This is a genomic window from Clostridium sp. BSD9I1 (assembly GCF_900185645.1).
GTDB lineage: Bacteria > Bacillota > Clostridia > Clostridiales > Clostridiaceae > Clostridium_AK.
Window position 1 is genome coordinate 576,714 of record NZ_FYAM01000023.1, and the last position, 57,671, is coordinate 634,384.

The 57,671-nt window shown below is 31.1% G+C and carries 59 protein-coding genes, 2 pseudogenes and 1 other annotated feature (2 of these 62 cut by a window edge); of the genes and pseudogenes, 6 read left to right on the forward strand and 55 right to left on the reverse strand.

Annotated elements, in window-relative coordinates:
- From BSD9I1_RS10270 to BSD9I1_RS10320, 11 genes are all read right to left on the reverse strand, one after another.
- Nucleotides 1–205, reverse strand: partial view of a phosphate ABC transporter substrate-binding protein gene (locus BSD9I1_RS10270; RefSeq protein ID WP_035307499.1) — the beginning only. The gene continues 683 nt to the left of window position 1, outside the view; 205 of the gene's 888 nt are visible here — the first part of the coding sequence; it begins with the start codon at nt 203–205; its stop codon lies beyond the left edge, outside the window.
- 271 nt (nt 206–476) lie between these two features.
- Nucleotides 477–2,195: a two-component system histidine kinase PnpS gene (pnpS, locus tag BSD9I1_RS10275; protein WP_186430231.1), complete on the reverse strand. Its 1,719-nt coding sequence runs from the start codon at nt 2,193–2,195 to the stop codon at nt 477–479.
- An 8-nt stretch (nt 2,196–2,203) separates the two neighbouring features.
- On the reverse strand, nt 2,204–2,899 hold the full coding sequence (locus BSD9I1_RS10280) for a response regulator transcription factor (RefSeq protein ID WP_035307495.1): 696 nt from the start codon (nt 2,897–2,899) through the stop codon (nt 2,204–2,206).
- A gap of 170 nt (nt 2,900–3,069) precedes the next feature.
- Complete coding sequence (gene nrdR, locus BSD9I1_RS10285) at nt 3,070–3,525, reverse strand: transcriptional regulator NrdR (protein WP_035307494.1); 456 nt, start codon at nt 3,523–3,525, stop codon at nt 3,070–3,072.
- Between the two features lie 79 nt (nt 3,526–3,604).
- Nucleotides 3,605–3,868, reverse strand: a complete 264-nt coding sequence (locus BSD9I1_RS10290; protein ID WP_035307492.1) for a YlmC/YmxH family sporulation protein — start codon at nt 3,866–3,868, stop codon at nt 3,605–3,607.
- A 99-nt stretch (nt 3,869–3,967) separates the two neighbouring features.
- Complete coding sequence (sigG, locus tag BSD9I1_RS10295; protein WP_035307489.1) at nt 3,968–4,741, reverse strand: RNA polymerase sporulation sigma factor SigG; 774 nt, start codon at nt 4,739–4,741, stop codon at nt 3,968–3,970.
- A gap of 73 nt (nt 4,742–4,814) precedes the next feature.
- Nucleotides 4,815–5,522, reverse strand: coding sequence for an RNA polymerase sporulation sigma factor SigE (gene sigE, locus BSD9I1_RS10300; protein WP_035307487.1), 708 nt, complete (start codon nt 5,520–5,522; stop codon nt 4,815–4,817).
- Between the two features lie 17 nt (nt 5,523–5,539).
- Entirely contained in the window at nt 5,540–6,340 is an 801-nt protein-coding gene (spoIIGA, locus tag BSD9I1_RS10305) for a sigma-E processing peptidase SpoIIGA (RefSeq protein WP_186430232.1), read from the reverse strand.
- 154 nt (nt 6,341–6,494) lie between these two features.
- The gene (gene ftsZ, locus BSD9I1_RS10310; RefSeq protein ID WP_186430233.1) at nt 6,495–7,622 is read right to left on the reverse strand and encodes a cell division protein FtsZ; all 1,128 of its coding nucleotides are present in this window, start codon (nt 7,620–7,622) and stop codon (nt 6,495–6,497) included.
- A 19-nt stretch (nt 7,623–7,641) separates the two neighbouring features.
- A complete protein-coding gene (gene ftsA, locus BSD9I1_RS10315; RefSeq protein ID WP_035307484.1) occupies nt 7,642–8,934 on the reverse strand; it encodes a cell division protein FtsA in 1,293 nt (430 codons plus the stop codon).
- 193 nt (nt 8,935–9,127) lie between these two features.
- A complete protein-coding gene (locus tag BSD9I1_RS10320; RefSeq protein ID WP_035307482.1) occupies nt 9,128–10,408 on the reverse strand; it encodes a glycosyltransferase family 2 protein in 1,281 nt (426 codons plus the stop codon).
- A 409-nt stretch (nt 10,409–10,817) separates the two neighbouring features.
- Here BSD9I1_RS10320 and BSD9I1_RS10325 point away from each other — a divergent pair, with 409 nt between their 5' ends.
- On the forward strand, nt 10,818–10,958 hold the full coding sequence (locus tag BSD9I1_RS10325; RefSeq protein WP_186430234.1) for a hypothetical protein: 141 nt from the start codon (nt 10,818–10,820) through the stop codon (nt 10,956–10,958).
- A 34-nt stretch (nt 10,959–10,992) separates the two neighbouring features.
- Here BSD9I1_RS10325 and BSD9I1_RS10330 read toward each other — a convergent pair whose 3' ends face one another.
- The 14 genes from BSD9I1_RS10330 to alaS all read right to left on the reverse strand — a co-directional run bounded on the left by BSD9I1_RS10330 (nt 10,993) and on the right by alaS (nt 26,743).
- The gene (locus BSD9I1_RS10330; protein WP_186430235.1) at nt 10,993–12,048 is read right to left on the reverse strand and encodes a type IV pilus twitching motility protein PilT; all 1,056 of its coding nucleotides are present in this window, start codon (nt 12,046–12,048) and stop codon (nt 10,993–10,995) included.
- A gap of 400 nt (nt 12,049–12,448) precedes the next feature.
- Nucleotides 12,449–13,147 carry an RNA polymerase sporulation sigma factor SigK gene (gene sigK, locus BSD9I1_RS10335; protein ID WP_186430236.1) on the reverse strand — a complete coding sequence of 233 codons (699 nt, stop codon included), beginning with the start codon at nt 13,145–13,147 and terminating at the stop codon, nt 12,449–12,451.
- Nucleotides 13,148–13,324: 177 nt separating this feature from the next.
- Nucleotides 13,325–14,971, reverse strand: coding sequence for a penicillin-binding transpeptidase domain-containing protein (locus BSD9I1_RS10340; protein ID WP_186430237.1), 1,647 nt, complete (start codon nt 14,969–14,971; stop codon nt 13,325–13,327).
- Nucleotides 14,972–15,116: 145 nt separating this feature from the next.
- Nucleotides 15,117–15,746: a uridine kinase gene (gene udk, locus BSD9I1_RS10345; RefSeq protein ID WP_186430238.1), complete on the reverse strand. Its 630-nt coding sequence runs from the start codon at nt 15,744–15,746 to the stop codon at nt 15,117–15,119.
- Between the two features lie 37 nt (nt 15,747–15,783).
- Nucleotides 15,784–17,001: a U32 family peptidase gene (locus tag BSD9I1_RS10350; RefSeq protein WP_186430239.1), complete on the reverse strand. Its 1,218-nt coding sequence runs from the start codon at nt 16,999–17,001 to the stop codon at nt 15,784–15,786.
- A complete protein-coding gene (locus BSD9I1_RS10355; protein ID WP_035307470.1) occupies nt 16,994–17,647 on the reverse strand; it encodes an O-methyltransferase in 654 nt (217 codons plus the stop codon). Before BSD9I1_RS10355 ends, BSD9I1_RS10350 begins: the two co-directional genes overlap by 8 nt.
- 13 nt (nt 17,648–17,660) lie before the next feature.
- Nucleotides 17,661–18,671, reverse strand: coding sequence for an endolytic transglycosylase MltG (mltG, locus tag BSD9I1_RS10360; protein ID WP_186430240.1), 1,011 nt, complete (start codon nt 18,669–18,671; stop codon nt 17,661–17,663).
- Nucleotides 18,672–18,688: 17 nt separating this feature from the next.
- Nucleotides 18,689–20,512: a translational GTPase TypA gene (typA, locus tag BSD9I1_RS10365; RefSeq protein WP_186430241.1), complete on the reverse strand. Its 1,824-nt coding sequence runs from the start codon at nt 20,510–20,512 to the stop codon at nt 18,689–18,691.
- Nucleotides 20,513–20,695: 183 nt separating this feature from the next.
- A complete protein-coding gene (locus tag BSD9I1_RS10370; protein ID WP_186430242.1) occupies nt 20,696–22,363 on the reverse strand; it encodes a ribonuclease J in 1,668 nt (555 codons plus the stop codon).
- Nucleotides 22,364–22,421: 58 nt separating this feature from the next.
- Complete coding sequence (locus BSD9I1_RS10375; RefSeq protein ID WP_035307464.1) at nt 22,422–22,874, reverse strand: Fur family transcriptional regulator; 453 nt, start codon at nt 22,872–22,874, stop codon at nt 22,422–22,424.
- Nucleotides 22,875–23,005: 131 nt separating this feature from the next.
- Nucleotides 23,006–23,269: a DUF1292 domain-containing protein gene (locus BSD9I1_RS10380; protein WP_035307462.1), complete on the reverse strand. Its 264-nt coding sequence runs from the start codon at nt 23,267–23,269 to the stop codon at nt 23,006–23,008.
- 30 nt (nt 23,270–23,299) lie between these two features.
- On the reverse strand, nt 23,300–23,713 hold the full coding sequence (gene ruvX / locus BSD9I1_RS10385; protein ID WP_035307460.1) for a Holliday junction resolvase RuvX: 414 nt from the start codon (nt 23,711–23,713) through the stop codon (nt 23,300–23,302).
- Between the two features lie 56 nt (nt 23,714–23,769).
- Entirely contained in the window at nt 23,770–24,021 is a 252-nt protein-coding gene (locus tag BSD9I1_RS10390; protein ID WP_035307458.1) for an IreB family regulatory phosphoprotein, read from the reverse strand.
- Between the two features lie 82 nt (nt 24,022–24,103).
- On the reverse strand, nt 24,104–26,743 hold the full coding sequence (gene alaS, locus BSD9I1_RS10395) for an alanine--tRNA ligase (RefSeq protein WP_186430243.1): 2,640 nt from the start codon (nt 26,741–26,743) through the stop codon (nt 24,104–24,106).
- 76 nt (nt 26,744–26,819) lie between these two features.
- Nucleotides 26,820–26,994: a binding site (T-box leader), on the reverse strand.
- Nucleotides 26,995–27,198: 204 nt separating this feature from the next.
- Between alaS and BSD9I1_RS10400 the strand changes: the two genes are divergently transcribed.
- Nucleotides 27,199–28,572 (forward strand): YjiH family protein, encoded by a 1,374-nt coding sequence (locus BSD9I1_RS10400; RefSeq protein WP_186430244.1) that lies wholly within the window; start codon nt 27,199–27,201, stop codon nt 28,570–28,572.
- Nucleotides 28,573–28,668: 96 nt separating this feature from the next.
- Here the strand turns inward: BSD9I1_RS10400 and BSD9I1_RS10405 are convergent, their stop codons facing one another.
- From BSD9I1_RS10405 to BSD9I1_RS10465, 13 genes are all read right to left on the reverse strand, one after another.
- Complete coding sequence (locus BSD9I1_RS10405) at nt 28,669–29,457, reverse strand: ABC transporter substrate-binding protein (protein WP_035307452.1); 789 nt, start codon at nt 29,455–29,457, stop codon at nt 28,669–28,671.
- A 197-nt stretch (nt 29,458–29,654) separates the two neighbouring features.
- Nucleotides 29,655–30,674 (reverse strand): AI-2E family transporter, encoded by a 1,020-nt coding sequence (locus BSD9I1_RS10410; protein ID WP_052085669.1) that lies wholly within the window; start codon nt 30,672–30,674, stop codon nt 29,655–29,657.
- A complete protein-coding gene (locus BSD9I1_RS10415) occupies nt 30,649–31,167 on the reverse strand; it encodes a PRC-barrel domain-containing protein (RefSeq protein WP_186430245.1) in 519 nt (172 codons plus the stop codon). The genes BSD9I1_RS10410 and BSD9I1_RS10415 overlap by 26 nt, the downstream gene beginning before the upstream one ends.
- A 138-nt stretch (nt 31,168–31,305) precedes the next feature.
- Nucleotides 31,306–31,734 carry a Fe-S cluster assembly scaffold protein NifU gene (gene nifU, locus BSD9I1_RS10420; RefSeq protein WP_035305588.1) on the reverse strand — a complete coding sequence of 143 codons (429 nt, stop codon included), beginning with the start codon at nt 31,732–31,734 and terminating at the stop codon, nt 31,306–31,308.
- 1 nt (nt 31,735) lies between these two features.
- Entirely contained in the window at nt 31,736–32,938 is a 1,203-nt protein-coding gene (nifS, locus tag BSD9I1_RS10425) for a cysteine desulfurase NifS (protein ID WP_186430246.1), read from the reverse strand.
- Nucleotides 32,931–33,374 (reverse strand): Rrf2 family transcriptional regulator, encoded by a 444-nt coding sequence (locus BSD9I1_RS10430; protein WP_035305582.1) that lies wholly within the window; start codon nt 33,372–33,374, stop codon nt 32,931–32,933. Before BSD9I1_RS10430 ends, nifS begins: the two co-directional genes overlap by 8 nt.
- Before the next feature lie 139 nt (nt 33,375–33,513).
- Entirely contained in the window at nt 33,514–33,984 is a 471-nt protein-coding gene (locus BSD9I1_RS10435) for a metal-dependent transcriptional regulator (RefSeq protein WP_186430247.1), read from the reverse strand.
- Nucleotides 33,985–34,266: 282 nt separating this feature from the next.
- Nucleotides 34,267–35,220: a 2-hydroxyacid dehydrogenase gene (locus BSD9I1_RS10440; protein WP_186430248.1), complete on the reverse strand. Its 954-nt coding sequence runs from the start codon at nt 35,218–35,220 to the stop codon at nt 34,267–34,269.
- 2 nt (nt 35,221–35,222) lie between these two features.
- A complete protein-coding gene (locus BSD9I1_RS10445; RefSeq protein WP_186430249.1) occupies nt 35,223–36,494 on the reverse strand; it encodes a replication-associated recombination protein A in 1,272 nt (423 codons plus the stop codon).
- A 45-nt stretch (nt 36,495–36,539) separates the two neighbouring features.
- Entirely contained in the window at nt 36,540–37,511 is a 972-nt protein-coding gene (locus BSD9I1_RS10450) for a hypothetical protein (protein ID WP_186430250.1), read from the reverse strand.
- Between the two features lie 56 nt (nt 37,512–37,567).
- The gene (locus BSD9I1_RS10455) at nt 37,568–38,062 is read right to left on the reverse strand and encodes a flavin reductase family protein (RefSeq protein ID WP_186430251.1); all 495 of its coding nucleotides are present in this window, start codon (nt 38,060–38,062) and stop codon (nt 37,568–37,570) included.
- A gap of 16 nt (nt 38,063–38,078) precedes the next feature.
- Complete coding sequence (locus BSD9I1_RS10460; RefSeq protein WP_186430252.1) at nt 38,079–38,855, reverse strand: histidinol phosphate phosphatase; 777 nt, start codon at nt 38,853–38,855, stop codon at nt 38,079–38,081.
- A 98-nt stretch (nt 38,856–38,953) separates the two neighbouring features.
- The gene (locus tag BSD9I1_RS10465) at nt 38,954–39,865 is read right to left on the reverse strand and encodes an AEC family transporter (RefSeq protein WP_186430253.1); all 912 of its coding nucleotides are present in this window, start codon (nt 39,863–39,865) and stop codon (nt 38,954–38,956) included.
- Between the two features lie 268 nt (nt 39,866–40,133).
- On the opposite strand from BSD9I1_RS10465, the gene proB reads away from it, so the two are divergent.
- Both proB and BSD9I1_RS10475 read left to right on the forward strand, forming a co-directional pair.
- Nucleotides 40,134–40,940 (forward strand): glutamate 5-kinase, encoded by an 807-nt coding sequence (gene proB / locus BSD9I1_RS10470; RefSeq protein WP_186430254.1) that lies wholly within the window; start codon nt 40,134–40,136, stop codon nt 40,938–40,940.
- Between the two features lie 12 nt (nt 40,941–40,952).
- Nucleotides 40,953–42,227 (forward strand): glutamate-5-semialdehyde dehydrogenase, encoded by a 1,275-nt coding sequence (locus tag BSD9I1_RS10475; protein WP_186430255.1) that lies wholly within the window; start codon nt 40,953–40,955, stop codon nt 42,225–42,227.
- 88 nt (nt 42,228–42,315) lie between these two features.
- Here the strand turns inward: BSD9I1_RS10475 and BSD9I1_RS10480 are convergent, their stop codons facing one another.
- Complete coding sequence (locus BSD9I1_RS10480) at nt 42,316–43,983, reverse strand: cell wall-binding repeat-containing protein (RefSeq protein WP_186430256.1); 1,668 nt, start codon at nt 43,981–43,983, stop codon at nt 42,316–42,318.
- Nucleotides 43,984–44,194: 211 nt separating this feature from the next.
- Between BSD9I1_RS10480 and BSD9I1_RS10485 the strand changes: the two genes are divergently transcribed.
- On the forward strand, nt 44,195–44,428 hold the full coding sequence (locus tag BSD9I1_RS10485) for a (2Fe-2S)-binding protein (protein ID WP_186430257.1): 234 nt from the start codon (nt 44,195–44,197) through the stop codon (nt 44,426–44,428).
- Between the two features lie 97 nt (nt 44,429–44,525).
- Here BSD9I1_RS10485 and BSD9I1_RS10490 read toward each other — a convergent pair.
- Nucleotides 44,526–44,747: pseudogene (locus BSD9I1_RS10490) on the reverse strand (SAM-dependent methyltransferase); the annotation flags it as partial.
- 44 nt (nt 44,748–44,791) lie between these two features.
- Entirely contained in the window at nt 44,792–45,361 is a 570-nt protein-coding gene (locus BSD9I1_RS10495; protein ID WP_186430258.1) for a helix-turn-helix domain-containing protein, read from the reverse strand.
- Nucleotides 45,362–45,449: 88 nt separating this feature from the next.
- On the opposite strand from BSD9I1_RS10495, the gene BSD9I1_RS10500 reads away from it, so the two are divergent.
- On the forward strand, nt 45,450–46,034 hold the full coding sequence (locus BSD9I1_RS10500; protein ID WP_035305559.1) for a LysE family transporter: 585 nt from the start codon (nt 45,450–45,452) through the stop codon (nt 46,032–46,034).
- A gap of 460 nt (nt 46,035–46,494) precedes the next feature.
- Here the strand turns inward: BSD9I1_RS10500 and BSD9I1_RS10505 are convergent, their stop codons facing one another.
- From BSD9I1_RS10505 to BSD9I1_RS10575, 14 genes and pseudogenes are all read right to left on the reverse strand, one after another.
- Nucleotides 46,495–47,421, reverse strand: a complete 927-nt coding sequence (locus BSD9I1_RS10505; RefSeq protein WP_035305557.1) for a DUF2935 domain-containing protein — start codon at nt 47,419–47,421, stop codon at nt 46,495–46,497.
- A gap of 132 nt (nt 47,422–47,553) precedes the next feature.
- Complete coding sequence (locus BSD9I1_RS10510) at nt 47,554–47,967, reverse strand: CGGC domain-containing protein (RefSeq protein WP_035305554.1); 414 nt, start codon at nt 47,965–47,967, stop codon at nt 47,554–47,556.
- Nucleotides 47,968–48,002: 35 nt separating this feature from the next.
- Nucleotides 48,003–48,407, reverse strand: a complete 405-nt coding sequence (locus tag BSD9I1_RS10515) for a GNAT family N-acetyltransferase (protein WP_186430259.1) — start codon at nt 48,405–48,407, stop codon at nt 48,003–48,005.
- A gap of 72 nt (nt 48,408–48,479) precedes the next feature.
- Complete coding sequence (locus BSD9I1_RS10520; RefSeq protein ID WP_035305546.1) at nt 48,480–48,950, reverse strand: YbaK/EbsC family protein; 471 nt, start codon at nt 48,948–48,950, stop codon at nt 48,480–48,482.
- 198 nt (nt 48,951–49,148) lie between these two features.
- Nucleotides 49,149–50,525: an APC family permease gene (locus tag BSD9I1_RS10525; protein ID WP_035305543.1), complete on the reverse strand. Its 1,377-nt coding sequence runs from the start codon at nt 50,523–50,525 to the stop codon at nt 49,149–49,151.
- A gap of 253 nt (nt 50,526–50,778) precedes the next feature.
- Nucleotides 50,779–51,270: pseudogene (locus BSD9I1_RS10530) on the reverse strand (GNAT family N-acetyltransferase); the annotation flags it as partial.
- 219 nt (nt 51,271–51,489) lie between these two features.
- Entirely contained in the window at nt 51,490–52,551 is a 1,062-nt protein-coding gene (locus BSD9I1_RS18915; RefSeq protein WP_242966456.1) for a response regulator, read from the reverse strand.
- A gap of 20 nt (nt 52,552–52,571) precedes the next feature.
- A complete protein-coding gene (locus BSD9I1_RS10545; RefSeq protein ID WP_186430261.1) occupies nt 52,572–53,795 on the reverse strand; it encodes a PocR ligand-binding domain-containing protein in 1,224 nt (407 codons plus the stop codon).
- Nucleotides 53,796–53,908: 113 nt separating this feature from the next.
- The gene (locus BSD9I1_RS10550; protein ID WP_186430262.1) at nt 53,909–54,613 is read right to left on the reverse strand and encodes an MIP/aquaporin family protein; all 705 of its coding nucleotides are present in this window, start codon (nt 54,611–54,613) and stop codon (nt 53,909–53,911) included.
- Between the two features lie 111 nt (nt 54,614–54,724).
- Nucleotides 54,725–55,882, reverse strand: a complete 1,158-nt coding sequence (gene dhaT / locus BSD9I1_RS10555) for a 1,3-propanediol dehydrogenase (protein WP_035305526.1) — start codon at nt 55,880–55,882, stop codon at nt 54,725–54,727.
- 44 nt (nt 55,883–55,926) lie between these two features.
- Nucleotides 55,927–56,352 carry a heme-binding protein gene (locus tag BSD9I1_RS10560; protein ID WP_035305523.1) on the reverse strand — a complete coding sequence of 142 codons (426 nt, stop codon included), beginning with the start codon at nt 56,350–56,352 and terminating at the stop codon, nt 55,927–55,929.
- Between the two features lie 30 nt (nt 56,353–56,382).
- A complete protein-coding gene (locus BSD9I1_RS10565; RefSeq protein ID WP_186430263.1) occupies nt 56,383–56,898 on the reverse strand; it encodes a cob(I)yrinic acid a,c-diamide adenosyltransferase in 516 nt (171 codons plus the stop codon).
- 18 nt (nt 56,899–56,916) lie between these two features.
- Nucleotides 56,917–57,267 (reverse strand): glycerol dehydratase reactivase beta/small subunit family protein, encoded by a 351-nt coding sequence (locus BSD9I1_RS10570; protein ID WP_186430264.1) that lies wholly within the window; start codon nt 57,265–57,267, stop codon nt 56,917–56,919.
- Nucleotides 57,267–57,671, reverse strand: partial view of a diol dehydratase reactivase subunit alpha gene (locus BSD9I1_RS10575; protein WP_186430265.1) — the end only. Its footprint extends 1,437 nt past the window's final position; 405 of the gene's 1,842 nt are visible here — the last part of the coding sequence; its start codon lies off the right edge, out of view; its stop codon occupies nt 57,267–57,269. The genes BSD9I1_RS10570 and BSD9I1_RS10575 overlap by 1 nt, the downstream gene beginning before the upstream one ends.

Genomic DNA, 57,671 nt, shown 5'->3' on the forward strand with positions numbered 1-57,671 from the left:
GATTTTTAGCTTTAAAGTTTTTAGCCGCCTGTTCTACTAATGGTTGTAATGCTGTAGAACCTACTGCAGTTATTGTTCCTGAAATTTTATCACCATTTTTTGTATCTCCAGCTTCTTTATTGTCTCCACCACATCCTACAAATGCTCCTGCAACCATAGTAATAGCTAAAGCCGCTATGATTGTTTTTAAACTTTTTCTTTTCATTTAAGAAAAACCTCCATTCAGTTTAAAATTATTTTAAATGATTGCTACAAGAATAATATTAATCTATTAAGGTTAAGTGACTATTATCGGAATGTTAAGGACAAGTTAAACTAATAGTTCTTGTTTTATACAAGAACTTTGCCCTAGTTTGAGTTTAAGCCTTAATTCTTTTACTATATTAGTATCTTCATTCATTAAACTTTCTATGTGCTATAGCTGGTATTTACTCTAGGTATGTTATGAAAAAGTTATAAAGGGACATCCTATATAATTAGGACTGTCCCTTTATAATTGGTATGCTAACTGTAAACTTACTTCCTTTTCCTACTTCACTTTCTACTTTTATCTCGCCTTTAAAATTTAATACTATGTGCTTTACTATAGCAAGACCTAATCCAGTTCCGCCTTGTGCCCTGCTTCTAGCTTTATCTACTCTATAAAACCTTTCAAAAAGCCTTGGAATATACTCCTGATCTATTCCTACACCTGTATCCTGTACCCATATGCTACATTTATTATGTATAGCTTCAGTGCCTATAGTTATACTTCCACCTTTTTCAGTATATTTAATTGCATTATCTATTAGGTTTATAAGCATTTGCTTAAACTGATCCTTACTTCCAAAGATATTAGGAATCTTTTCTCCTACTATTTTTAAAGATATGTTTTTATTATCTGCTGAATTTTTAACTAAATAACATATATCTTCTATATTTTTATTTATATCTATACTTTCTTCATTTATTTCTGCTGGGTTAGCATTTTCTATATGAGATAAAGTTAAAATATCATTAATAAGCCTTGTGAGTCTTTCAGCTTCTTCATTTATTATATCTAAAAATCTTTCCTTTGTTTCTTTATTTTCTACATATTTTAATGTTTCTGCAAATCCTTTTATAGACGTAAGTGGTGTTTTTAACTCATGAGATACATTAGTTACAAACTGCGATCTCATACTCTCAAGTCTTTTTATGTCTGTTACATCCTGTACTACCGCCACTGTACCTATAAGATTTTTACCACTATTTATATCTGCGGTTTTTATTCTTAAATCTCTTTCCTTTGGCCACAATATTTTTATTTCTTTATATTCATCGGTCTTACTTTTAAAGATATTTTCTAATTCAAAATCCCTTATATTATCTAAAAGATTTTGACCTATTATATCCTTACTTATACCAAATATATTTTTAGCGTACGGATTAATCATTATAACTCTAAAGTTCTTATCTACTGCTATTACTCCGCTATCCATACTCTTCAGTATTGCCTCGAGCTTATTTTGCTTATCCATTGAATCATTTAAGGTAACTTGTAGCTGCCTTGCCATATTATTAAAGGTTTTCCCAAGCTCTCCTATTTCATCAGAAGAATATATGTTTACCCTTCTATCTAATTCTCCTGCAGCTATTCTTGAAGTCATAAACTCTAGGTCTTTAATAGGGCTTACAAGCCCCTGTGAAAGTCTCGAAGCAAATAGAAAGCAAATAACTATAGAAAATAGTGCTATACCCATATAGTAATGCACATACTTCCACTTGAAACCTATAACACTAGTCATTTCAGCTGCACTTCTTATAACATATCCATCTCCAAAATAAGTTGCAAAGTACATAGTGTCCTTATTTGTAGATTCACTATGCCGTACCCTATACCCCATGCCATACTTTCTGGCTTCTTTCACTTCATCACGTGTATTATGATTATCCATATTTCTTGGATTAGCTTGAGAGTCTAGGAGTACGTTCCCTTCCCTATCTATTAGAGTTATTCTAGTATCCCCACCCGTAAAATCTCTTTGTATAAATTCACTTACATTATTTACATTTTCCTTTTGGATTAATTTTATAATTAAATTGTTATTTGATTTTAATATTTTTTTTGTACTTTCAACATATTGATAGTTTATCATAATAACAAATAAAGTTATAACTATAACTAGACTTATTACAAGAGTTGTAAGCATATAAAACATCAATTTTTTTTTCATATTATCACCTATTCAGATATATTAAATCTATAACCTACACCTCTTATAGTTTCTATAAACTGAGGACTTTTATCATTTTCCTCGATTTTTTGTCTTAAATGTCTTATATGAACATCAACAGTTCTAGTTTCTCCCACATATTCATATCCCCATATCTTATCTAAAAGAAAATCTCTTGTTAAAACCCTTCCCTTATTTTTTATGAGTATTTCTAGTAATTCAAATTCTTTTAGTGTTAATTCTACTTTAAAATTGTCTTTTATAACTTCATGCTTTTCTAAATCAATAATAACATTTCCAAACTTATAGGATTTATCAATATTTTGCACCGATGTCCTTCTAAGAACAGCTTTTACCCTAGCTAAAATTTCTCTTATTGAGAAGGGTTTTGTTATATAATCATCTGCTCCTAATTCTAATCCTAAAACTTTATCAAATTCCTCTCCCTTAGCTGTTATCATAATTATAGGGGTAGTGGATATATTATTATCTTTTCTTACTTCCTTACATACATCGTATCCATCCATTCCAGGAATCATTAAATCTAAAAGAATTAATTGTGGTCGCTCACTTTTTATAAGCTTTAATGCATCGATTCCATTATCAGCATATATTGTAGAGTACCCAGAGTTTTCTAAGTTGAATTTTAAAAGTTCCCTTATATGTTCCTCATCATCTACTATTATTATCTTTTCTTCTGCCATGCACTGCCTCCTAATTATTGAAATCTTTAAATATATTTTACCATTCCTAATTCACAATTATAATATATTATTGTGTGAAATATAACTTTTTTAACTATATATTAACCTTAATTAAGAATAAGTTAACAAATAAATAAAATTTCTCATAGAAATTTATTCTATGAGAAATTTTATTTACTTTCTATAAGCCTTTTTATTTCTTCCATAAATGTATTAACATCCTTAAACTGTCTATATACGGATGCAAATCTTACATAAGACACTTCATCTATATTCTTTAAGCTTTCCATTATTAGCTCTCCAATATATTCAGATCTTACCTCAGTTAACATCTCATTATTTATCCTTTTTTCTACTTCATCAGCTATAGACTCTATTTGGCTTCGTGATATAGGTCTCTTTTGGCAAGCCTTTATAAGTCCATTTACTATTTTAGATTTATCAAAGTATTCGCGGCTCATATTCTTTTTAATAACGAGTATTGGTACTGTTTCTATTTTTTCATAAGTAGTATATCTTTTAGAACACTTAAGGCACTCCCTTCTTCTTCTTATAGATGCATTATCTTCTGCTGATCTGGAGTCAACTACCTTACTTTCCGTATATCCACAATAAGGACATTTCATAAATACAATCCCGCCTTTTATTATAGTTTAATTCGTAATTTTTCTGTTATTTATATTATACACAAATTTTATTATTTTTCTACTCTATATTAGCTTCAAGAATATCTGCCCCATCTACTAATATAACATCTACACCTATTTTCTTCACTCTACTCCAAGGTACTTCTATATCATTAATTTTACCAAACCAACTCATCTTTTGGCTAGGTAATATAAACGATAATACCTTGCACTGTCCTATGTCTATCTTAAAATCCTTTATGTATCCAAGCTTACATCCAGAATTAATATCTATAAGTTCCATGCTTCTTAAGCTATTTATAGAGTAAAAAGTATTATTCATAAATTCTTCCCCCCAGATTATATTTGTTATATATATATTGTATGAAAAAAATCTATATCCAATTACGGATATAGATTTTTTTATTTAAATAATATATATTTAAACATATTTTTTCATGTGCTTTAATGCTGTTTTTTCAAGTCTGGATACCTGTGCCTGGGAAATTCCTATTTCATCTGCTACCTCCATCTGAGTTCTTCCATCAAAAAATCTAAGTGTAAGAATTAATTTTTCCCTATCATTTAACTTTTTCATGGCTTCTTTTATGGAGATATTTTCAAGCCAACTGTCATCTACATTTTTATTGTCACTTATTTGATCCATTACATAAATTGCATCTCCTCCATCATGGTAAATTGGTTCAAATAAGGATACAGGATCCTGTATAGCATCTAAAGCAAATACTACTTCCTCCCGTGGAACGTCTAACTCCTTAGCAATTTGAGTTACTGTTGGTTCCTTATTATTTTCTGATACCAACCTATCTCTTACCTGTAGTGCCCTGTATGCAATATCTCTTAAGGAACGGCTTACTCTTATTGAATTATTATCTCGAAGATATCTTCTTATTTCTCCAATAATCATTGGCACTGCATATGTAGAAAATCTTACATTTTGACCTAAATCAAAATTATCAATTGCTTTAATAAGTCCTATACATCCTACTTGAAATAAATCATCTACATTTTCCCCTCGATTATTGAATCTTTGTATTACACTCAAGACTAATCTTAAATTTCCCCTTATAAAAGTTTCTCTAGCCTCCGTATTACCGTCTCTCATACTTAATAAGAGCTCTTTCATTTCCTTTTCCTTCAATACAGGCAGCTTAGAAGTATTAACTCCACAAATTTCTACTTTGTTAATCATCATTAATAATCAGCCCCTTCGTATTATTGCATTTAAATTATTTCCCCAGAAGCTGATTTTTATACTAGAGACAAGTTTATAACATTTTATTTATTTCTTTTTTTAATCTTTTTATTATTCTTTTTTCTAATCTAGATATATAGGATTGAGATATACCAAGCATATCCGCTACTTCCTTTTGAGTCTTTTCTCTTCCTCCTTGAAGCCCGAATCGTAAATGTACAATTTCTCTTTCTCTATTACTAAGCTTATTCATCGCTAGAAGTAAAAGCTGCTTATCAACCTCATCTTCTATCAAATTATATACTTCATCTGTATCTGTTCCCAATATATCTGATAGTAATAGCTCATTTCCATCCCAATCAACATTAAGTGGCTCATAAAATGATATTTCTGATTTAACTTTACTATTTCTTCTAAGATACATAAGTATTTCATTTTCTATACATCTAGAAGCATATGTGGCAAGTTTAATCTTTTTATCAGGATCAAAAGTATTTACAGCTTTTATAAGTCCTATGGTTCCTACAGAAACTAAATCCTCTATACCTACTCCAGTATTTTCGAATTTTCTTGCTATATAAACCACAAGTCTTAAATTTCTCTCTATCAAAATTGATCTTATACTTTCATCTCCAGCCATAAGTTTTATTACTAAATCTTCTTCTTCCTCTTTGGTTAGTGGTGGTGGAAGTGCATCATTCCCCCCTATATAATATAACTTTTTAGTAAATAACTTTAGCTTTGCTAGTATTCTGTTTAATAACAATTTAATTTTTAACATATTTCTTCCCCCAATGCTTAAATTATTCCCCTGCTTAACAATGCATTATAATCCCCACTTTGACTTAATTTATTATCACAAAAAGCTATTAACGCTTCCCTATCTTCAAAACATCCATTTATATTGACTTTTATTTTCCCCGCCCTTATAGCCTGGAGTTTGCCACTATATCCATTTATAACACTATAAGGTATGTAGAACATTTCTTCACTTTTAAAATTGGTTTCCTTAAATATATTTCTTTCTACAATTATTACCGGGTACCCCGTAACTGGTTCTACAAGCTCATTTCCTGTGTCTAAGAAAGCTTTGATTTTCTGCGAATTATTATTTAACACAATTTCTAAATCAAATATATAGCTTTGTAAACTTTGGCGATCTTTTATAAATAGGATTACTCTCCTTAAAATTACATACATAATCATAAAGGACAATATAAGCTTTTTATAAGAAAAATTATATATTATCATATTACTGTCTAGATCCCTAACTGAATTTAATTCTATAAATACACATAAGCCTGCAAGTACCATAGAATATAATATAAATAATACAAAAGTTTTTAAGTTGAACATTATATCTTTTTTTCTAAAAGTTATTAATATCATTATTAGAGCTATAAAAAATTTTACAGGAAAACTTTTGAGATAATTTAAGCTGTCTTGCAATATAATTAATATATATAGACTTCCAATAAATGCTGCCAAGTTTATATACAGGCGATTTATGGATACTCTTATAGTTTGTGCTGTAATTTCTAGTAAAAATCTATTAACTATAAAGTTCTCCAAGAGTAATACATCTAGATATAAAGTCATTGTTTTCACCTCTTAAATAATATTATATACTTATATTTTTCAAAATTTTGTCATATTATGATATCAATTCCTTTTTTTATTTATTATAATTTTCTACAAAAAATAAAAAATCCGACTTTTTATTTCTAAGTCGGATTTTTTAATATTATTAAAATTATTTTCTTTGTCTTCTTAAAAATGTAGGAATTTCTAAGTCATTTTCATTATAACTATCAGTTCTATCTATTCTATCTACAGTTGCTGCTACCTCTGTTTTAGTATCATTTTTTATGTTTACAGAAGAACTTGGTGTACTTATACTAAAACTATCACTATTCTTCCTTATTCTTTCAGTTTCAAATCCTGTTGCAATTACTGTTATTCTTATTTCTTCTTTTAAACTTTCATCTATTACTGCACCAAATATTATATTAGCATCTGGATCCGCAGCTTCCTGAACAATTTCAGCCGCTTCATTTATTTCAAGTAATCCTAAATCTGATCCACCAGTTATATTTAATAAAACTCCAGTAGCGCCAACAATGGAAGTTTCAAGTAATGGGCTTGAAATAGCTTCTTTCGCTGCCTGCTGAGCCCTATTATCCCCTGTTCCTGTACCTACACCCATATGAGCGAGTCCCTTATCTATCATAATAGTTCTTACATCCGCAAAGTCCAAATTAACAAGTCCTGGTATAGTGATCAAGTCAGATACACCCTGTACACCTTGTTTTAATACATCATCTGCTAATTTAAAAGCGTCTACAAGCGTTGTTTTTTTATCTACTATATTAAGAAGTTTTTCATTAGGTATAGTTACTAATGTATCTACGCTTTCCTTTAAGTTTTTAACTCCCATTTCAGCATGAAGCATTCTTTTTCTGCCTTCAAATGGGAAAGGTTTTGTTACAACACCTACTGTAAGTATTCCCATTGATTTAGCTATTTGTGCAATTACAGGGGCTGAACCTGTACCTGTACCGCCTCCCATACCAGCAGTTATAAATACCATATCCGCGCCTTTAATTGCTTGAGATATTTCTTCCTTACTTTCTTCTGCAGCCTTTTGGCCAATCTCAGGATTTGCACCCGCTCCTAAACCTTTAGTGAGCTTATCCCCTATTTGTATCTTTTGAGAAGCATGAGATAATATCAACGCTTGTTTATCTGTATTTATCGCAATGAATTCAACATTCTTTAATCCTTCTTTTATCATTCTATTAACAGCATTATTACCGCCGCCACCGCAACCTATAACTTTTATCTGAGCAAACTGTTTTACATCAACATCGAAATCTAGCACAATAATACCTCCCTTTATATTAGAAAAAATCTGCAAAAAAGTTTCTTATTTTTGAAAAAACTCCATTACTGCTTTCTTCTGTATCTTCTTCATCTTTTTCATCATCCCAAACAATTGATTTTTTTTCATATTTCTTAGACTTATGATTTCTCATTTCATCTAAAGCTTCTTCTTTACAAAGGTTTACTTTCCCTGAATCAACAACATCTTTAACTACACCTACTGCAGCTGCACATATAGGACTACCTACTCCAGTATAATCTGGAATACCTATTCTAACAGGCTTGTCTAATATTTCTTTACACAAATCGCTGCAACCTTTTAATAAAGCTATACCTCCTCCTACTACTACTACTCCAGAGACATTGTCCATTTCCTCACTTATCATAAGCTTTTTCTTTATTAGTAGGAGTATTTCCTCCACTCGTGCAGTTATTATCTCTGTAAGTACATTATAATCTATTTCTACAATATTGTCATAATTTGTGTTTATTTTTATTTTAAAATCTTCGTCAATAAAATTGGACTTTCCACTTCCATAGTTTACTTTCAACTTTTCTGCTTCAGAGAAAGGAATCCTTAAACAAAGAGAAATATCGTTAGTTATTATATTTCCTCCTAAAGCTAAGTTATCACTATAACAAAGCTTTCCATTCTTAAAAACAGATATATTGGTATTTTCTGCTCCTATATCTAAAAGAAGTGTACCTATTTTCATTTCCTCATCTTTTAAAACTACATTTGCTGTTCCTAATGGTTGAAATACCATTCCACTTAAATTCAGCCCTGCTTTTTTGATACTTTTGAACAAATTATTTATCACTGTAGATTGAGATAATATAAGTTGAGCATCAACTTCCAATCTTAAGCCACTCATGCCAATTGGATCTGTAATATTATCATATCCATCCACCATAAATTGCTGTGGTATTACTCCTATAATTTCTTTATCGGATGAAATTGTAATAATTTTAGCGGCTTTTAGTACTCTGTCCACATCATTTTTTTTAATTTCTCTATCTTCCGAAGATACTGCTACAACTCCTCTATTAACTATAAGCTCACATATCTCCCCTGGTATTGATATAAATATATCACTTATATCAAAGTCTATCATTCTCTCCATTTGTTCTATGCAGTCTTTAATACATTCAGCTGTACTATCTATATCAACTACAATGCCTCTTTTTATACCACTACACTTAGTAGAAGTAACGCCCATTACTTGCATTTTTCCATACTTGTCTAGCTTACCTGCTATAGCGCATACTTTGGAAGATCCGATATCCACTCCTACTACATATTCCTTCATTAAGCTTTTCCCTCCTTAAGAGAACCATTACAAATTTATATATTCAACAAAAAAGAGTTTTTTCCTCTTATATATAATAATTTTTTTTATAAAATATAATTTTAATGAAAATTATTTGCATTTATTAGTACAACTACTAAAAAAAGAAAGATTTATTAAATCTTTCTTTTTTTATATTTTGTTATACACTTAGTTAATTAGCTTTTTCTAGTTCCTTAATATCTACACTTCTAGTATGTAATGTATGACTCCATTCCTTGTCATTCTTACGAATTATTCCTTGGATTGATATAGGTAGCCAAGTAATAGAGTATATAGGATATATCAAATAATACAAGAATATTTTAAAATTTAATTTTTTATCTAATATTAATATAAAAGGAGTATATATAAATTGTAATATGGCAATAAGAAGTCCAATTATAGTTACCATATTAAAATTCAAATTAGCAATTCCATTCATATTCTGTAAATTAGAAATTATATTGAATACCTTAACTCCTTGGTTAAATCCTGCTATTGCCATAGATATTCCAAGCAATATTATTACGATTGGCTGTATACTGTAAAGTGCACAATCTAATGCAATAAAATTGAACTCTTTTATAGCTTTCTTTAAAAGCTTAAAGAAATATCTGTCAGCCACATCTGCAAACCCCTGCATCCATCTTCTTCTTTGAAACCAAGATTGAACTAAAGTTAATGGCTTTTCATCATAAATTTTAGCATCATGAGCCCATCCTACTTTATGCCCATTAAGAACTAACTTGCAAGTAAACTCTAGGTCTTCTGTAAGACAAGTAGCTCCCCATCCAAGTTCTCTTAATATGTCAGTTTCAATACAAAAGCCTGTTCCGCCCAATTGATTTGAAAGTCCCAAATTGCTTCTTGAGAGCTGAAACATTCTATTTGATGTCCAAAATGAAATAGAATAACTCCCTGTTATCCATGTATCGGTAGGATTTTTACTGTCTAAATATCCCTGTACCACTCTAAATCCTTGACACATTTTCTTGTTAATTTCATTCAAAAAGTCCTTATGTACGAGATTATCAGCATCAAATATTGCGACAGCATCGTATTTTTTATCCATTTTAAATATATTATTGAACATCCATTCTAGAGCGTAACCTTTTCCTCTTTTTTCTTTATTAAATCTTTCATAAACTATAGCTCCTTTTGAGCTTGCCTTTGCAGCAGTCTGATCTGTACAATTATCAGCTATAACAAATATATCATACAATTCTCTAGGATAATCCAGCTTGTGTAAACTATCCACAATATTACCTATAACTATCTCCTCATTATGGGCTGCTACAATTAAGGCAAAACTTTTTTGTGGATTTACTTTTGTATTATCCCTCTTTCTCCAAATCCCAAAAAAAGATATGCAAAGATAATACATAGAAATTGTAAAGACCACTAATGTAAATACTCTGGAAGTAAAATATATTATATTTCCTATTAACTCCACTTAAAAATCCCCCCTAATTCACAGATATTTTAGCATAAATACACCGTAATTACTATAGAGATGTTATAATATTTTTTAATTATTTTATATTTATAAGAAAAACTATGGAATAGTTAGATAAACAATAAAATTATTATTTTAATCCCATATAATCTTAAGTATTCCTTTATAATTAAATATTATCCATTTTAAACTCTTTTATAACCTTTGATATATATTAATAAAAATGTTATAATATTATAAATAAAGTATATAATATTATTATATATCTAAAAAAGGGGGTAGAGCCTTATGAGGCGCTACGAACTGATTTATTTTGTAGACTTGAGAAGGCTTCATAAAAAAGATGAATCCTTCTGGTAAACCTAAAATCCTTTTTTAAATTAATATTCTTAAGGAGGATTTAGGTATGGAAACTTTAATAAAAAAAGAAGAAACTTTATTGGTATCAAATAATAAAAAAAATGAATCAAAAAAAGAGATAAAGACTTCAAAATCACTTACTTCACGTGAAGTAAATTTAAAAATGTATGATTATATGATATTTTAACTAAAGGAGGGATTACTACAATCCCTCCTTAATTTTATAACATAGTTAACTTTTGAAACATTTCTCTATCAATGGAATACAATACAGCATCTTCATAACTTATTGCTTGCTTTTTATAAAGCTCTGCTAAATTCATATCCATAGTTTTCATCCCATATTTTGACCCAGTTTGAATCGAGGATTCAATTTGATATGTTTTTCCTTCTCTTATCATATTTTGTATCGCAGGCGTAGATATCATAACCTCTAAAGCTGCAGTTCTTCCATTTTGATCCAAACGCGGCACAAGTTGTTGAGATATTACTCCATTCAGCACCGCTGCCAATTGAATCCTTATTTGTTGTTGTTGATAAGGAGGAAAAACATCTACTATTCTATCAATAGTTTTACTTGCTCCTATAGTATGTAATGTTGAAAATACTAAGTGCCCTGTTTCTGCAGCGGTAAGTGCTACAGATATTGTTTCTAGATCTCTCATTTCTCCTACTAATATAACATCTGGATCCTCTCTTAAAACAGATTTTAATGCTGCTGCATAACTCCTACTATCTTTACCAATTTCCCTTTGATTTATTATAGACTTATTATGCTTATGAAGGTATTCTATAGGATCTTCTAGGGTTATAATATGAGATGCCCTATTTAAATTTATCTCATTTATCATTGCCGCCAGTGTAGTACTTTTACCAGACCCTGTAGGTCCAGTTACAATTACAAGTCCCCTTTGCTTCTCTGTAAGTTCTTTTACAACTGACGGAAACCCCAATTCGCTTAATAAAGGAACCTTAAGACCTACCGCTCTTAAAGCTATTGCATCACTACCTCTTTGTTTAAATACATTCACTCTAAATCTGCCAATTCCTGCTATAGAATAAGATGTATCAGCTTCACCTATTTTTTCATACTCTTCATAACTGTCTTGTAGTATCTCTTTAGCATAATTTTGCACATCTTCTGGTGTTAATTTTTCCCTGCCTATAGGTACAAGTTCACCATTTACTCTTACTATTGGAACTATACCTACTGTTAAATGTAAGTCAGATGCTCCTTCTTTGATAGTAATTTGTAATAAATCATTTAATAATATCAATTTATTTCTCCCTTCTTCCTATGTACCTTTCCAAATTGAAATTTCCTTATAATACTTAACCTTAACATAAGTTTAGAATTTATTTATTTACTCCTAGAGTATTAGATTCTAAAAAATATAAAATCTTAAGAGAACACTTTAAATCATAATGCGATTAATACTGTTTTTACTTATGTCAATTACTTTTTTAGCTTTAGTAGAAATCTTCTTATCACTCCCTACATAGAGCATAGCTACAAAAATCCTATCATATTATTATTCGTAGATTTTTTAATAAAATTTAACAATTTCTTTGTTTTTATATTAAACATTTTGTTTTTAATGATATTTTATTACATCTCTAAATAATATTCAAAATATATTTACTATAAAATCAATAACTTACCAAAATACCACTTTATCATTTACCACCATTCATTTCCTTATATAACTTTTTCAAAGCTCTTTTTTCAATACGTGACACATAGGAGCGTGAAATCTTTAGCATTACTGCAATTTCTCTTTGTGTTTTAGGTTTTCCATCTATTAGTCCATATCTCATTTCTATAACTGCTCTTTCTCTTTCCTGTAGCACTGAACTTATTTTACCATATAGCTTCTTTACCTGAATCTTATTTTCTACTATTTCTATTATAGAATCTTCCTCACTGCTAAGTATATCCATTAATGAAATTTCATTGCCCTCCTTGTCTACTCCAATGGGATCCTGTAAATATACTTCCCCTTTAGATTTTTTGTTATTTCTTATAAGCATTAATATCTCATTTTCTATACATTTAGCAGCATAGGTGGCAAGTCTTGTTCCTTTTCTTGTATCAAATGAATCAATGGCCTTAATTAATCCCACTGTACCAATCGAAATTAAATCATCCATATCTTTACCTGGATATGCATATTTTTTTACTATATGTGCTACGAGCCTTAAGTTTCTTTCCACTAATACTCCTTTTGCTAGTACATCTCCATCTTTTAATTTGTTCAAATAATATTCCTCTTCTTTTTCATCTAGTGGCTTAGGGAAAGAATTAGAACCTGTTACATAAGCTGATAAAAACAATCCATTTCCCAATAAATTAAGGAGACAATCAAGTATAAACATAGTGCTTCCTCCAAACAATGCTTATTAATATAATATGTGTGTTTATACAAAAATGTGCTTGGCCACCTATTAGTTAACAAGAAATATATAGTCTATTAAAATTAAAGAAACATTTTTTATGCTAATACATTAATAAAAAATCGGATTAAATCCGATTTTTTATCATTTTAATATCCTTTATTGATTTTTATTTATTAGATACTCTGCTATATCCCTAAATATTGGCGCTGCTGTAGTTCCACCACCTTGTGTATCCTTATTTATATTTTTTACAAATATAACTACTGTATAAGATATATTTTCTTTTTTTAAAAATCCAATAAACCAACCATCTGAAAACTTCTTGGTGATGTTTTCTCCTTTGTCATTTTTTATGACTTCATATCTTTCTGTAGTACCAGTTTTTCCGCCTACTTCTACTCCTTCTATACTTGCAGCCTTTGCTGTTCCATTTAGAACTACATTTTTCAAAGAATTTTCTATAATACTTGCTTGATTCTCAGTAAGTACTTGCTTGGGTTTTAAGCTAGGTGTATATGAAATAGTTTCGTTATCCTTTACAAATTCATTCAATATAACTGGCGGTACATACTTCCCTTTATTTACTATAGTATTTATTAAATTTAATGCTTCTAGAGGTGTAATTCTTAAATTTTGTCCTATTGACATAATTCCTAAAGTTCCATCTTCTGCCTTAGGATTCTTAACTTCAATATTCCCCTTTTGTTCCTTACTAAGCCCTAATACCTTTTCCAACAAATGCTGGTCATTGCATAACTGGTTTAGTTTATCGAAACCTACGTTTACTCCTATCTGTGAAAAGGTATCATTGCAGGAAACCTCAAAGGCTTCATTTATATTTAACTTACCATGACGCTTATCTGTCTTTTTTTCATGAACTCCTGTACAAGTAAAGATTTTATTTTGAATATCTGGATACCTTATTATTGCCCCTTCATATACTAGCGTTTTAAAAATTGATCCTGGGAAAAATCCATTTAAAGTTTCTGCACCTATAAGCACATTAGGTAAAGTCTCATCCTTCTGTACTAAGGTTCTTATTTTTCCCGTTGATGGTTCAGAAATTACTACTCCTACTTGTTCATAATCACTATATTTTTCTTTAAGAAGCTTTCTTATATCATCTTGAAAATCACTATTCAATGTTGAAATTGTTTTATTTAACGAATCCACATTGTCACTTTTTTCTTCCGTTATATTTCCATCTAGATCTGAATTATATATGTAAGAATTATTTGTGGAATCTTTAAACTTTTCATTTATGATCATTTCTAGACTATTTTTTTCTTTTAATGAACTATCTTGGGTATTTCTTATGTTAGTTAATACATTTTCTATTTTCCACACGTCTTTTCTTTCTACTTCATCATATTTATATAAATAAAATCCCTTTACACCTTTTATATTTTTCAATTTATCATAAGTGTTTTTATCAATGTTAAAATAAAGCTTTTGACTGTTATTATTGTAATTTCCATTACTCAAATCATAACTTTCATCATAATTTTTTAATATGTATATAAATTTTAGAAACTCCTCATAGTTAGTATCTAAATTGTTTTTAGAAAAAACAGATGGCAATACAACTACACTATACTTAGAATTATAAGCTAATAAATCTTTTCCGCTGTCATCTACTAACCTATAATTTAATTCCTCTCTTTTTTCCTTAAATTGATATTGAGAATCTGCCATTACACTATATTTTTCTCCATTACTATATTGTATATGAAATATTCTTATATCCAATAAAAAAAAGATCATAAAAAATAAAAGACCTATTATAATACATCTTTTTTTCATATTACCACCTCCTGCAAGTTATAATAAAGATTAATTTTAACTCCTATTATATCCAACACAGCCTCTTTTATACTAAACACAAAAAAGGTATACAAAGCTGCTATTATTTAGAGCTTTATATACCTTTTATTTAACAAGCTTAGAACTAGTTCTCGTTATTTAGAAGAAGTTGCCTTATATTCCCTGCAATTACATCTATGGCTACTTTATTCTGTCCACCTTCTGGTATTATTATATCAGCATATCTTTTACTTGGTTCAATAAACTGCATATGCATCGGTCTTACTACATTTAAGTATTGATTTATAACAGAATCAAGTGTTCTTCCTCTTTCTTTGATATCTCTTAGAAGTCTTCTTATAATTCTTACATCTGCATCAGTGTCAACATATATCTTAATATCTAAAAGTTCCCTTACAGTTGGTTCTTGCAATACAAGTATGCCTTCTACTATTACTATATCTCTTGGTTCAACTTTAACAGTTTCTTTTTTTCTATTATGCGCTTCAAAATCATATATAGGTTTTTCTATATTCTCTCCTTGCATAATAGCTTTTAAATGCTTTACTAATAAAGAAGTATCAAAAGCATCTGGATGATCATAATTAGTTTTTATTCTTTCTTCAAAAGAAAGATTACTTTGATCTTTATAATATGAATCCTGTTCTATCATAACCATGCAATTATCAGGAAACCTCTTACATATTTCTCTTGCAATAGTGCTTTTACCTGAACCAGTACCACCTGTAATACCTATTAAAACTGGACGCTTCATATTATTTTCTCCCCTTAGATATAATATAATTTAACTATTACTTTTGCTTAATAAGCATATAATCTTTTTCTAGAACTTCATTAACCTTTGCTTTATAAATCATCTGTGCTACTGGGGTAGAATCTATCTTTTCTCCATCTTTATTAGTCAAGTCTTTAATCTTTATTTTAAAATTTGCTCCTGTAGGTCTTAAAATCTCTACAGTGTCCCCTTCAAATATCTTATTTCTTTGTTCTATAGTTGCAGTGCCACTATTTTCATCGTAATCTCTTACTATTCCCACTATATCATAATCCCTTATATAGGATGAATTTTCGTATATCTGACTATCCTTATCACCAAAGTAGAAGCCTGTATAATAATCTCTATGACTTGTCTTTAAGAGATTATCCATCCATTCTTCCTTGAACTTGTACTTTTCAGGATTTTCCATGTAACTATCTAAAGCTTCTCTATATGATTTCACTACAGAAGCTACATAATAAGAGCTCTTCATTCTTCCTTCAATTTTAAAGGAATTTATGCCAGATTGCACTAGCTCTGGTATGTGTTTTATCATACATAAATCCTTTGAATTTAATAAATAAGTACCTTTGTCATCTTCAACTATTGGGAAATATTGATTTGGTCTTTTTTCTTCCACTAAAAAATACTTATATCTGCAAGGCTGAGCGCACTCACCTCTATTAGAATCTCTACCAGTCATGTAGTTAGATATTAGACATCTTCCTGAATAAGACATGCACATAGAGCCATGTACAAAGGCTTCTAAGTCACAATCCTCTGGTATGTTTTCTCTAACTCCTTTTATTTCTTCAAGGGATAATTCCCTTGCTAGTACTATTCTTTTTACTCCTTGTTTATACCAAAAAGTAGCCGATTTATAGTTTACATTGTTTGCCTGAGTGCTTAAATGTATTTCTAAATTAGGTGCTACTTCCCTTGCCGTCATTATAATACCTGGGTCTGAAACAATTATAGCATCTACACCTGTATTGTATAAATTAACTAAATATTCTTCTAATCCATCTAAATCTTCATTATGTGGAATTACATTTACAGTAACATACACCCTTTTCCCTCTTGTATGTGCAAACTCTATTCCTTCTTTTAACTCATCATCACTAAAATTATTTGCAAAAGCTCTTAAATTAAGCTTACTTCCACCTAAATATACTGCATCTGCACCAAATGTTATGGCGGTTTTTAACTTTTCCAAACTTCCTGCTGGTGCAAGTATTTCTGGTTTATTCATTTTCAAACCTCCTTTTTATAACTGCTACCCCATCTCCCATAGGAATAACTGATGTTATAAAATCATCTTCAGAAACCATATTCAAAAATTCCCTCATACGTTTTACTATTGTAATTTTCCTTCTCTTTACGAGTTCGTCAGAGGCTACCATTCCTCTAAATAACACATTATCTGCTACTATAATACCGTCTTTATTTAAAAGCCTTAAACAATGAGGTAAAAAATGGTTATAATGGCCCTTACCTGCATCCATAAAAATTAAATCATATTTTTCATCTAATTTTTCTAGGATTTCTAAGCAGTCTCCTTCTAAAATATCTATATTTTCCTTAAAACCAAAGTTTTCTATATTTTCTTTAGCCTGTTTTATCATTTCAGCATCTCTTTCAATAGTATCTATATGGAAGTCACCCTTAGAAACACTTGCCATAAGTATAGCTGAATATCCTATAGCTGTTCCTAATTCTAGTATTCTTAGAGGTTTTTTTATATCTATCATAAGCTCTAAAAATCTTCCTACTTCCTTGTGTATAATAGGCACTGAATTATCTCTAGCATATTTTTCTAAAGCATCAAGCTTTTCATTATTTCCCTTTATGAGACTTCTTATAAATTCCTCCATATAATCATAGGCAATTGTGCTCATTATAACCTCCTACCTAAAAGCCCTGGGTCTTTTCTTTGACTTTTAAAAACTCTTGATAATCTTTTGTAAAAAAGTGTGTACCATCATTATATGATACAAAAAACAAATAATCTGTTTTATCTGGATTTAAAGCAGCTTTTATTGATTCCTTGCTAGGACTTGCTATCGGTCCTGGTGGCAATCCATCATTGATATAAGTGTTATAAGGAGATTTAACTTCTAAGTCTTTATAATAAAGTTTATCTTTATGTTTACCTAAAGCATAAAGTACTGTAGCACAAGACTGCATCTTCATTTGCTTTTCTATTCTATTGTAAAAAACAGAAGCAACTTTACCTTTTTCATTTACTCCAGCTTCCTTTTCTACCATAGATGCTACAGTTATTATTTTATCTATATCGTCTTTTGTGAGTTTACTGTCTTTACTTATATCATTAAATACTTCTTCAAATCTTTTAATCATAGTTTCTATTATATCTTCTGCTTTACTTCCCTTTAAAAATTCATAGGTATCAGGATAAAGATATCCTTCTAAAGCATATTTTTTCTTAGAATTACTCTTTACAAACTCAGGCAAGGGATACTTTTTAACTGCAGCTATAAATTCCTCTTTAGTTAAAAGTCCCTTTTCTTGAATAATATTTGCTATAAGATCAATATTAAATCCTTCTGGAATGGTTAATTTTACAAGGCTTTTATTGTGAGTACCCTTATTTAAGGCCCGCATAAAATCCGCTAATGAAACATCCGAGTTAAATTCATAACTGCCTTGCTTTATAGATACAGGAAGGTTAGCTCTTTTTATATAATGTTTTATTATATACTGATTTTTTATTTCCTTATCATTATATAATTTAGATAATATTTTATATAAGCTATCTCCCTTTTCTACGGTTACTTCTATATTACCATCCTTTTGAGTAAAAGGATGGCTAACAGTATTGTTATAGTAAATTATAAAATATGCTGAAGCACTAATTAAAATTAATAAAGTTATAATTAAAAAAGTTAACTTCTTTTTCATAATTCCTCCAGAGTAACTTAACCTTTTCTTGCTGCTCTCTTTCTTTGTTCAGAATTTAGTATTTTCTTTCTCATTCTTACAGTTTTAGGAGTAACTTCAACAAGTTCATCAGAAGCTATAAATTCTAGACACTGCTCTAATGACATAGGTACTATAGGAGTTAGTTTTAAAGCATCATCAGATCCTGAAGATCTAGTGTTTGATAGATGTTTTTTCTTACATACATTTACATCAATATCTTCAGCTCTAGAACATTGTCCTGCAATCATTCCAGCATAAACATCTGTTCCTGGTCCTATAAATAAAATTCCTCTTTCTTGAGCATTGAAAAGTCCATAAGTTATTGCTGTACCTGTTTCAAATACTGTAAGTGATCCTCTTGATCTTTCAGCTATATCTCCCTTATAAGGTTCAAAGCTATCGAAAACGTGATTCATTATTCCGTTACCTTTTGTATCTGTCATAAATTCATTTCTAAATCCTATAAGTCCTCTAGCTGGTATTTTAAATTCAAGTCTTGTATATCCATTTACAGCAGATGTCATATTTACCATTTCTGCTTTTCTAGGTCCTAGCTTTTCCATAACAACACCCATAAATTCTTCAGGCACGTCAATAGTTAAGTATTCTATAGGCTCCACTTTTTTGCCATCCATTTCTTTAAATATTACTGTTGGCTTAGAAACCTGGAACTCATATCCTTCTCTTCTCATTGTTTCTATAAGTATAGATAAGTGAAGTTCTCCTCTTCCACTTACTTTAAATGACTCTGCAGTATCTGTTTCTTCCACTCTTAAACTTACATTAGTTTCGATTTCTTTCATAAGTCTATCTCTTAAATGTCTAGAAGTTACAAACTCTCCATCTTGACCTGCAAAAGGAGAATCATTAACCATAAAGTACATGCTAAGAGTTGGTTCATCTATTTCTACGAATGGAATTGCTTCAGGTCTAGTTACATCCGCAACAGTTTCCCCTATATTTATGTCAGCAATACCTGCAATAGCAACTATATCGCCAAGCATAGCTTCCTCTGTTTCTTCTCTCTTAAGTCCACTATAAACATAAAGACTGCTTACTCTAACATTTTCAACTTTTCCATCTTTTCTTATAAGTGCTACTGTTTGATTTTTCTTTATAGTTCCTCTTTCTATTTTTCCAATACCTATTCTTCCAACATATTCACTGGAATCTATTGTAGTTACAAGCATTTGAAGAGGCTCATCTATATACCCTTCTGGTGCTTTAACATTTTTTATTATAGCATCAAATAAAGGCTCCATATCTGTACTTTCATCTTCCATTTCCTTCTTAGCTATTCCTTGTCTTGCAGAACAATAAACTACAGGGAAATCTAACTGATCATCATTTGCTCCTAGCTCTACGAATAGGTCAAATATTTCATCTAACACTTCTTCAGGTCTACCATTAGGTTTATCTATTTTGTTGATAACAACTAAAGGCTGAAGATTTAGTTCTAGGGCCTTTTTAAGTACAAACTTTGTTTGAGGCATAGCTCCTTCATAAGAGTCAACAACTAAAAGAACGCTATCTACCATTTTAAGTACACGCTCAACTTCTCCACCGAAATCCGCATGTCCTGGAGTATCAACTATATTTATCTTAGTACCATTGTAATTTACTGAAGTATTCTTTGATAAGATAGTTATACCTCTTTCTTTTTCAAGGTCATTTGAATCCATTACTCTTTCTTGAACTTTTTCATTTTCTCTGAAAACATGGCTCTGCTTAAGCATTGCATCTACTAAAGTAGTCTTACCATGGTCAACGTGAGCAATTATTGCTATATTTCTTATATCATTTCTAGTAAATATTTTCATATATTTTCCCCCAATATATCTTCTTAAATTTTTTTTTCAAAAAAATTGGATACATTTAAGTATCCAACATCTCCAACATATCTATTTTAATAGTATAGTAATAAAAAGTCAACTTATGTAAAGTATTTTTGCTATTTCGACATTTAAACTTTAATTTGACTCTTCATTCAATAATTGAATAATTTAGATTTCCATAATTATAGGAAGTATCATCGGCTTTCTTTTAGTTCTTTCATATAAGAATCCTCTAAGAGAATCTTTTATACTAGACTTAATAGCAGCCCATTCTTTAATATGTTTTTCTTCACATTGTCTTAATGCTTCTTTAACCACATTTCTTGCTTGTTCCATTAAATCTTCTGACTCTCGCACATATACAAATCCTCTTGAAATGATATCTGGACCCGCAATTACACTTCCAGATTCCTTTTCTATAGTTACTACAACTGTAAGTATTCCATCTTGAGATAAGTGTTTTCTATCTCTAAGTACAATATTACCTACATCTCCTACTCCTAGTCCATCTACGAATACTTGCCCTGACGTTACCATTCCATTTTTTCTTATGCCATCCCTACTTACTTCTATTACATCGCCGTTTTCTGGGATAACCACGCTACTCGCTGGTAACCCTAATTTTTGAGCTAGCTCTGAATGCTGTTTTAAATGTCTATATTCGCCATGAACAGGCATGAAATATCTTGGTTTTACTAGAGTATGCATTAGCTTGAGTTCTTCTTGGCAAGCGTGACCGGATACATGAATATCTGCTAAAGCCTCATATATTACCTCTGCCCCTTTTTTAAATAGCTGATTAATAACTCTTGATATGAGTTTTTCATTTCCTGGAATAGGTGAAGCAGATATTATAACCATATCTCCTGGCACTATATTTACTTTTCTATGGTCTGATGCAGCCATCCTTGATAAAGCAGCCATTGGCTCTCCTTGGCTACCTGTGGTTATTATTACTATCTTGTTACTTGGATATTTATTTATAGAATCTATATCTATAAGTATATCCTTAGGAGGATTAATGTATCCTAGCTCCTTAGCAACTTCAACTATATTTTCCATACTTCTTCCGGAAACAGCAACTTTTCTGCCATATTTATCTGCTGCATTCATTATTTGCTGAACTCTATGAATATTTGAAGCAAAAGTAGCAACTATTATTCTACCCTTTGCTGTAGCAAATATACTTTCAAAGGCTTCCCCTACTGTGCTTTCAGACATTGTATATCCTGGTCTCTCTACATTTGTACTGTCAGCAAGCATAAGCAGCACGCCTTTTCTTCCAAGCTCTGCAAATCTATTTAAATCCGCTACACATCCATCAATTGGAGTAAAATCTATTTTAAAATCTCCTGTATGAAGAACAACACCAATAGGAGTATGTACTGCAATCGCTACTGAGTCTGCGATACTATGACTTGTTCTTATAAACTCTACAGATATATTAGTAAGTCTTACTATATCTTTAGCACTAATTCTCTTAAGTTCTACAGACCCTAATAGGTTATGTTCTTTAAGCTTCGTTTCCACTATTCCAAGTGTAAGTTTTGTTCCATATACAGGTACATTTAGCTCTCTTAATACATACGGAAGAGCGCCTATGTGATCTTCATGGCCATGAGTTAAAAATATTCCTCTAACTCTCTCTTTGTTTTTAATTAAATATGATACATCAGGTATAACTACATCTATTCCGAGCATTTCTTCATCTGGAAACTTAAGACCGCAATCTATAACCATTATATCATTTTTATATTCTATAGCAGTTAAGTTCTTTCCAATTTCATTTATTCCACCCAGCGGTATTATCTTTATTTTTTCTTTTTCTCTGCGCATTTTATCCCTCCTTTGTATTTTATTATTGTCTACTGGTTTGTGATTGTCTGTTGGTTTGTTATTTTCTTGAACATTCATTACATAATCCATAAAATTTCACACTATGATCCTCTATCTTAAAATTATATTTTTTTTCTATATTCTCTTCCAATTCTTCTAAAAGGTCCCCTTGTACTTCTATGACCTTACCACAATTTCTACATATTAAATGATGATGTTGATGATTTTCATCTTCATGTATCAATTCATATCTGCTGCATCCATCATTTAAATCCAATTTTGAAAGTAAACCCATTTCCTCTAAAAGCATAACTGTCCTATATACAGTTGCGAGTCCTATCTCTGGACATTCATCTTTAACTAAATTATATATTTCTTCAGTAGTTAAGTGACTACCCTCATTCTTTATTATAATTTCTACAATAGCTCTTCTCTGTGGAGTAAGCTTATATCCTTTTTCTTTTAAAACATTTTTTAAATTTTCCACATCTTCATAAGGAACCTTTGCCATGAAATTACCTCACTTTATTAACCCATATATTTTAGTATTTGCCTTAATTTTCTATACTTTATTATAATTTTAAAAGCTATGTATTGGAACATAGCTTTCCCTTAAGTATTAATTCAGCTCTTCCCTAAATATTAATTCAAATCTTCATCATCAAATAATGTTTCATAAGCTTCTACCACAATAGCAAATTCATCTTCATCATCTACTGTAACAAGTAGATCGTTTCCATCTTCATCTTTATCTATTCTAAGCGCTACAGCTTCATCTGTATCTTCATCCTTTGGCACTACAATTACATATTCTTTATCTTCAATATCTAATTTTGTAATAACCTCAAATTCTATTTCTTCGCCATTTTCATCTGTAAGAACAATATTTGTTATATCGTTTTCCATAATATACACCTCTTTCAATTTATTTTTATTTTATTTTGAAATACTATCTAAATATCCCTGTAGTATGTAGGTTGCAGCAATTTTATCTACTAATTTTTTTCTTTTACTTCTTGATAAATCTGCTTCTAACATAACTCTATGAGCTGCTACAGTAGTTAATCTTTCATCCCACATTATTATTTCTAAATTTAAAATTTCTTTTAATTTATCACAAAAAGCTACTACCTTTTCACTTTGTGGTCCTAGCGTTCCATTCATGTTTTTTGGGAGTCCTGATACTATCTTTTCTACTCCATATTCTTCGCAAATCTTTTTCAATTCCTCAATATCTATTTGCTCAGTTTTTCTACGTATAGTTGTAATTCCTTGTGCGGTAAATCCTAATGGATCACTTAAGGCCACCCCTATAGTTCTATCTCCTACATCTAGTCCAAGTATTCTCATAAATTTCTCCTTTTGATTTGCTTCTTTTTAAAAATAAAAATGCCCTAAGGGCATTTTTATTTTATACCTAAATAGGTTTTTAAAACTTCTTCTAAGATTTCATCCCTTTCAAGTTTTCTAACTAGAGCCCTTGCACCATTATAGTTAGTTATATAGGTAGGGTCACCTGATATTAAATATCCTACCATTTGATTTACAGGGTTATAACCTTTTTCTTTAAGGGCACCATACACCTGTGTCAAAATTTCCTTAGTTAAATCTTCTTTGTCCTTGATCACATCAAATTGAATGGTGTTATCATTCCCCATTTTCCTTCACCCCACTTAAGTAAAAAGTTTATATTTTATATACTCGTATATTTATTATAAAACATAATACTTAAAATGTATACTATTTTGCTAAATTTGCCACTATAGTTTCTACTAACCCTATAGCTTCTTCTAGTTTTTCCGGTAATTTACCACCAGCTTGAGCCATGTCTGGTCTTCCACCGCCGCCACCGCCAGCAACTGATGCTACTTCTTTTATTATCTTTCCGCAGTGTATTCCTTTAGCTATTACATCTTTAGTTGCCATAGCTACAAACTGCACTTTTTCATCTGCATTACTTCCAAGAACTACTACACCTGATTCAATCTTGTTACGTAATTTGTCAGCTAAGTCCCTTAATGCATTGGCATCTACTCCACTTAACGCACCTGTAACTACCTTTATTCCATTTACTTCTTTTATACTATTTAGTATTTCATCCTCTGATCCGCTAGCAAGCTTTGACTTTAGCTCTGCTATTTCTTTGTCTTTGGTTTTCATTTCATTTAACTGAGAACTTATCTTGCTTAAGATTTCTCTTTCAGAAATTTTAAGTAATGCTGCTGCTTCTTTTAATGTTTTTTCTTTTTCTTCAACATACTTTATAGCATTTAATCCAGTGAAAGCTTCAATTCTTCTTATACCTGCAGCTACACCACTTTCAGATATAATTTTAAACAATCCTATTTCTCCAGAATTAGTTACGTGAGTTCCTCCACAAAGTTCCTTGCTGAAGTCACCTACATTTACAACTCTTACATCTTCTGCATACTTATCATCAAATAATGCTGTGGCACCACTTTTCTTAGCATCTTCTATAGACTTAACTTCAGTGATAACTCCACTAACTTTCATTATATTTTCATTTACTAAAGTTTCTACTTCTTTAATTTCTTCCTCAGTTAACCCTTGAAAATGATTAAAGTCAAATCTTAATCTTTCACTATCCACATAGGAACCAGCTTGCTGTATATGTTCTCCTAATATTTTTCTTAAAGAAGCATGTAAAATATGTGTAGCAGTATGATTTCTTCTTATGTTATTTCTTCTTGGCTCATTTACTATTAAGGTAACTCTACCTTCTTTTAGTATTTCCCCTTTTGTAATTTTTATAAAGTGTAATATCTTTCCACCCACATTTTTTTTGCAATTTAAAACCTCTCCTGTAAATCCTTCGCCTTTAATGATACCTATGTCCCCAACTTGACCTCCCATTTCAGGATAAAAAGAAGTTTTATTTACAACAAGTACTCCTTCATCTCCTTCTTTAAGAGAGCTTACCATTTCTTCATCTTTTATAAGAAGTAAAACTTCTGATTCTTCCTTTAATGAGCTGTAGCCAGTAAACTCAGTATTCAATTCCTTTGGAAGCTTATTTAATATAGTATCTTCTGCTCCCATGTAGTTACTTTCTCCTCTAGCAGCCCTTGCTCTTTCTCTTTGTTCCTTCATTTCCTTATTAAATCCATCTATATCTATAGCTATTTCTTTTTCTTCTAATATTTCTGCCGTAAGTTCTAGAGGGAATCCATAAGTGTCATATAGTTTGAAAGCTTTATCACCAGAAAGAACCTTTTCTCCATTTTTAATTAACTCATCTATATATTCATTTAATATATCTATACCTGAGTCTATAGTTTCAGAAAATCTTTCTTCTTCAAGCTTAATAACTTTCTTTATGTATTCTTCTTTATCCTTTAATTCTGGATAAGCCTTATAAGAATTTTCTATTACTACATCACATATTTTATAAAGGAATGTTTCTTTAATTCCAAGAAGTCTTCCATGTCTTGCAGCTCTTCTTAAAAGTCTTCTTAAAACATATCCTCTGCCTTCATTAGATGGTAAAATTCCATCTGATATCATAAATGTAACACTTCTTATGTGGTCAGTAATTAATCTTAAAGATATATCCTGTACTCTATCTTTTCCATAAGCTATACCTGCAGCTTCACTAACCTTATCTAAAATAGCCCTTATTGTATCTACTTCAAATATGCTGTTAACTCCCTGCATTATAGTAGCCATTCTTTCAAGTCCCATACCCGTGTCTATATTAGGACTAGCAAGTCTATTATAATTTCCATCTTCATCTTTATCAAATTGAGTAAATACTAGGTTCCAAAACTCTATTACTCTATCTTCTTCCGCCGCCTGTAAAAACTCTTCTACAGTATTTAACTTTCCTTCTCCTCTATCAAAGTGTATTTCAGAACAAGGTCCACAAGGTCCTTGGCCTATTTCCCAGAAGTTATCGTCTTTTCCTAGTCTAAATATTCTAGTAGGATCTACATCAGTAGTTCTAGTCCATATATCAAAAGCCTCATCGTCTTCTAAATATATAGTTACATATAACTTATCCTTTGGAATATTTAAAGCTTTTGTTATAAACTCCCATGCCCATGGAATAACTTCTCCTTTAAAATAATCTCCAAAAGAAAAGTTTCCAAGCATTTCGAAAAATGTACCATGTCTTGCTGTCTTGCCTACGTTTTCAATATCTCCTGTTCTTATACACTTTTGACAAGTTGTAACTCTATTGTTAGGTGGAACTTGAACTCCTGTAAAGTAAGGCTTTAATGGTGCCATACCTGCGTTAATTAAAAGTAAGCTCTTATCATTTTGAGGTACTAATGGAAAGCTTGGTAATCTTAAATGTTCCTTTCCCTCAAAGAAGCTTAAATATGCTTCTCTTATTTCGTTTAATCCCATTTTATTCATATAAACTTCATTCCTTTCTTTGAATGTTTTAAATAGTATACTAAAAAAAGGTAAATAAAAAAAGCTCTAGTCTCCTACAAGGGACGAAAGCTTCCGTGGTACCACCCTAATTATATAAGTCACATAACTTATATCTCTCAATATAATAAAGGCTCCAAAACAGCTTCAATACTTATACTAAGAAGTTTTCACCATCCACTTCCTCTCTTAATAGCAAAATAGTATCTACTCATTTTTTTCATAGCCAAAATATTCATTTTGATAAAAATTATAAATTAAAAAATATTAAATGTCAATATTTTAGTCACTATGTGGCATAAATTCACAGGCTTATATCATAAAAATTTACGCTAAAACTATTGTAAAATCATATGTTTTATATTAGTATAAATATCGCTGTGTAAATTTAAAATGAAATATAACTTATTAAATAAACTTAAATTAAGGAGGCAACTATGACAGAAATAACTAAAGATAGAGGAACGAATAGATATTCTCTTAAAAATTTCCTGAAATTTTTGATACCATCGTTAATAGGTATGTTATTATTTATGACACCTATTACACTAGGTGGAGAAGTTACAATACCCGTTGCATTTTTTTCTAAAAATGTACAAACCTTATTAGATGGATTTTTACCATTAATAATGACTATCTTAATAACAGTTTCATCTTTTATTACTATGATAACAAAAATATTTAAGCCAAAATTTATAATAAACAACGGATATTTAAAGAATCTCTTTGATGTAACTCCCGTTTGGTTTGCAACAAGAGTTATTGGTATGGTTATTGTATTAGCTACTTTCTTCAAAATAGGAAGCGAGGCTATATATTCTGATAACACCGGAGCACTTTTATTATATGATCTTCTTCCTATTTTATTTGCAGTATTTTTATTTGCAGGTTTACTATTACCTTTAATATTAGATTTTGGATTACTTGAGTTTTTCGGTTCCCTACTAACTAAAATTATGAGACCTGTTTTTAATTTACCTGGACGTTCATCAGTAGATTGTATAGCTTCTTGGCTGGGAGACGGAACTATAGGCGTTCTTTTAACAAGCAAACAGTATGAGGACGGATATTATTCCTCTAGAGAAGCGGCTATAATAGGTACTTCTTTTTCAGCAGTATCTATAACCTTTTCTTTAGTAGTTATTGCTCAAGTTGGACTAGGACATATGTTCATCCCATTTTACCTTATAGTAACATTCTCTGGTTTAATAGCTGCATTCGTTGTTCCTAGAATCCCTCCTCTTTCTAGAAAACCTGATTCTTATTACAATAATAATAAGAAAGCCGCAAGTGAAATTATTCCTGATGGATATTCATCCTTTAGTTGGGGACTTTCTCAGGCTGTAGAAAGAGCCGAGCAAAATAATGATATAAAGAAATTTTTTATAGATGGTCTAAAAAATGTTTTTGATATGTGGCTTGGAGTTATTCCAATAGTTATGGCTCTAGGCACACTAGCTTTAATAGTTGCTGAATATACCCCTGTATTTCAGATACTTGGAATGCCTTTCATTCCACTACTTAAGCTATTAAGGCTTCCAGAGGCTTCTGCTGCTGCTTCTACTCTAGTAGTTGGCTTTGCGGATATGTTTCTTCCTTCTGTTATAGCTGCAGGCAGTATTAAAAGTGAACTTACTCGTTTTGTAATAGCTGCTGTATCTGTAACTCAGCTTATATATATGTCTGAAGTTGGTGGACTTTTAATAGGTTCTAAGATACCTGTTAACTTTAAAGAGTTATTTATAATTTTCATAGAAAGAACCTTAGTAACTCTTCCAATCATAACTTTATTTGCACATTTCCTATTTTAATTAAAAACCCTAGAAACAAATCCATTTGTTTCTAGGGTTTTTTACTTTATATTTAAACTTGCCACTTGCCATGTGGGTGGCACTTTTTTTCTTTTTTTATTTATAGCTGTCAAATCCAAACCATTTCATTGAAAGCTTTGATAATGTACCATCCTTTTTCATGTCTTCTACTATCTTATCTATCGCTTCTCTTAATTCTTTATCTTCTTTTCTATAGCCAATTCCCATAGGCTCTTCGCTTATTATTCCTTTTAACACTTCATATTCTCCTGGCTTTTTAGTAGTGTAATATCCACCAACTTGAGCATCCATAACTACAGCATCTACTCTTCCACTAGATAGCTCATAAAAGGCCTCAGTTATCTTATCATACTTCTTTAATTCTTTTATTCCTTTAATAGTTGATGCTACATTTTCTCCTGTTGTTCCAAGCTGACAGCCAAGCACCTTTCCTTGTAAATCATTTACACCTTTAATACTTGTATTTCCCTTTTTAACTGCTAATATTTGTCCACCCATTATGTAAGGTTCTGAAAAATCTATGGATTCTTTTCTCTTATCTGTTATGCTTATACTTGCTATTGCAACATCGAATTTCTTAGCATTAAGAGCCATTATAAGTCCACTGAAATCAACTACAAAAAATTCAGTAGTTACACCTAATCTTTTTCCTACTTCATTAGCAAAGTCCACATCAAATCCTACTAGATTTTTATTTTCATCTCTAAACTCCATAGGGGGGTAGCCTTCTTCGATTCCCACCACTAGTTTTTTTGTCTGCTTAACTTTTTCCATGGTACTTAAATTTTCCTGCTTTTTACCGCAGCCTGCAAATACAGTTACAATGAAAAATAAAGGAATAAGAATTTTAATAATTTTTTTCATAAAAAGTCCCCCTTAAGTTATATTTAAATATTCACTTATGAATATTTACACAGTTGCATTTTTTTATTGTAAATTGGTAAATCGAATTAATCCTTTATAATTATAGTTAAGTATATATAATTATTCAATGTTTTTTTTAATATTTATGTAAAAAATAGAGTTCCCTTTAGGATACTCTATTTTTTACAACCATTATACTAGAACATATAATAATTTAAATCCTCATATATAACTTTAGCTACTACACCTACGGGAACTGCTAGCACCATTCCAAAAAAGCCTCCTACCTTACCTCCTATAACGAGAATTAGTATTACAGCTAAAGGATGCATACTAATATTATCACCTATAAACTTTGGAGATATAAAATCTCCTTCCACTTGTTGAATAAGATAAAGCCAAAAGGCTACCCAAAGAGCTGCTTGAGGTGATTTAAGTAGCGCCATAACTATTGCAGGTATTGCACCAAATATTGGCCCAAAGTAAGGTATTATATTAAAAAAAGCATTTAAAAGCGATAGAGTCAGTGAAAATTGAACTTTAAAAGTTATTAACACTATAAAAGTACATACCCCAATTATAAAACATAATAAAAATTGAGTTATTACATATCTGCTTAATATTCTATCAGTATCCTCTAATATCTTATCTATAATATTTCTACTTTGAATAGGAAAAAGAGCAAGAAACCTATTTTTAAGCTTTAAACTATCTGATAAAAAATAATAGGCTATTATTGGTATAATAGCAATAGATAGTAAATTTTCTCCAAGGGTAAGTGCCTTATTTAGCCAACTATTTAGAAATAATTCAAAGGCCTTACTCCCTCTTATATATATATTTTGAGTAATACTATATGCAATTCCTCTATTTATCTTAATATTTTCATAAATTCTATTTGTGTAACTTCCTAAATTTTTTAATGAATCGTATAAATTTAAGCTTTCTTTAATAATGGATGGAATTATAAAGATAAATATTGATACAAAAACGGTAACTACTATAAACATTATTATTAGTGATGAAACTCTTCTTCCAAGGCCTTTATTCATAAGCATATCTCTAAATGGCTTAAAAACATAAAATAATATAAAGGATACAAATATAAGATTAAACATATCTCTTATAAATTTTACTTTTAAAAGCAATATAAAGGCCAAAATAAATACAAAAACTACTATGAATCCCTTTTTATATTTTTTTATTACTTCTAGCATAACCATCCTCTTCCCTAAACAGCTTGCTTGGTAAGTTAATAAAGTTAATATTATAGCTTTTTCTATGATACAGTATGTGGCTATCACCAAGTAGCAAATCTTTTAATAATAATATCTTCTTGCCATAAAGAAAATTGGTAGCATAGCCTGTAGAAACTATTACTCCTTGTATCACAAATGTATCTTCATTAAATATTATATCTTCTACCATGCCTATCATATTTCCCTTAATATCTATTACATTCATTCCCTTTATATTTTCAAAGTTTAAACATTTTCCTTTATGATAAGAGCCTGCAATCATGTGCTTATCAAATGAAATTATATCTTCTTTAAATACATAGAGAGATGACTGAAATAGAGAATAAGAAGATACTAAAAAGCCAATTACTCCTCCTATGTTAAAATCTACAGCTAAATCCTTAACAAATCCCATGGATTTTCCTTTTACATTGCTTACATTCATAAACAAGAAATCTTTTTTTCTATACACTTCATATCACTCCAAAGATAGTATAAATATATTCTTACCTATTATGTAAAAAATATGATGTATATATAAATAAAAGGAGATTAGATAATTACATTATCTAATCTCCTTTTATTTCCTGGGAAATTTCTCTCAGGTTAATTATTCACCATGAACTTCTTCATGAATATGATCGGAATGCTCTTCCATATACCAAGGCTCTAAGCCTGAATTTCTTCTATAATCATTTATAGCTTTATGAATAGCTTCTTCTGCAAGTACGGAACAGTGCATTTTTACTGGTGGAAGTCCGTCTAAAGCTTCTGCTACTGCCTTATTAGTTAATTCCCATGCTTCTTCTATAGTTTTTCCTTTTATAAGCTCTGTTGCCATACTGGAGGAAGCTATAGCAGATCCACATCCAAAAGTCTTAAATGTAACATCTTTTATTATATTATCTTCAACCTTTAGGTATATTTTCATTATATCTCCACACTTTGGATTTCCAACTTCTCCTACACCATTAGCGTCAGCAATTTCTCCTACATTTCTTGGGTTTCTAAAATGGTCCATAACTTTTTCGCTATACATACTATTTTTCCCCTTCCTTTAAGCTATTTAAGTATTCTTCCCAATAAGGTGACATTTCACGTCTTCTCTTTATTATTTGTGGTAGTATATCTAATACGTATTCTACTTCTTCTTCTGTGGTATTAGCACCTAAACTAAGTCTTAATGAACCATGCGCTATACCATGAGTAAGTCCCATAGCAAGTAAAACATGTGATGGATCTAGAGAACCAGATGCACATGCACTTCCAGTTGAAGCACATATTCCTTCAAAGTCTAAATCTAAAAGTAGTGTTTCTCCCTCTACTCCTACAAAACACATATTTACGTTACCAGGTAATCTCTTATCTCCTCTTGGTCCATTTAATTTAACATGAGGTATTCTTTCTGTAAGGCCATTTATAAGTTTATCTCTTAAATAAGATACTCTCTTGCTTTCTTCTTCTAATTCAGAAACAGCAAGCTCTACAGCTTTTCCTATACCAACGATTCCAGGTACATTTTCTGTACTTGCTCTTCTTCCCTTTTCCTGTCCGCCGCCGTGAATTAAGTTTTCTATCTTAACTCCTTTTTTGATATATAATGCTCCTATTCCTTTTGGTCCATAGAACTTATGTCCAGCCATGGAAAGCATATCTATATTCATATCCTTTACATCTACCCCAACGTGTGCTACAGCCTGAACTGCATCTGTATGGAAGTAAATCTTTCTTTCTCTACAAACTTCACCTATTTCTTTAATAGGTTGAATAGCTCCAACTTCATTATTAGCAAACATTACTGATACAAGTATTGTAGTATCTTTAATAGCATTTTTTAAATCTTCTATGCTAATTAATCCTTCTTCATTTACAGGAAGATATGTTATTTCAAAGCCATGCTTCTTTAAAAACTCACAAGTGTGTGTTATAGCATGATGTTCTATAACTGTAGTTATTATATGATTTCCTTTGTTTTTATTTGCAAAAGCAACTCCTTTTAATGCCCAGTTATCTGCCTCGGATCCACCAGCTGTAAAGTAAATCTCATCTTTTTCTGCATTAATAGCTTTAGCTACTCTTTCTCTTGCTTTATCTATAGCCATTCTTGGCTTTGCAGATATAGCGTAAAATTTAGAAGAAGGGTTCGCAAAGTTTTCAGTAAAATAAGGCATCATTTCTTCTAAAACCTCTGGTTTTGTAAATGTAGTAGCTGCATAGTCCATATATACATATTTTTTATCCATTGTTGTTTTCCCCTTTCTTATTTGCCATTAAATTATTATAATCATCTACCATATCTTGTAAGGTCGTAGTCTTAGTAACTTGATCTATACTTTCCTTTATTCTTGACCACAAAAGTCTTGTGGAACATACTTTTATATTAGAACATTCCCCGTCCTGTAAACACTCAGATAATTTTAAAGGTCCTTCTAATACATTCATTATTTCAGAAACGGTTATGTTTTTAGGTTCTCTGCTTAATATATATCCCCCTTGAGCACCTCTAATACTTTTAATCAAATCTGCCTTTCTTAAGGAAGAAAAAAGCTGCTCCAGGTAATATTCAGATATATTTTGTCTTTCTGAAATACTTTTTATTGAAATAGGTTCTTCACTATAGTTTATTGCTAAATCTACCATAGCCTTGACCCCATATTGTCCCTTAGTTGATAATTTCATTAAATCACCTCTTTTATTATATGTAATGTTGAGTGATTTACTATACTTTCAAAAACATAATATCAAACCCGAGTAAAGTTGTCAACAATATTTTTTATAAATTTATTAAAAAATTTAAGGATATGTATTCGTTAAATTTTTACATATCCTTATCCATTAAATACTTATTATATTTATTTGCAATATCAGGATTTTTATTTAAGAAATCTAAAAAATAATTTAAGTTTTTTATAGTTTCTGGGGTAAGTGAATGTTCTATTTTTTCTGTCTGCTCCAGCACATCCCCCTTTGGAGAAATTAGCTTTAAAAAGCTTTCTATTATGTTGTGTCTTGTTAAAAGCAGCCCTCCCATTTGTTTTCCTTCTTCAGTTAGCATTATAACTCCATATTTTTTATAAATCACAAGATTAAGCTCTGAAAGCTTATGAAGCATCTTTGTAGCTGAAGGCGGCTGTACATTCAATGACTTTGATAATTCATTCACCCTGGTGAATCCTTGGGATAAAGATAATCTATATATCATTTCTATATAATCTTCCATTGAAGCTGTAATATGGCCCCAATCTTTTTCCATATATCCTCTAAAGGTATAGAAATCTTCTCCTACCATATAAATAAAATCTCTCCTCTTAATTACTCATTACATCTCGCTTAACAGAATGCTTAATTGCATGACTTATAGAAACCTTTGATTTTGTTATAAATTAGTATATCTCAGTTAACAAGATGTCCCCTCATTAAATACTATGTAAGAAACTTATAAGTATGCTTTTTAAAAAATATAGGAGCTGTCGCACAAAGAATAAAAAACTACAATATATTGTATTAAATTTTTAAATTCTAAAACAATATATTGTAGTTTAATTTTTTAATGTGAAAACCCCTCCATTAATTATTTTATTAAGTTTTGAGGATTTCCCTGAAGCCATTTAGTAATATTATCAAATGTAATATGAGCTCTTCTTACCATTGCTTCTTTTGTTGCAAAGCCTATATGTGGGGCTACTACAGAATTTGTAGTGCTTAAAAGAGGATATTTTGTATCAAGCGGTGGTTCTATATCAAATACATCTATACCAGCACCCTTAATTTTTTCTGTTCTTAAAGCTTCTGCTAAAGCTTCATTGTCAACAATAGGTCCTCTTGCAGTATTTATAAGAATAGAATCTTTTTTCATTAATGCAATTTTATCTTTATTTATAATACCACGAGTTTCTGCATTTAATGGTATATGAATAGATACTATATCACTTTCAGCCATTAATTCTTCTATTGAAACATATTTTACTCCTAGTTTTTCTACTTCTTCTTTCTTAGATCTATTATAGGCTAATATATTGCATCCAAAGGCCTTTCCTATTTCTATTACTCTTCTTCCGATTGCTCCAGTACCAATTACTCCAAGAGTTTTTCCTTCAAGATCATTTTGAGCAAATCCCTGTTTTGTGCCTCCTGCTCTAGTAATTTTATCTAGAGGTACTATATTTCTTAAAAGTGATATTATAAGCCCAAATGTTAGCTCTGCCACAGAAGTAGTACTATATCCTGCTGCATTGCATACAGTTATATTTTTTTCTTTGCAGGCATTTAAATCCACATGGTCTACTCCTGTGAAAGCCACTGAAATCATTTTAAGCTTATCATTTGAATTTATAACCTCAGCTTTTAAAGGCATGTTAGCAATTACTAAAACTTCTGCATCCTTTGCCCTTTCCTTTAATACTTCTATATCTTCGTTTCTGTCTTCGTAATATACAATTTCATGCCCTTCATTTATAAGTGCTTCGCCAATTCTTAAAGCTTCCTCCTTTGAAATACCTAGTGGTTCTAATACAGCTATTTTCATTTTCATTCCTCCCTTAAATATCTCATATATTGAGCTATCTTTTCCTCCATTTTGTTTGTTCCTGGAGTATAATATACAGACTCTTTTATGTTATTTGGTAAATATTGTTGTTTTACATAGTGGTTTTTATAGTCATGAGGATATTTATATTCTTTTCCTCTTCCCAAAGCTTCAGCCCCACTATAGTGTGCATCTTTTAAATGCTGTGGTATATCCCCTACATCCCTGCTTTTTATATCACTTAATGCTTTATCTATAGCCATAACAGCAGAATTGGATTTAGGTGAGGTGGCTAAAAGTAATACAGCTTCGGCCAGTGGTATTCTAGCCTCTGGAAATCCTAACTGAAAAGCAACATCAGTGCAAGCTTTAACTATAGCTATGGCATTGGGATAAGCAAGTCCTATATCCTCTGCGGCAATTACTAAAAGCCTTCTAGTTATAGAAGCTAAGTCACCCGCCTCCACAAGCCTTGCCAAATAATGAATAGCAGCCTCAGGATCACTTCCTCTTATGGATTTTTGAAAGGCACTTAATATATCATAGTGGCTGTCCCCAAACTTATCATAATTTAATACCTTCTTTTGGGCACATTCTACAGCTATGTTTAAGTCAATATGTATTTTTCCTTCTAAATTTTTATTAGTGGAATACACACAAAGTTCAAGTGCATTTAATGCCTTTCTTAAATCTCCGCCACTTACCTCACTTATATAATCTAATGCATCTTCTTCTAAAACTATGCTACCCTCAAACTCTCCCTGAAGCTTATAAAGAGCATTTGTAATCCCCTCTTTTATATCTTCCTTCAAAAGAGGTTTAAATTCAAAAATAGTAGATCTGCTTAAAATAGCCTTATATATATAGTGGTATGGATTTTCAGTAGTACTTGCAATCAAGGTTATAGAACCATTCTCCATAAACTCCAAAAGAGATTGCTGCTGCTTTTTATTGAAGTTTTGAATTTCATCTAAATATAAAACAACACCATTTATGGTCATTAGACTATTTAAATCCTTTATAATATCCTTTATATCACTTAAAGAAGCATTAGTAGCATTTAACTTGTAAAACGTCTTGTTTGTAATCCTAGCTATTATATTTGCAACGGTTGTCTTTCCTACCCCAGGGGGGCCATAAAATATCATATTAGTAAGCTTTTTAGACTTTATTATTCTATTTAATATTTTCCCATCCCCTAAGATATGTTTTTGTCCTACCACCTGAGAAATATCCTCAGGTCTCATTTCATCCGCCAGGGGCTTATTTATCATCAATAAAAACCACCTCAATAAAGTTTTGAATAGGCTTTTAAAGGCCTATTCTTTAATCAAAATATCTAACGTTCTGTCTAAAATCTTTTCACCTGTCTTAATTAATTTTTCACTTTGCTTTGTAACCATATTCACTGCCCCAAAGGTTGCAGCCTTTAATAAATTTTTTCTATAGGCATATTTAAATCTTTTTACCTTCTTTTCATCTATAACTCCTAAATAATACATGAGCTCATCTTTAGTATCATCAGATACTACTTTTAAGGCTTCTTTAAAATGTCGTTGACTTAATATAATGAGATTATCTCTCTCCAAAGGCTCTTTAGCTTCCTTAGCTAAAAGCTCAGCACTTCTGCCTATACATATGAGAGTCTTTTCATCTTTTATATCACTTTTCATTCCTAAATTAATACATTTAAGCAGCGCCCGTCTGTAGCTCCATTTATCTTTATCCAAGTTTTCTTCTATATAGCCTCCACCTATTTCAACTCCTATATCAATTAAGGAACCAATAGGGTCTACAGGAATTTTTATTGCATTTAAAATTATAAACGCCTTTTTATAATACTTTAATGTTTCCGCTAAAATAAGCCAGCTATATGGATCTCTTGGATTTTCATTAACCATTCTTGTTATCTTTTCAATGCCCGATGCACCTTCTACTAAATCATCCACTACAGTGACTATTGGCAAATCTTTAAACTGCCTTTGTAATTTAGAAATTGTACCTAAATCTTTGCTTTCATTGCGTCTCTCATTTATAGATATCTTTGCTTCTTCTTTTAATCTCTTTGCTTCTTCTCTTCTTTGTATGCCCTCATTGAATTTAATTGCATTTATATTTTGAAGGGTTTCTCTTTTATTACACTCCAATTTGTGCTTATCTCTATTTTTAGCACCATCTATATTTTTATCTATTCTTTTAACTTTTCCTTCTAAATACAAGCATTGTACAGTTTCCTTAGCCTTACTTAAGGCTATCTTATTTAAGCTTTCTAGTTTTTTACCTAACCCCATTTTTAAAACTCCTTTACTTTTTATTGATATCTTGTTTTAAAAATGAGTATTATGTGTTACTTTAAGTAACAATCAACTATTTCTCCATAATACATAGTATGATAATCACCATTTTCATAACAAGATTTATTTATTTCTGGAGATAAAAACTTTTCATCCATATGTTGCTTATATACTATTTTGCACTCAAACTGCAAATCACATTCACCTATAATAGGAGAATTTACCTTATTTGATTTTCCCATAGATAAGTTACACTCTTTAAACTTATCTATATCTCTTCCTGATTTTGTCCCACATAGTGCAAGTTCCTTTTTTAAATCGCAGTTTACAGGAATACTTACAGTAAAATCTTCTGCTCCTTCTATAATATCATAAGTATATCTAGATTTTCTAACCATAACCATAAATACTGGCTTTCTCCATATATATCCTATATCTCCCCAGCCTATAGTCATAGTGTTTACCTTATCTCCACTTTTTACTGTTAAAAAAGCTCCCTTAGTTTTTAAAACATCAATAGCATCCTTAAAATATTTTGTGTATTCCATAATAAATTCCTCCTAATTATAAATATTCAGGCTTTCTGTTTTTAAAACAAACTGGCTTTAAGCCACATAAGTCTGCAAGTTCAATAGCTAAATCAAAGTTTTTCCCAATACTTTCAGTAGTGTGAGAATCAGAGCCTATAGTTACAATTTTGCCGCCTAATTCCTTGAACCTCTTATATATTTTTTCTAAATTTATCATTGCTTCTTTTTTATTAAATCTTCTAGTATTTATTTCTATAGCTCTTTCATTTTTAGCCATAATACTTAATATTTCATCTATGTGTTCCCTATAATCATCATAGTATATTTCTCTATCTTCAAAGGGAGCATATCTAGCTATGTAATCTATATGTCCTAAAGAATCTATAAAATCATATTCTTTTACACATTTTAATATGTCTTCTAAATAATTTATGTAACATTCCTTTTTATCTCTACCTTCATAAAACTCTTCTGTATATATATCATAATACTTTCCGTCATAATTTACCACATGTACAGATCCCAATATAAAATCCAAATCATATTTTAAAGCTATAGCTCTATTTTCATCTAGCACATCTTCCCTCATACCCATTTCTATGCCAAGTAATACTTTTTCATTTCTATATAATGCGTATTCCTTAACATACTTATCTATATCAAATATGAACTTATCCTTAACCATATACTTCAAATCAAAATGATCTGTAATTATTATTCCCATATCTTTCTTATTTGCAGAGCTTATTGCATCTTCTAAGGGCATCATGCAATCTGTAGAAAAATTCGTATGTACATGACTATCAAACATAAAATCACCTCCAAAATAATCCTAATTGTAATATAATTTGTTTATAATAAGAGGCTGTAGTATACTGTTCACCCATATTGAAACAGCCTCTATTATATTTAAAATAATGCATTAATTACTATGGGAATTGTAAATATAGATAAAATTGTAGTTACTACCACACATTTTGCTGAAAATACCTTATTGTTGTTATACTTTTCTGCAAAAACAGTAGTCATTGCAGCTGCAGGCATTGCTTCTAGTATTACACACATTTTTATCAAATAATCATCTGCTTTTAAAATCTTTAATACTCCATAAACCATAAAAGGAACTATAAACAATTTTATAAAGGATACATAATAAATTCTTAAATCCTTTACTATTTCCTTTATACTTACATTTGCAAAATTAGCACCTATTATAATCATTGATAAAGGTGTTGTCATTCCTCCTACATAATTTAAGGTTCCCATTATAATGTATGGAAGTTTAATCTTCCCAAAAAACACTATTAGTCCTATAACCACAAATAAAATTCCTGGCTGAATCAGTATATTTTTTAAATTAAAGTTGTTCTTTTCTTCTTTAGAAAACAGAAGTGCTCCATAGGTAAGTAATATCACGTTAAATGGAACTCCAAAAATAGATGCATAAAAAACTCCTATTTTACCGTACATACCTTCCATTATAGGATATCCCATAAATCCAAAATTAGAAAATATGGTTACAAACTTTAAAACTTGCTTTGTATTTTCCTTAAACTTAAAGTAAAACACTCCGCTTATAACAGCTAAGAAAACATGTATTGTCAAAGAGTATATTAATATGGCTTTAATCTTTTCGGTTGTTTCCTTTGAATACTCAGTATTAAATGAAGCTAAAATTAAGCATGGCAGCGTTACATTTACAAGTAAATCTGTAAGACTTTTTAGCGTTTCTTCCTTTATAAAGTTTTTTCTTCTACTATATAAACCTATAAGCATTATAAAACATAATATTATGACCTGATCTACAATTTGATTTTGCATTTCTCCCATCCTTATTTTAAGAAGTGTTTACTACTCAAGTTATTGAGTGAGTTTCCTTTTATTAATATACAAACATTATTTAAAAATGTTCAATATTTCTTTATATATTATACATCAAATTTTTTCACTTACCAAATAACGTCAGGATATTTATGCAGTTTGTTTTTAAATTTATTATATTTCTTAAAAACTTCATTTAATTTTTTATAAAATTATGAGATAATCATTAATAAAGATTATATAAAAAATGTTTATAGGGGGCGTTTTGATGACTAACTTACGTAAAGATTATTTAAAAACTATACAAAAGATAATTGTTAAAGTTGGTTCTTCTACTTTAACTTATAATAATGGGCTCTTAAATCTTTCTCATATAGAACATTTGGTAAGACAACTTGCAGATATGCACAATCAAGGATACAGCGTTGTTCTTGTAAGTTCTGGGGCAATTGGAGCAGGCATGGGAAAATTAGGCCTTAAGGAAAGACCTAAAAGCATCCCTGAAAAACAAGCTGCGGCTGCGGTGGGTCAAGGTATACTTATGCATATGTATGAAAAGATATTTTCTGAATACGGCAAAACTGTTGCTCAAGTTCTTCTAACTAAAGAAGACATGACAAATGAAGTCCGTAGAGAAAATGCTCATAATACTTTTTCTGCTCTTTTGAATCAAAATGTAATTCCTATAATAAATGAAAATGATGCCGTTGTGGTAGATGAAATAAAAGTTGGAGATAATGATACCCTTTCTGCACTAGTATCTGAACTTATTGAAGGAGATTTACTTATACTTATGTCCGATATAGATGGTCTGTATGATTCAGACCCTAGAAAAAATAAAGACGCAAAGCTTATAAGTACAGTTGAAAAAGTTACTGAAGAAATCGAAGCATGCGCAGGTGGTGCTGGAAGCAATCTTGGTACAGGCGGCATGGCTACAAAAATCAATGCTGCAAAAATTGCTACAGCTTCTGGAATATCCATGGTAATTGTAAATGGAGATAATGCAGAAGTACTAGGTAAAGTTATTTCAGGAGATGAAGTAGGAACTTGGTTTAAAGCTGACGTAAAATAAGGAGGAATACACATGGAAAACTTACAAGAATATATATTAGGCATTGGAGCAAAAGCTAAAGAAGCTTCTAGAAAGCTTTCATCCTTAGATACAAATTCTAAAAACAAGGCCCTATTATCTATGGCTGAAGCTTTGAAGAACAATGCTTTAGAAATTATTGAAGCAAATAAAATTGATTTAAAACTTGGAGAAGAAAAAGGATTAAACAATTCCCTTTTAGATAGACTTCTTATAAATGAACAAAGAATAGATGCTATGGCTGAAGGTTTAAGGCAAGTGGCTGAACTTCCAGATCCTATCGGAGAAGTTATAAGCGCCTGGAAAAGACCTAATGGCATAACTATAGGACAAAAGAGAGTACCATTAGGAGTTATCGGAATAATATATGAAGCTCGTCCAAATGTAACTGTAGATGCTGCAGCTCTTTGCTTAAAATCTGGGAATGCAGTAATACTTAGAGGTGGATCTGAAGCTATAAATACAAATATGGCTATAGCTAAAATACTTAGAAGTTCTCTTATATCCTGTAATCTTTCACCAGATTTTATACAACTTGTAGAAATTACAGATAGAGAAATTGTAAATATAATGCTTAAATTAAATCAGTATATAGATGTTTTAATTCCTCGCGGTGGTGCTGGACTTATACAAACTGTAGTTAAAAATGCCACAGTACCTGTTATAGAAACAGGAGTTGGTAACTGCCATGTGTTTGTAGATAGCTCTGCAGACCTTACTATGGCTGAAAATATCATAGTTAATGGAAAAACTCAAAGACCTGCAGTATGTAATGCAATAGAAACAATTCTAATTCATAAAGATGCTGCGGAAGAATTTGTTCCTAAAATCACAAGTACTTTAAATAAGTTAGGTGTAGAGCTTAGAGTTTGTGAAAAAACTAAAAAAATAATAGCTGCTAATAATATTGAGGCAAATGTAAAGCCTGCAACTTCTGAAGATTGGAATACAGAATATCTGGATTTGATTTTAGCAGTTAAAGTTGTAGACTCCTTAGAAGAAGCAATGGAACATATTTATAACCATGGAACTAAACATTCCGAATGCATAGTTACAAATGATTATAAAAATTCTCAAATCTTCTTAGAGACTATAGATGCTGCAGCAGTTTATGTAAATGCTTCTACTAGATTTACAGACGGCTTTGAATTTGGTTTTGGTGCTGAAATTGGAATAAGCACTCAAAAGCTTCATGCTAGAGGACCTATGGGGCTTCCTCAACTTACTACTATAAAGTATGTAATAAATGGCAGCGGGCAAATTAGATAGCACTAATAATTAAAGGATTGAACCCTATAAGCTATAGGATTCAGTCCTTTCTACATATAAACTTGCCACTTGCCATGTGAGTGGCACTTTACTTTTCTATATAGCAGTTATTTAACTCAAGATACTGCCCATCTTTTATTGTTATATATGTATCACCTGTAAAATTGTCATTTGCAAAGATATTATCATATCTATCTGTGATTGCATAATATCCTCTACTGCCAAATGTTTTTACTTTGTAAGTTCCAGTTGGGATATCAACTCCAACTTTTAAATATCCAATATATCTTCCGTTAGAGAAGGTAATGTCAGGAGATGCATTAACAGGATGCATTTTTGCATTATGTAGATACATATAGGTTCCAGATTGTACACTTACATATCTAGGATACGCAAAGTTATCATTATTAATGATGTCTCTGCCATTAGCATCAGCAGTTATAGCAAAATAACCACTTCCTTCTGGAAATAGAACATACTCACCCTCTGGAATATCCACTCCAACTAAATAAGTTGAAGGTAAATGAGTTATTATTTTCTTTTGTACAGTAACAGTGCAGCTCGCTGCCTTATTTCCCTCCACTGTTGTTGCTGTTATTACTGCCGTACCACTGCTTATTCCAGTTACCCTTCCTGCAGCATCTACTGTTGCTATATTCTCATTTGAAGATGTCCATTTTACCCCTTTATTTTCCGCATTACTCGGAAATATAGTTGCTGCTAAAGTAACTGCTTCATCTATGCCAAGTGTATTAGAGGTCTTGTTTAAAGTTACAGAAATAACATTAATAGCACCGCTTACAACATTATCAGCCACTATATCAGAAACTACTCCAGTTCCACCTAAAATTATTACATTGTTATATGTATCATGCTTAGCTTTTATTGAAGACATTACTGAAGAATCCACAGAAGTTCCTACTAAAATTAAAGGAGAGTTACTTAAGGCAGCCAGCGCACTTCCACATAAAGCATCTGGATAATTTGCACCTGATGCAACATAAACCTTATCATAATTAAATTCATTTGAAAACTGGTTTAATACTGCGGCATTAGTTCCATATCTGCTGCTTCCTCCAAGTCTTGTAACATTCTTTAGCTGTGAAGCTATCTTATCACTTACAACCCCACTTCCTCCAACTATGTAACTTTTTTCATAAGACTTATTTGACAAAAAGCCCTTAACCTGATCTGATAAATCTGCTTTATCTGTGAGAAGTATTGGCATTCCTCCTTGGGCTGCAACTGGAGCTATAGATAAAGCATCTGCAAATCCAAATCCATTGGTTACAACTACACCGCTGCTTTCTCCTAGATTTTTAGCTACCTCTAAGGATGTTTGAAATCTATTTTTTCCAGCAATTCTAGTAGTTTCAATAGTCATGCCCTTTATTTCAGAATTTACGCTATCTGATACAACACCAGTTCCTCCTACTATAAACACATTTTTTACATTGAGTCTTTTCAACTCATTTTTTGTGTTTAAATCTAAAGTATTTTTGCCAGTAAGTAAAATTGGTGCATTATACTTTTTAGCTAAAGGTGCTGCACAAAGCGCATCTGCAAATCCTTCTCCACTAGCTATTACTACGTAATCAGAAGTTGTCCACCCTTTACCTACAATTTCAGCTCCTGTTTGATACCTATTGTTTCCTGCAAGCCTGTCCTCTAAATTTGCCGCATTAACTTGAGATGTTAATGATACAGTTAAAGACAACGTTAGCGTTGAAACAACTCTTAACATTATTTTCCTCATTTTTGTCCTCCTTTATTAACATTTTATGACTATGTTATTATATTCTATTTGAATGGTTCTCACAAGTATAGAAATTAAAAATAAATGACTCTAAAATAAAACATCTAGATCATAAAATATATGTTCTACAAATTTACAAGTGAATAAGAAAAGAGTATTTTCACAAACTATTTCTGAATAAAAGTCACAAAATTGAAGGAGAGTATATACAATGGCCGGAAATAGAACGATTTGTACTGCTTGTGAAGGATGTAAAGACGAGCTTTATAAAATCCTTTCTTCTGTATGCGGCTGTACGGAAGTTTCACTTAAAACTGTAATTGATGCAGTTAAAAATGGTGCTGATACTGTAGAAAAGGTTGGTGAAGTTACAGGAGCAGGTACAGGAGAGGATTGCGGAAGATGTAAGCCTCTTATTGCAAATATAATTGAATTAGGCAGATAATAATACAAGTCTAGTTAAATATAGAGTTTAGAGCCCTATGTTTCTAAGCTCTATATTTAATTGATACATATTTATGTTCCTTTAGATGCAGGCGTTATTAAAAATTATCGTTAGCCTTTCTTGCGGATATAATCAGCATCATTGGTCTACGTAATTCATCCACCATCCCTGGAATGGTATGAATAAGCTCTTCTGCTGGTTTTGGCTCAACAAGTCCTGTTATTTCAAATCCCGCTTTTATAAGAGAATTTACGTATGTTGTCAATGTTTTATGATACTTTGTAACTTCCTCGCCCAAAAAAACAGCTTTACGCTCCCCTGGATTAACTCTCTTATATCAAATTTAAAATACAAACTACTAATTTAATAATTATTAAAAAATCTTGAATAATAAATAACCATACTAATTCTTGTTAATTTATCACCCGAATTATGATATATATGAGGTTGGTCAGCTTTTAACCTTATAGAATCCCCTTCCTTCACAGTAAATTCTTCATTATTTACTCTTATAGTTAACTCACCATCGAAGACGGTTATAAATTCTTCTGTGCCTTCTCCATGGGAATCCGCACTTAAATACCCACCTTTTTCTATCTCAACAGTATACATTTCAAATTGTCTTTCACTCTCATAAGGAAAAAATGGATATACTTTATATTTCCCATTATCTTCAACTAATGGATTGATACTTTCTTTGTGAATAACTACAGCATTTTCTTGCGTGGATTTTATCAATTCAGTAAATGATATTTTTAGCCCATTTGCTATTTTCCAAGCAGTAGTAATTGTGGGGTTTGATTCACCTCTTTCAATCTGACCAAGCATGCTCTTACTTACACCAGTCATCTGTGCTAAATTATCAAGGCTCAATTTTCTATCTTCTCGAATTTGTTTTAAGTTTGTTGCTAATATCATATTTAAATTTTCCAAAATACTTTCACCTTTCCTTGTGCATTATAACGCACATATTATATAATTATATTGTACGCATTTAATTTTTGTTAGGGGGCTTCAAACAATGTTTAGTTTATCCGCATTTTTATCCTATGTGTTTGTATCCAATTTTACACCAGGACCAAATAATATTATGGCTATGTCCAATGGAAGTAATTTTGGATATAAAAAAACGTTTAAATTTGTTTTAGGTGTTACTACTGGTTTCGGAATAATCATTTTGTTATCTAGTTATCTTAATTTAATTTTACTTAACTTTATTCCAAAGATTAAATTATTTGTTGATTTTGTTGGATTTGTGTATATGGCTTATTTAGCTGTAAAGATTTTAAAAAGCAAACCTCAATCAGATGATACCATATCTAACAACACGAATACTTTTCTTATAGGGATGGCTATGCAGTTTATTAATCCAAAAGTGATAATTTATGGCATAACTGTAACCTCAAGTTTTATAATACCATACTATAAGACAAATTTATCACTCTTTTTATTTTCTATTTTTCTTGCATTAATAGGATTTATAGCAAATTCCTGTTGGACACTTTTTGGTGCTTTATTTCAGAAATTTTTAATGCAATATACAAAACTTTTCAATACTTTTATGGCATTACTCCTAATATACAGTGCAATATCTATTATAAATTAGTTTATTTGATCATATCTTAAAATCTATTAGTCCTGTTTATTATCAATTTAAACAGGACTAATGCTTTATAATATTATAGTTTTCTTATCTCTAATTTATTTTTTATGACCGGTCACTAGCTGCAAATTCTTCATAATATCTACATATTGTTTTGTTATTTTGTAGCTATTAATTTAAGGAGGTGCTCTATGGTTGGCTTAGCTTTAGCTCAATGTATCCAAGCATGTGATGCTTTAGGACAAAATTTAGCAAGATGCATATCAATGATGTTAAATATGTAATTAAAATTTTTATAATTTTTCACTTAAAAAAGACTTGTGATTTAAATTATCACAAGTCTTTTATTAAACTATTAACCTATATATTCAAATGGTTTCATTAATAAACACTACTGTCCTTATATATTTAACCTTATATATTTAAAATCACTTCTTTAAAGGCTTCAATTTATCCTTATATTCTATGATCCTTGTTTAAAGTTCTTTAGCATTCTAATATAATGATTTGCTTCCCTAACCACGTGGTCACCAAGCAAAGGAAATGCAATAGATTTAATTTTACATTGTGTAAGCCCTTCCGTACCCTGTCTTTTAAAATCTCGAATATCAATTGTATTTTTAAGACTCTTTTCAGTTACCGCTGGCAAGAGGCCTAAATTATTAGCCAAGTTTTTAGCCTCAGCTGTAAGTTCATCGAATTTTCTTCCAAAATCATTTGCAGTGTCAAATAATTTATCTTCAGTGGGATCTAAGAGTCCTCGAATAAATTTTGAGTGCTCAGCCATTATCCTATTCCAAAAAGTTTCCTGGAAGGCAGCTTCTCTAGCTAAATCTATCTCTTTTCGACTTTGCAATATTCTAAGTAGTCTTAAATAAAATTTTGCTTCTCTAAGAATATGATCTATAAGTAATGGGTAATTTGAGGTAAACATCCTGCAGGATAGCACATCTCTTAAGATTCTGCTCTTGAACATTGCAATTTGCTCTGCAGCTTTAATTGCTCTATTGTTTAAATCTTCTACCATTCTTACAGTATTCATGGTAATTTGTTTTGGACTACTGCTAGCTAATGATGCCTCCATTATAGTTATATTAGGATCAATAAAAATATCAGTGTAAAATTGAGTCTCTCTTTCTGCTAGTAAAGTCAAATCAGTTATAAGTTCTCCTGAGTTTACTGTTTCCTGACTAATTATACCATCAGACATACAAATAGTTTCTACTAACAATTTACTGAATATATTCTTTAATATTTCTGCTTGTTCAATGAATGGGTGATCTCTTGTAGTAAATCCCGCTTCTAAAAAAATAGAGTGCTCCTTTGCAATTCTCATAAAAAACAAGTTTAGCTCCAAAGATTGTCTTACAAATTCACTATTTGATAACATATTAAACTCCTATATTATTTAATCACCCTAATATATATTATTAACTCGATTAACTTATTACTATTGAATAAAATATAGGCACTCATTGTATATAAATGAATTAATTTTCATTACTACATATTAAGATCCATTTTACTCATAACAATTATATATACCTTCTTCTCTTTTCCTTTTTGCATTACCACTTACATAAGACCCCTCCACTATATTTTTATAGCCCTTCTTGTGGACGATACTCTTAATATAATCTACGTGTGGACATCTATCGTAATGATAATTGTCGGTTACCATGCAAGATGATAAGTGAACTATAACCTCATCTTTACTAATATTATTTTTCTTATATAACTTATTCGATAAATGTTCTAATTTGGAGGCAACTCCCTTTCCACAGCATCCACCACAAGTAAATGAAATATATCTTGTAGTATCCTCGTAATCCTTAAAAACTTCATCCTTATTGTAAAAAGCATTTGTACATGCAAATCCACTACACCTTCTGTGTGCAATATCGCACTGAATAATAACCACATATTTAGTATTCATACTTACCCCTCCCCATATTCTTAACTTTAATTTACCTACATATTATATCTATAAAAACGATTGTTTTGGTTATACGAAAATCCAAATCCTTTATAGAATCCATCAAGCTCACCTATGGCGATCAGCCCAATAATGGCGCCTTCTATACAATTACTATCAATGTAATCCATTATTTTTTTCATAATCAGCGTACCAATCTTCTGCTTTTGATATAAAGGTAAAACCATTATATCCTGTATGTAAAAAACTGTTGCACCATCACCGACAATTCTGCCAAAGCCTATTATAGTACCTTGGTCTTCCACACAAACACAGTAAGTTGAATTATTCAATCCTTCTTCAATTTTACCATGCTGCAGTACTTTCCAACCAATAGAATTCCTGAGTTTAATATATTCTTCAACTAAGGGTTTCCTTTCACTTATTGTAACACTACTCATATTTAAATCCTCCAATTTTCAATCCTTTTTGCAAAAATGAAGCAACACAAACTGGCTTATTTTCCTCAAGCACTACTCCCATCCTTTACAAACGTCAACCCATGAAGAATAGTTCGAGTACTTCTCGATTTCATCAATCGTTAATTCGATTGCACTATTACTGCTTCCACAAGCTGGAAACACTGTTTTGAATCGTTTTAGAGAATCATCAAGATAAACAGTGACACCATCATTAATACCAAATGGACATACACCTCCGACAGCGTGACCTATCAAATCAATTGCTTCATCTGGTGTAAGCATCTTTGCTTTCGTTGAAAATTGTGCCTTATATTTTTGATTATCTATTTTGGTATCTCCTGCTGCTACAATTAAAATAGGTTTTTCACCTACCATAAATGATAAAGTTTTTGCTATTCTTTCAGGTTCACAGCCAACTGCCTGTGCAGCTAATTCAACCGTTGCACTTGAAGCATCTAATTCAAGTATTTTATCTTCCACGCCCCATGTCTTAAAATATTGTCTTACTTTTTCTATTGCCATAATTGCCCCTCCACATTTATAAGATATATACTTTGTTTTCTTTTATCTATAATTATAGCTTAATTTTAATATTATTATATAAAATATAGGTATTCTTTGTATATAGATGAAATATTTTTCAATGACTCTCTTAAATAGTAAAAAATAAGAGAGGTGCTTTAAAACTAATTAGTTAGTTTTAAAGCACCTCTTAATTAATTAAAGATCCTTACTAATGAAACCTTGACTTGCAGACTTTGATTTATCAAAGAACACGCCAATTAACATAATTCCTGCAAAAGTAATAAGATACCATACAACTGCCATTTTATGAGAAAAACATGCCGCAACAATCATAAACAGGCATCCACAAATTGCAAGGATAGGAGCAACAAAACGCTTAAAGACTCCCAAATCCTTTTCATTTTTAATAAGCATAATGAAAATTGGAATATATGCAGCATAAATTGTAACGATAGGTAGCTCTGTCATGTCAAAGTTAAAGAAGCCGAACCACGACTCAGTAAGCTGTGAGCCATAGAAATAAAGCAGCCATATCCCGCAAAACAGCAAACCAAGAATAGCAGAGTTTGTTGGCATATTTGTTGCCTTATCCACTTGCTTGTATACGTTTGGAGCAGGTCCCATATCACGAGCAGCCAGAGCATATATACCACGAGTACAGCCAAGCATGAGACCGTTCAAAGTCCCCAGACAAGAGATTACAACGAATACGAATAACGCAGTACCCCCGACCTTTGAGAAAACCTTCTCAAAAGCTATTCTTGCACCTTTCTCACCACTCTCCATCAAGGCTACGTTACTCACTGCTCCTGAAAGTCCGATATAGTAAAGTATATAGGTAATAACTACAATAAGTGTTCCAATGACAAGAGCTTTAGGGAGATTTTTCTTAGAATCCTTCAATTCAGCATTGATAGAGGTTGCAATAATCCATCCTTCATATGCAAACGCAGTGGCTACAACAGCCGTAAACAAAGCACCACCTGTGCTGACTTGTTTAGTTACAGTGGTAAAGTTTGCAACTGTCATACCAGTGGATAATCCTACGATGGTACCGATAACGGCCATGATGAATAGTGGAATCAACTTAATTGTGGTAGATGTTACTTGGAACTTGCCCGCAAGCACAGGGGACAATGCATTGACAGCATAACTTGTTACAAGATAAAAACCGGTAATTGCTAGCGCCTCGGGACCAACAATAGAAAAATCCAGCAGTACACAGGTATAACGAGCTGAGACCCATGCTAATGCAGCGGTAAGAGTTGGATAATATATAGTAGACATAAACCATCCGATGTAATAACCATACTTTTTACCCAATGCAACCTCTGCATAATCTACAATACCATTAACATACTCATAACGGGTTGCCATAATGGAAAATGTGTAGGCACATACGACCATGATTGCTCCACCGATAAGCCATGCTAGGATACCTAACGTCAAGTTGCCACCAGTTGCAGTAAGGACCTTTTCTGCCTTAAAAAACACCCCGCTTCCAATAACGATACCCACTACCATAGCAATAGCGGTGATTAGACCATACTTTTTGTTAAGATTTGATTCCAACTTTCATCCCTTCCTTCTTATAATTTTAATAATGCCAAAATATTTGTTCCCACAGATTTACATCTATGCAAACTTCAACATTTTTATACCAATTTATGTTATATATTTATGATAAAATCATTTACCCCTAGTTGTCAACAAAATAAAAGAAGAATCCCTATTATTTAGAGACTCTTCTTCTTTATTGTTTCCAATTTGCCATATTATTACTTTTAACATTGTTATCTTAATTGTAATTAGTCTTAAAATAAAATTACACCTTCATAAAATCAGACTTTTTTATTGTGGCAGGAGTGACTAAGTCACCATAAAAATTTTTTGCTTCTCCTGTGACTTCGCATCCGAACTTTTCTAACATCTTTAAAGTTATATATCTTGCTTCAATAAAGATTTTATCAACCTCAAGATCAAAAAGTTCATTTAATGAAAATATAGCTATTTTTTTACCAAGACCTATACCACGTAATTTTTTGTCAACAGCAAATCTTCCCCAATGCCATTTATTCTCTTCTCTCCAACCTGCAGCCACTCCAACAATATCTTCACCAGCTCTTGCACACCACCAAATTGGATTAAACTCTTCATTTATAGGTATTAAGCTTTCAGGGATATTCTGCTCGCTCGTAAACACGTCTGTGGCTAACTTGATTGCATTTTTCATATGATTTGATGAAACTTTTTCTACTATTATTCTAGCATCACTTTTTATAAGACTATTCTTTAATGCAAGAATACCAAATTCCTCTTTATTCATATCTTATACCTCGATTTTGTTGATATTATTAACAAGATTGTACTATGCTTGGATATATATTACAAGCTGTAGCACTACTTTAATAATGTAAAACACATTTTTACCCTTCTTGTGTTTATTTTACTCATACACTAACTTATATTTAGAAATATCCAAAATCAAAACAAAATCTAAATTCTTTATCATCTAAAATCTTTCTTACTTATGCTGCTAATCTTTCTTACTTCTATACTCTGTAGGTGTTATTCCTTCTATTTTTTTAAAAACTTTAGTGAAATACCCACATTCATAATACCCAAGTTCTGATGCAATATTTACAATAGGTATATCTGTATTCTTAAGCATCCACTTAGCTTTTTCTATTTTATGTTTTGTTACATAGGTTGTAAAATTCATTCCCATTTCTTTTTTAAATAACTTGCTAAAATAATATGGGCTAAGATTTGAAACACTTGCTACATCTTCTAGTAATACTTGTTCTCCATAATTTTCTTCAATATATTTTAAAGCTGGTTCTAATGCTTTGTTTAAACATTTTTGCTTTGCAACATCATTTTTCTTTACTTCTATATTATTTTGTGGTGTTTCTGAAAATATCAATGTTAAAATATTATATATATAATTACCAATAGACTCCATATCCTCAAAGAATTCAAATTTATATAAGGCATCTTCTTTATTTATCCAATTGCCGTTTCTAAATTTAAACTTAGATGCTACTTTAATCATCTTTTCTGAAAGCAACTCAACCTTCTGTTTAAAATACGATGCATCTTCATTACTTGCTAAGATGTAGCTTTCAATAATGTCATTTAATAGCAATTTTGCATCATTTTCTTCTTCAGATATAATCTTATCTATCAGCAATAATTCTTTCTCTTTAATTCTACTCTTATCAATTTTTAAATTATCAATTTGAATGCGTAAAACTTCTAATAATTTCTCACCTTTAACAGGTTTTAAGATATAATCATTTACCCCTAAAGTTAAAGCTTTATGTATTAAATCAAAATCATCATATGCAGTAAGCATAATGATTACCTTATTTTCATTTTGTTTTTTTATAATTTCTAAGGCCTTTATTCCGTCTATTCCTGGCATTTTTACATCCATAAATATTATATCTGGATTTAGTTTCATATCAAGATCTATTGCCTCTCGTCCATTTCCTGCTTCTCCTACAACTGTTACCTCATTTTTAAGTTTTCCAAGCATTATCTTTAATACTTCTCTTTCCAAGATCTCATCATCTACTAATAATATCTTATACATTATAGGTCTCCTGTACATGTCTATTTTGGTAAAATAATTTTAACCTCTGTACCTTTATCTATTGCACTATTTACATTTAGATAATATTTATCCCCATAGTGGTATGTGAGCCTTTGTCTTATATTAATAATTCCTATTCCACTTGAAGTATTTCTTCTATATTCTTCATCTTTCCCCTCATTTATTAATTCAATCATACTATTTTCAATTCCTACTCCATTATCTTCTATGCATATTACTATAGAGTTACCAGATTCATAAACGGTTATTTTTATTACACCGCCTTCTTCTTTTGACTCTAATCCATGGATTATAGAGTTTTCTACAAAGGGTTGAATAATCATAAAAGGGACTTTAACTTTTTTACATTCTTCTTGTACATCAATATAAAATTTTAATCTCGATCCAAACCTTACCTTTTGAATTTGTAAATAAGCAGTTACATAATTAATTGCATCTTCTAATTCTACCATTTGATTTACTTTCTTTAAAATATACCTAAGCATTTTTGCTAAATCACAAATAACGTCGTGAGTTTTTGGTGCTTCTTCAATTAAAGCCAGTGCAGAAATGCTATTTAAAACATTGAATAAAAAATGAGGATTTACCTGGGATTGTAACGCCTTTAGCTGAGCAGATTTTAATTCCTTTTCTATTTCTATTTGCTCTCTTTTTGCTTCCATATACTTAATATTTTTTTCATTCAGCTCCGTTTGCACTATTTTTAAAGCACTCTCATTTACAATATAATTACTAATATGAAACATCATCTGAACAATGGACTCAATTCTATCAAAGGGTATAGTTGGTAACCCTTTATACGCTTCCATAAGTTCTTTATCTTGTTCAATATTAGTATTGCATTGAATAATGCTCTCTAACTCTGCCCCTTTACTCTCATCGGTCAAGACCTGACCTGCCATTAATGCTCCTAAATATTGACCTTGTACAGTAATAGGTACTGCAAAATCTACTAATCCCATGTGGCACTTATATATATATGGTTTACCTTTTCTTACTGCCTCAAGACCACCCCTTGAATCACACTTTTCGCATAATTCTCCAAGCCTACTGTCTTTACGTACAATACTACAAAAATCGGTACGCCTGCTGTGTCTAGTTACAGGTTTGCCTTTATAATCCGTTGTAATAATTGCAAGTCCAGTTGCATCTGCTATATCGTCCTGTATCTTTTGAAACACTTTAATATCTATAATATTCTGCAAATTAAGCGCGTAATCCAATTATTCATCCTCCACATAATTTGTTTTTATAAATCACTGCCTAAATTATATTAGAACTACCGATAAAATTCAATAACATTAAATGCGACATTTTAAAATAATGTCGCATTTTTCTAGAATATAATACTGTAACTTACTGCTGCTATTATTCCTCCAAGTATAGGAGCTACTACTGGAATCCATGCATAGCCCCAATCGGAATCCCTTTTATCTGGTATAGGTAAAATCTGATGTGCTATACGTGGTCCTAAGTCCCTAGCAGGATTAATTGCATAGCCAGTTGTTCCTCCTAAAGTAAGTCCAACGGCCCAAACTATACCCCCTACAACTATAGGAGCTAATCCATCAACCATAGGTGTATTTGCAATACCTAATATTCCAAATACTAAAATGAAAGTACCAATTACTTCGCTTATAAAGTTTGAAGCTGTGTCTTTTATTGCTGGACCTGTACAAAACACGTCAAGCTTTGCATCCTTATCTTCGGTAGCTTCAAAGTGAGGTCTATAAAATACCCAAACTATTACTGCTCCTAAAAAACCACCAACAAATTGAGCTGTCAAATAACTAGGTACACTTCCCCAAGGGAATTTCCCTATTGCAGCAAGACCAAGTGTTACTGCTGGATTAAAATGAGCTCCACTTATAGTTCCAAATATAAAAACTGGTATAGTTACTCCTAAAGCCCATCCTGTTGTAATAACAATCCATCCTGAATTTTGAGCCTTTGTTTTATTAAGTACTACATTAGCAACTACTCCATCTCCTAAAATTATGAGAATCATTGTTCCTAACATTTCTGCTAAAAAGTTTTCCATATCTTGTTCTCCTTTATAAAAATAATGTTTCTATAAACTCTACTCTGTATAATACCCTTGATTTTTACATCAAGGGTATCAATAGTACTTTGACTTTAAGTTTTACTAAAACTAAAATGCAGCTTTAAGTATTGAAATTATGTCTTTTTCATTTCCTTTTCTTGGGTTACTGAATGCATTACCATCCTTTAATGCCATTTCAGCCATGTATTCAAAGTCTTCTTCCTTAACTCCCATTTCCTTTAAGCTTGCTGGAATTCCGATATCCTTTGAAAGTCTGAACATAGCATCTATAGCTTTTTCAGCAGCTTCCATAACTGATAATCCAGCAATGTTTTCTCCCATGAACTCAGCAATATCTGCAAATTTCTGTGGGTTTGAAATTAAGTTGTATCTTTCTACATGTGGAAGAAGCATAGCATTAGCTACTCCGTGCGGCATATCATATAATCCACCTAATTGGTGAGCTATAGCATGCACATATCCTAGGTTAGCATTGTTAAATGCCATACCTGCTAGTAATGATGCATATGCCATATTTTCTCTAGCTACTAAGTTATCACCTAAAGCAACTGCTTGTCTTAAGTTTTGAGCTATTAATTTGATAGCTTGTATTGCAGCTGCATCTGTTACTGGGTTAGCATCCTTTGAAACATATGCTTCAACAGCGTGAGTTAAAGCATCCATTCCTGTAGCTGCTGTTAATCCTGCTGGTTTCTTAACCATTAACATTGGATCATTGAAGGATACTAAAGGTAGGTTTCTCCAGCTTACTATAACAAACTTTACCTTTGTTTTTGTATTAGTTATAACGCAGTGTCTTGTTACTTCACTTGCTGTTCCAGCTGTAGTGTTTACTGCAACTATTGGAGGAAGAGCATTTGTTAAAGTTTCAATTCCTGCATAATCATAAAGATCTCCTTCGTGAGTTGCAGCAATACCTATACCCTTACCACAGTCATGAGCACTTCCCCCTCCAACTGTAACGATCATGTCACAAGCTTCACTATTAAATACTTCTAAACCTTCTTTTACATTTGTATCCTTTGGATTTGGCTCTACTCCATCGTAATATGCAACTTCTATTCCAGCTTCAATTAAGTGTTTAGCAGTTAACTCAACTGCTCCGCCTTCCATGTTTCTTAAGAATTTATCTGTAACTATTAAAGCTTTCTTACCACCTAATATTTTACATCTTTCACCAACTAGGCTTATGCAGCCAGCTCCCATAAAATTTACACTTGGAACTAAATAATCATACATTCTCATTTTATATTTCCTCCTAAAGTTTTTATATTTATATAATTGATGTTTTATTTATTAAATACTTCTACAGCAGCTTGTGCTATAGCCATATCTTCTTCAACAGTTCCACCGCTTACTCCAACTGCTCCAACTACTTGTCCATCTACTATTATTGGAAACCCACCGCCAAAAGTTACTATCCTACAGTTGTTAGTTAACTGTAATCCATAAAGACTTTCTCCTGGTTGAATGTTTGGAGTTACTTCATGAGTTCCTATTTTTAATGCTGCTGAAGTAAATGCTTTGTTTACAGCTATGTCTACACTTGTTATAAATGCATTTTCCATTCTGTGCATAAGCATTAAGTTTGCACCTGCATCTACTGCTGCAAATACTACTGGTACATTCATGCTAGCAGCTTTTGCTTCAGCTGCCGCAGCCATTTCTTTTACTATCTCTAAACTTAACTGTTTTATTTCATTTAGCTTTTTCATAATTCTTATCCTCCTTCATAAATAACTTTATTATCTTTCTTCTTCAAATCTAGCCATAGCATATAGGGCATCTGAAAGTCTATTTACATATTTTTTAACTTCTTCTCGAACCTTATCTTCTCTGCCCAAAGTGATTATTACTCTCTCAGCTCTTCTTGCCACAGTTCTTGCTACATGAAGCATTGCTGATACTCTATTCTTTCCTGGAGTTACAAAACCCTTAAAAGCCCCTGCATTCTCCATGTACTTATCTATAATTTTCTCCAAAATATCTATATCACTTTCCTGAGTTACTTCCTTTAGATATTTCATCCCATTTTCGTCACTAGCAAGCTCTGCACCTAATACAAATAACTTTTTTTGAATATCTATTATTTCGGTTTTAAGCTTTTCATCTTCCATAAAGGAATAAGCTGCTCCCATAGTAGAAATTAATTCATCTATAGTTCCATATGCTTCTACTTTTAAACTGTCCTTTTCTGCTCTACTGCCTCCAAATAAGGCAGTACTTCCTTTGTCTCCAGTTCTCGTATAAATCTTACTCATATAACCACTCCATAAAATTTACTTAAAAGCTATTCCCTTAACCAATCTTCCTGCATTAGCACCTAAATTTCTTAGAATTTTTTCTTCAGAATTTAAGCTGCTTATAAATAATGGACTTTCTTTTTTTAGCTTATTAAAGGTAAGTGCTATTTTACCATTTGAATGAATTCCTATACCTACAGCTAATCTTGAGTCTTGAGCAGCCTTATAACTTAACTCTACAAAATCTGCTTCATTTTGCTCTTTAACTTTATAAGGTATACCTTCCTCCTCTATTCCAAATAACACTTCATTAAAGGTGGATATATCCTTTATTTCAGAGGAGTAATAAATATATATACTTGGCTTATCATACTTATATTCTCTCATTAGTTACCTTCCTCATTTCCATTAAAGGCTAATATAAGTCCTGTAGCTACAGCATTTCTTGGTCCTTCAGTGCCTCTTATATTTCCTCTTCCAGCTACTACCCCGTACTGAGATAGTGCATCTGTTACCAGTTGAGGCACTTCAAAGTCCAGTGAAGAACCACCTACTAATACTACAAATTCTATATCTCTAATGTTTCCAGTTGGAGAAACTATACTCAATGCTCTAAGGCAATTAGTAACAAATACTTTTTCCTTTGCACTTCTTCTTATGATTTTTATCTTTTCTAAAGAGGTTTGCCCATCTATAGGAATTAGCATTCCTTCTTTTAATATAACTACCTTTGCAAATACAGAAGGGTCTAGTGGATTTTCAAAAAATTCTACTGTTCCATCCTCATGTCT

Bases quoted from the DNA above. Each gene is read 5' to 3' on its own strand.
- pnpS (WP_186430231.1), bottom strand. From the start codon at position 2,195: ATGAAAAAAAAATTGATGTTTTATATGCTTACAACTCTTGTAATAAGT.
- BSD9I1_RS10280 (WP_035307495.1), bottom strand. From the start codon at position 2,899: ATGGCAGAAGAAAAGATAATAATAGTAGATGATGAGGAACATATAAGG.
- nrdR (WP_035307494.1), bottom strand. From the start codon at position 3,525: ATGAAATGTCCTTATTGTGGATATACGGAAAGTAAGGTAGTTGACTCC.
- BSD9I1_RS10290 (WP_035307492.1), bottom strand. From the start codon at position 3,868: ATGAATAATACTTTTTACTCTATAAATAGCTTAAGAAGCATGGAACTT.
- sigG (WP_035307489.1), bottom strand. From the start codon at position 4,741: ATGATGATTAACAAAGTAGAAATTTGTGGAGTTAATACTTCTAAGCTG.
- sigE (WP_035307487.1), bottom strand. From the start codon at position 5,522: ATGTTAAAAATTAAATTGTTATTAAACAGAATACTAGCAAAGCTAAAG.
- spoIIGA (WP_186430232.1), bottom strand. From the start codon at position 6,340: ATGACTTTATATCTAGATGTATTACTCTTGGAGAACTTTATAGTTAAT.
- ftsA (WP_035307484.1), bottom strand. From the start codon at position 8,934: ATGAAGGAATATGTAGTAGGAGTGGATATCGGATCTTCCAAAGTATGC.
- BSD9I1_RS10325 (WP_186430234.1), top strand. From the start codon at position 10,818: ATGGAAACTTTAATAAAAAAAGAAGAAACTTTATTGGTATCAAATAAT.
- sigK (WP_186430236.1), bottom strand. From the start codon at position 13,147: ATGTTTATACTTGATTGTCTCCTTAATTTATTGGGAAATGGATTGTTT.
- BSD9I1_RS10340 (WP_186430237.1), bottom strand. From the start codon at position 14,971: ATGAAAAAAAGATGTATTATAATAGGTCTTTTATTTTTTATGATCTTT.
- udk (WP_186430238.1), bottom strand. From the start codon at position 15,746: ATGAAGCGTCCAGTTTTAATAGGTATTACAGGTGGTACTGGTTCAGGT.
- BSD9I1_RS10350 (WP_186430239.1), bottom strand. From the start codon at position 17,001: ATGAATAAACCAGAAATACTTGCACCAGCAGGAAGTTTGGAAAAGTTA.
- BSD9I1_RS10355 (WP_035307470.1), bottom strand. From the start codon at position 17,647: ATGAGCACAATTGCCTATGATTATATGGAGGAATTTATAAGAAGTCTC.
- mltG (WP_186430240.1), bottom strand. From the start codon at position 18,671: ATGAAAAAGAAGTTAACTTTTTTAATTATAACTTTATTAATTTTAATT.
- typA (WP_186430241.1), bottom strand. From the start codon at position 20,512: ATGAAAATATTTACTAGAAATGATATAAGAAATATAGCAATAATTGCT.
- BSD9I1_RS10370 (WP_186430242.1), bottom strand. From the start codon at position 22,363: ATGCGCAGAGAAAAAGAAAAAATAAAGATAATACCGCTGGGTGGAATA.
- BSD9I1_RS10375 (WP_035307464.1), bottom strand. From the start codon at position 22,874: ATGGCAAAGGTTCCTTATGAAGATGTGGAAAATTTAAAAAATGTTTTA.
- BSD9I1_RS10380 (WP_035307462.1), bottom strand. From the start codon at position 23,269: ATGGAAAACGATATAACAAATATTGTTCTTACAGATGAAAATGGCGAA.
- ruvX (WP_035307460.1), bottom strand. From the start codon at position 23,713: ATGAGAATACTTGGACTAGATGTAGGAGATAGAACTATAGGGGTGGCC.
- BSD9I1_RS10390 (WP_035307458.1), bottom strand. From the start codon at position 24,021: ATGGGGAATGATAACACCATTCAATTTGATGTGATCAAGGACAAAGAA.
- alaS (WP_186430243.1), bottom strand. From the start codon at position 26,743: ATGAATAAAATGGGATTAAACGAAATAAGAGAAGCATATTTAAGCTTC.
- BSD9I1_RS10400 (WP_186430244.1), top strand. From the start codon at position 27,199: ATGACAGAAATAACTAAAGATAGAGGAACGAATAGATATTCTCTTAAA.
- BSD9I1_RS10405 (WP_035307452.1), bottom strand. From the start codon at position 29,457: ATGAAAAAAATTATTAAAATTCTTATTCCTTTATTTTTCATTGTAACT.
- BSD9I1_RS10410 (WP_052085669.1), bottom strand. From the start codon at position 30,674: ATGCTAGAAGTAATAAAAAAATATAAAAAGGGATTCATAGTAGTTTTT.
- nifU (WP_035305588.1), bottom strand. From the start codon at position 31,734: ATGTATAGCGAAAAAGTTATGGACCATTTTAGAAACCCAAGAAATGTA.
- nifS (WP_186430246.1), bottom strand. From the start codon at position 32,938: ATGGATAAAAAATATGTATATATGGACTATGCAGCTACTACATTTACA.
- BSD9I1_RS10430 (WP_035305582.1), bottom strand. From the start codon at position 33,374: ATGAAATTATCAACTAAGGGACAATATGGGGTCAAGGCTATGGTAGAT.
- BSD9I1_RS10435 (WP_186430247.1), bottom strand. From the start codon at position 33,984: ATGGTAGGAGAAGATTTCTATACCTTTAGAGGATATATGGAAAAAGAT.
- BSD9I1_RS10440 (WP_186430248.1), bottom strand. From the start codon at position 35,220: ATGAAAATAGCTGTATTAGAACCACTAGGTATTTCAAAGGAGGAAGCT.
- BSD9I1_RS10445 (WP_186430249.1), bottom strand. From the start codon at position 36,494: ATGATAAATAAGCCCCTGGCGGATGAAATGAGACCTGAGGATATTTCT.
- BSD9I1_RS10450 (WP_186430250.1), bottom strand. From the start codon at position 37,511: ATGGGGTTAGGTAAAAAACTAGAAAGCTTAAATAAGATAGCCTTAAGT.
- BSD9I1_RS10455 (WP_186430251.1), bottom strand. From the start codon at position 38,062: ATGGAATACACAAAATATTTTAAGGATGCTATTGATGTTTTAAAAACT.
- BSD9I1_RS10460 (WP_186430252.1), bottom strand. From the start codon at position 38,855: ATGTTTGATAGTCATGTACATACGAATTTTTCTACAGATTGCATGATG.
- BSD9I1_RS10465 (WP_186430253.1), bottom strand. From the start codon at position 39,865: ATGCAAAATCAAATTGTAGATCAGGTCATAATATTATGTTTTATAATG.
- proB (WP_186430254.1), top strand. From the start codon at position 40,134: ATGACTAACTTACGTAAAGATTATTTAAAAACTATACAAAAGATAATT.
- BSD9I1_RS10475 (WP_186430255.1), top strand. From the start codon at position 40,953: ATGGAAAACTTACAAGAATATATATTAGGCATTGGAGCAAAAGCTAAA.
- BSD9I1_RS10480 (WP_186430256.1), bottom strand. From the start codon at position 43,983: ATGAGGAAAATAATGTTAAGAGTTGTTTCAACGCTAACGTTGTCTTTA.
- BSD9I1_RS10485 (WP_186430257.1), top strand. From the start codon at position 44,195: ATGGCCGGAAATAGAACGATTTGTACTGCTTGTGAAGGATGTAAAGAC.
- BSD9I1_RS10500 (WP_035305559.1), top strand. From the start codon at position 45,450: ATGTTTAGTTTATCCGCATTTTTATCCTATGTGTTTGTATCCAATTTT.
- BSD9I1_RS10505 (WP_035305557.1), bottom strand. From the start codon at position 47,421: ATGTTATCAAATAGTGAATTTGTAAGACAATCTTTGGAGCTAAACTTG.
- BSD9I1_RS10510 (WP_035305554.1), bottom strand. From the start codon at position 47,967: ATGAATACTAAATATGTGGTTATTATTCAGTGCGATATTGCACACAGA.
- BSD9I1_RS10515 (WP_186430259.1), bottom strand. From the start codon at position 48,407: ATGAGTAGTGTTACAATAAGTGAAAGGAAACCCTTAGTTGAAGAATAT.
- BSD9I1_RS10520 (WP_035305546.1), bottom strand. From the start codon at position 48,950: ATGGCAATAGAAAAAGTAAGACAATATTTTAAGACATGGGGCGTGGAA.
- BSD9I1_RS18915 (WP_242966456.1), bottom strand. From the start codon at position 52,551: ATGTATAAGATATTATTAGTAGATGATGAGATCTTGGAAAGAGAAGTA.
- BSD9I1_RS10550 (WP_186430262.1), bottom strand. From the start codon at position 54,613: ATGGAAAACTTTTTAGCAGAAATGTTAGGAACAATGATTCTCATAATT.
- dhaT (WP_035305526.1), bottom strand. From the start codon at position 55,882: ATGAGAATGTATGATTATTTAGTTCCAAGTGTAAATTTTATGGGAGCT.
- BSD9I1_RS10560 (WP_035305523.1), bottom strand. From the start codon at position 56,352: ATGAAAAAGCTAAATGAAATAAAACAGTTAAGTTTAGAGATAGTAAAA.
- BSD9I1_RS10565 (WP_186430263.1), bottom strand. From the start codon at position 56,898: ATGAGTAAGATTTATACGAGAACTGGAGACAAAGGAAGTACTGCCTTA.
- BSD9I1_RS10570 (WP_186430264.1), bottom strand. From the start codon at position 57,267: ATGAGAGAATATAAGTATGATAAGCCAAGTATATATATTTATTACTCC.